Genomic DNA, 56,126 nt, shown 5'->3' on the forward strand with positions numbered 1-56,126 from the left:
GGCGTCCCCCCGCCCCGGGGCGGGGGGGGGGGGGGGCCCCGGGGGGGGGGGGGGGGGGGCCCCCCCCCCGGGCCGGGCGGGGTGTCGTTCCCGCCCAGTTCGGGAGAGCCGGGTCGCGCGAGGGCGCGCCGGGCTCGGGGAGCCGGGGCGCGTGGGGCGCGCCCGGCTCGGGGAGGCCGGTGGGGTCAGCCGCCGAGCTCCTGGTGGCGGGCGGTCAGGCGCGCCGTGCCGGCCTCCGTGAGGGAGCCGAAGAGGCGGAGGCGGGAGATGCCTCCGTCCGGGTAGATGTCGATCCGGACGCGGGATCCGACCGCGGGGGTGTCGAGGACGAAGCGGTGGTTCGTGTCGGGCTGGAGACGGGTCCGGGGCAGGATCTCGGTCCAGTCGTCGGAGCCCTCGGCCGCGACGGAGAGCGCGGCCCAGCCGGCGCTGTTGCCCTTGAGGTACGCGGTGTCGATCTCGACGGCGCGGATCTCGGACTCGGCGGCCAGGCCGTAGCGGATCCAGTCGTTGCCCTTGTCGCGGCGGCGGCGGGTCTCCCAGCCGTCGTCCATCTTGCGGGAGCGGCCCGGCTGGATGGTGTTGGTGGCCGGGGAGTAGAAGCGGTCGGAGGCGTCCTCGACCTGGCCGCCGTTCTCCAGGGCCGCGAGGTCGAAGGTGCCGAGCACGCCGAGCCACGCCGGGTCGGGGGCGACCTCGCCGTGGACGCGGAGGCGGGCGATGCCGCCGTCGGGGTGCTGGTTGACGCGCAGGTGGGTGAAGCGCTGCTCGACGTCGACGGCGAAGCCGTTGGCGGCGTGGCCGCCGACGGCGGTCCGCGGGACGAGCGTCGTCCACTTCACGTCGTCGGCGAGGAGCTCCTCGGGCGAGGGCGAGCCGGCGACGGAGGCGGCCTCGACGGAGACGGCCTGCGGGTAGTTGCCGCGGAAGTGGGCGGTGTCGACGACGATGCCGCGGACGACGCCGGGTGCACCGAGCCGTACGAGGGCCCAGTCGTGGTCGTCCTCGGTGGGGTGCGGCTGCTGGGCCGAGATCCCGCGGCGGCGGCGGGTCTCCCAGCCGTCCATGATCTTGCCCTTGTGGCCGAAGTGCTCGGGGTCGAACTCGGCGGGCTCGGGCTTGAGCAGGTTCTCGCGCTCGGCGAAGAACTCGTCGTTGGCGGCGACGACGCCCGCGCCCAGACGCCGGTCGGCGAGGTCCGCGTACTGAGTGAAGGGGAAGTCGGCCGTGCGGTAGTCGGCGTACGGGTCGCCGCCGCCGAAGGGGCTGGCGTCGCCGGTGAAGGAGGGTATGCCGGTGCTCACGGGTCAGTTGTTCCTTTCGAGGAGGCGGCCGGAGGGCTCGGCCAGGGTGCCGTGGTCGGCGATCCGCTCGCCGCGCAGCCAGGTGGAGGTCACGACGCCGGTGAGGGTCCTGCCCGCGTAGGCGGTGATGCGGTTGCGGTGCTGGAGCTCGGCCGGGTCGACGGTGAAGGTGGCGTCGGGGGCGAGGACGGCGAAGTCGGCGTCGCGGCCGGCCTCGATGGCGCCCTTGCGGGTGAGTCCGGCGAGCCGGGCGGGGGCCTCGGACATCCAGCGGGCGACGTCCGTCAGGTCGAAGCCGCGGCGGCGGGCCTCGGTCCAGATGGCGGGCAGGCCCAGCTGGAGGGAGGAGATGCCGCCCCAGGCGGAGGCGAAGTCGGGGGTCTTGAGGTCCGCGGTGGACGGGGAGTGGTCGGAGACGATGCAGTCGATCGTGCCGTCGGCGAGGCCCTGCCACAGGGCGTCCTGGTTCGAGGCCTCGCGGATGGGCGGACAGCACTTGAACTCGGTGGCGCCGTCCGGGATCTCCTCGGCGGTGAGCGTGAGGAAGTGCGGGCAGGACTCGACGGTGATCTTGACGCCCTCGGCCTTGGCGGCGGCGATGAGCGGCAGCGCGTCGGAGGAGGACAGGTGCAGGACGTGGACGCGGGCGTTCAGCCTGCGGGCCTGGTTGACCAGGTTCTCGATGGCCGTGTTCTCGGCGTCCCGGGGGCGGGAGGCGAGGAAGTCGGCGTACGCGCCGCCGGAGCGCTGGGGCGCGGCGGCGAGGTGGTGCGGGTCCTCGGCGTGCACGATCATCAGGCCGTCGAAGCCGGAGATCTCGGCGAGCGAGGTCGCCAGCTGCTCCTGGTCGAGCGAGGGGAACTCGTCGACGCCGGAGGGCGACAGGAAGCACTTGAAGCCGAAGACGCCGGCGTCGTGGAGGGGCCGCAGGTCCTTGACGTTGTCGGGCAGGGCGCCGCCCCAGAAGCCGACGTCGATGTGCGCCTTGCGGCGGGCGACGTCCTGCTTGACGCGCAGGTTGTCCACGGTGGTGGTGGGGGGCAGCGAGTTCAGCGGCATGTCGAGCAGCGTGGTGATGCCGCCGGCGGCGGCCGCGCGGGTGGCGGTCCAGAAGCCCTCCCACTCGGTGCGGCCGGGGTCGTTCACGTGCACGTGGGTGTCGACGAGGCCGGGCAGGACGACGTCGTCGCCGACGTCCTCGAGCCGGGCCCCGGCGGGTACCTCGGCGTCGTACGGCAGCACGGCCGCGATCGTCCCTCCGGAGACGGCGATCGACGCCGGGCGCGTCCCCTCGGGGGTGATGACGCGTGTCGAGCGCAGGACCAGGTTGACGTCCACCCGTACCCCTTCTTCAAGCACTTCGGTTCAAGCACTTCGGCAAGAAATTCAACGAACTGTTGAAGGAGTCTTCACTTCCGGACGACATGTCGTCAAGGGCACACTTCCAGCATCGGCCCTCGGCGAACCCGTCTTGGATGTTTCCACAAAGTGGAATGGAAATTCCGTACAGTAGAAGGTAGCTCCGCACATGTGGGGCGGACCCGGACCCCGCTGGGCCCTCGCCGACACCGGACAAACACCCCCTGACCGGCTCGTACACCGGGCCCGGAACCATGTGCCCCGGCCGGTGGCCCGGTAGGCTGCTGCCTTGCCCGCCTGCCTCGAAAGGACCGTTGACGTGCCGACGTCCAGCGCCAGCACCACCGACGCCGCCAAGCCCTCCGCCGCGAGCGGTGGCGTCCAGTCCCTTGAGCGTGCCTTCGACCTCCTGGAGCGGATGGCCGACGCCGGGGGCGAGGTCGGGCTCAGCGAGCTCTCCGCCAGCAGCGGACTCCCGCTGCCCACCATCCACCGCCTGATGCGCACCCTCGTCGCCTGCGGCTACGTACGCCAGCAGCCCAACCGGCGGTACGCGCTCGGCCCCCGCCTCATCCGGCTCGGCGAGTCCTCCGCCCGCCTCCTCGGCACCTGGGCCCGCCCCTACCTCGCGCGGCTCGTCGAGGAGACCGGCGAGACGGCGAACATGGCCCTGCTCGACGGCGACGAGATCGTGTACGTGGCCCAGGTGCCGTCCAAGCACTCCATGCGCATGTTCACCGAGGTCGGCCGCCGGGTCCTGCCGCACTCGACCGGCGTCGGCAAGGCGCTCCTCGCGCACACCCCGGCGGACGAGGTGCGCGCGCTGCTCGCCCGTACCGGCATGCCGGCCGCCACCGAGAAGACGATCACCACGCCGGACGGCTTCCTCGACGCGCTCGTCGCGGTCCGCGAGACCGGCTACGCCGTCGACGACAACGAGCAGGAGATAGGAGTCCGCTGCCTCGCGGTGTCCGTACCGGACTCCCCCACCGCCGCGGCCATCTCCATCTCGGGCCCCGCCGGCCGCGTCACCGAGGCGGCCACCGAGAAGATCGTCCCGATCCTCCAGGAAGTGGCCCGCGAACTGTCGGCCGCGCTGGCGAACACCTCGGGCAACGGCCAGGGCTGACGCCGTCGTGGGGGCGGACATCGACGGGGTGATCGAGGTGCGCTCCCCCGGCGGCCGGTGGGAGTTCTCCCTCGGCCTGCCGGACAGCGCGCTGTGCCGCGACCGGCACGCCCGCGAGTGCCTCTTCGGCTACGGCGGGGTCCTCCAGGTGGACCGGCCCCTGTTCGACCAGCGGGGCATCCCCGAGGACGTCTCGGAGCCGGTCCCCGCCACGTACGACGAACTCCACCACAGCCACTCGTACGCCACCTGGGCCGAGATCGCCGCGGTCGACTGGGACGCGCCGCTCTGCGACGGCCCCGACGGCAACCACATCGGCGAATGGCGGCCCGGCCCGGACGGCGCACTCGCCCTGCACGCCACCCCCTGGACGCCCATCGAGGTCCTCGACGCCGCCGAGGACCTCTTCGGCGAGGACCTCATGCCCCACGAGTGGCCGGCGGGCGGCGAGGTCCACTGGGACGGATCCGTCTACCGCCCCGTCACCTTCACGCCCCGCATGTTCGTCCCGCCGGACGGCGACTGGGCCCCCGTCTGGGCGGCGATGCGGGAACGGGCCGCCGTCCACGGGGCCGAGAACGTCCGGCTGGTCGTCTGGTTCGGCTGATGCCGCGGGGCGCCGCCCGACGCGGCGCCCCGGGCCGGTGACCGACGCCGATGCCCCGGCCGCCCCTGTCGGTCCGGCCTGGTCCGGCCTGGTCCGGCCTGGTCCGGTCTCGTCCCGTCTGATCTGGTCCGGTCTGGTCCGGTCTGGTCCGGCGTCTCAGACCGCTACCGAGTCCGTCAGCCGCCCGTCCTGCACCGTCACCGAGTGGTCCGTGCGGGCCAGGTGGGTGCGGTCGTGGGTGACCAGGACCGTCGCCGTCCCCCGCTCGGCCGTGAGGGTGGCGAGCAGGTCCATGACCGCGGCCCCCCGCTCGTGGTCGAGGGCGCTGGTCGGCTCGTCGACGAGGAGGACGGACGGCTCGTTCATCAGGGCCCGCGCGATGTTGACGCGCTGCCGCTGGCCGCCGGACAGCTGGTGCGGCCGCCGGTGGGCCTGGTCCGCGAGGCCCACCGCGTCGAGGAGGTCGAGGGCCCGGCCCCGTACCGCCTTGGGCGGACGCCCGGAGAGGTGGGCCATGACCTGGAGCTGCTCGGCCGCGCTGAGCGAGGGCAGCAGGTTGGGCTGCTGGAAGACGATCCCGATGTGCTCGCGCCGCAGCTCCGCCTTGGCGGCCGGGGTGAGCGACCCCGTGTCCTTCCCGGCGACGACGACCCGCCCCTCGTCCGGGGTCACCAGGGTGGCGGCCACCGCGAGGAGGCTGGACTTGCCGGAACCGGACGGCCCGACGACGGCGGTGAGCGTGCCGGCGGGCACGTCGAGGGAGACGGCGTCGAGGGCGGTGAGCCGACCGTCGCCGTCGGGGTAGGTGAGGGTGACGGCGTCGAGGACGAGACTCATCGGGCGCTCCCGAGGGCGGTGAGGGGATCGACGGCGGTGATCCGCCGGATGGACAGGGCGGCGCCGAGCACACCGAGGACGACGATCACGGCGGCCGGCCCGAGGACCGTGAGCGGCTCCAGGACGAAGGGCACGTTCCCGCCGCTGACCAGCGCGCCGATGCCGACCGCGAGCGCGGTGCCGAGCAGGGTTCCGGCGGTGAGCATGAGGACGGCCTGCCCGAGGGCGTCCTTGAGGAGGTACGGGGTGGAGGCCCCGAGCGCCTTGAGGACGGCGACGTCACCGCTGCGCTGGATGGTCCAGACGGTGAAGAAGGCTCCTATGACGAGCGCGGAGATGGCGAACAGGAAGCCGCGCATGAGCTGGAGCGAGCCGTTCTCGGCCTGGTAGGACCCTATGGCGGTGAGGGCGCCGTCGAGCGTCCTCGCCTCGGTCCCGGCGGCCTCGTCGCCGGCCGCCCAGTCCGCGCCGTCGCCGCCGCTCAGCGCGATGACGGTGGCCTGCTCCTGCGGGGTGGTGCCGCTGTGGCCGAGCTTCTGCCAGTCGTCGAACGAGGTCCACACCACCGGGGTGTGGCTGTACGACGCGTCGCCGGAGACCGCCGTGACGGTGACCTCCAGGGGGCCGAGGCGGACGGCGTCGCCCGCGGCGACGCCCAGTTCCTCCGCGGCCGACTCCGAGAGGACCGCCTTCCCCGCGCCGACGGACACGGGCGCGATCCCCGCGTCCGGCTCCGTGCCGAAGGCGGACACGGCGGCGGTGCGGTCCCCGGCGGCCGCGTTGAGGGTGCGGATGCCGATCGGGTCGGCCCCCGTCACCCCGGGCTGCCCGGCCCACCGCCGCCACTGCTCCTCCGTCACCGTCGAATTGGTGAAGGAGACGGACTGCCCGGACGGCGGCGCCGCGAAGGCCAGCCGGTCGGCGGGCAGACCGGTGATCGCGGAGACGTTCTCCCGCGCGAGTCCGGCGGTCAGCCCGGACAGCAACCCCACGAGCAGGGTGATCAGCACGATCACGGTCCCCATGAGCGCGAACCGCCCCTTGGCGAATCTCAGGTCTCTCCATGCCACGAACATGCTGACCAGAGTGGTCGGCGGAGCGCCCCTCGGGCATCGCGCCACGGATGGCTCCGGAGTCAAACTTTCGGTTGAGTCCGGATTGTCTCCCGCTGTCTACCCTGGAGGGATCATGGATCCCCGTTCCTCCCTCCACCCCGCCCGGCGCCCCCTCACCCCCGCCCTGCGCGCGCTGCGCCTGTGCCTGCACCTCCTGATGGCGGGCCTCCTCGTCCTGGCGGCCGTACGGGCGCACTCGGCCTCCGGGACGGCGATGGCGGTCGTCACGGGCGCCGTCTACGCGGCCGGCTCCTACCTGCCCTCCGTGCGGGACTCCCAGCGGGCCGCCGCCGTGTGGCTGGGAGCCCTGGGCGCGTCCTGGCTGGTGCTGCTCTTCCTCACCCCGGAAGCGCTCTGGCTTGCCTTCCCGCTCTACTTCCTCCAGCTGCACCTGCTGCCCGCGCGCTGGTCGCTGCCGGCCGTGGCGCTGACGGCGGTCGCGGCGATCCTCTCGTACGTGGGACACGGCGCCGCGCTCAACCCGGGCGTCTTCATCGGGCCGCTGCTCGGCGCGGCGGTCGCGGTGGCGACGGTCCTCGGCTACCAGGCCCTGTACCGGGAGAGCGAGCGCCGGCGCAGGCTCATCGAGGAGCTGATCGAGACGCGGGCGGAGCTGGCGGCGGCGGAGCGGCACGCGGGCACGCTCGCCGAGCGGGAGCGCCTGGCGCGGGAGATCCACGACACGCTCGCGCAGGGCCTGTCGTCGATCCAGCTGCTGCTGCGGGCGGCCGAGCGGGCCCTGCCGCCGGACTCCCCCGCCGCCGGGCACATCGGCCGGGCGCGCGAGGCGGCGCAGGACAACCTGGCGGAGGCGCGGCGCTTCGTCCGGGCCCTCTCGCCGCCGGACCTGGAGCACGGCTCCCTCGCGGCGGCCCTGGAGCGCCTGTGCGAGCCGGTCACCGCGGTGGCTCCGGGGGCCGGGCCACGGGTCCGCTTCTCGATGAGCGGGACGCCGGCCGAGCTCCCCACCCCGTACGAGGTGGCGCTGCTGCGGATCGCGCAGTCGGCGCTCGCGAACACGGTGCGGCACTCCGCGGCCTCGCGGGCGGAGATCACCCTGTCGTTCATGGACGCGTCGGTGACTCTGGACGTGGTCGACGACGGCCGCGGCTTCGACCCCTCCTCCGTCCGCCCGTCGTCCGACGGCGGCTTCGGGCTCCCGGCGATGCGCTCGCGTGCGGAGTCGCTGGGCGGCACGTTCACCGTCGAGTCGTCACCCGGCCAGGGCACGGCGGTCGCCGTGTCCCTCCCCCTCCCCGCTGGAGCGTCCGCATGACCATCCGACTTCTGCTCGCCGACGACCACCCGGTGGTACGGGCGGGCCTGCGCGCGGTCCTCGACACCGAGCCGGACTTCGCCGTGGTCGCGGAGGCGGCCACGGCCGAACGCGCCGTGGAACTCGCCGCCGCCGGAGGGGTGGACGTGGTCCTGATGGACCTGCAGTTCGGCTCGGGCATGCACGGCTCGGAGGCGACGGCGGCGATCACGGCGGCGCCGGACGGGCCGAAGGTGCTGGTCCTGACCACGTACGACACGGACGCGGACATCCTCGCGGCCGTGGAGGCGGGCGCCTCCGGCTACCTCCTGAAGGACGCGCCGCCGGAGGAGCTCGCGGCGGCGGTCCGGACGGCGGCGGCCGGTCAGTCGGCCCTCGCGCCCGCCGTGGCGCACCGGTTGATGGACCGCATGCGGACACCGGCGGAGGCGCTGACCAAGCGCGAGCTCGAGGTCCTCCAGCTGGTGGGCGAGGGCCTGTCCAACCAGCAGATCAGCAAGGCCCTGTTCCTCAGCCAGGCGACCGTGAAGTCGCACCTCGTCCACATCTTCGCGAAGCTGGGCGTGGACTCGCGCACCGCCGCCGTGGCGACGGCGACGGCCCGCCGGCTCATCAGGCGGTAGGCGGTCGGGCCGTGAGCGGCGTCCGATCGACGCGGCGGTCAGCGCGCGGTCGACGGGGTGCCGCGGTCGCCCATCAGGTCCTGGAACGACCGCATGCAGGGCAGGCAATGCCGGTCGGTGCGCGTTCCGTCCGCGCCTCGGTCGACGGGCTGGCCGCACAGGCTGCTGACGGCCTCCTTCGCGATCACGTGCCAGACCAGCAGCCCGCTGGAGCAGTCGGGGGCGATGTGCATCTCGTACATGGCAGGTTCCGTTCTCCGGGTGTCCGGGTTCCCACCCAACTCGCGCCCGGCGACTGCGGCACGGCAGCCATGCCAAGCGGGTGAAACAGGAGCACACCGTCCCCCGAGCGGCCCCGGCTCACGTGCGCTTCGCGGCGACGCGCCCGGACTTGGCGGGTGACGCGGACTTCCGTCCCCGGGGAGCGGGTGCGGGTGGCGCGGTCCTGGGCTTGGCCTTGGACTCGGTCTTGGTCGTGACCTTGGGCTTCGGCTTGGGCTCGGCCTTCGTCGTGACCTTGGACTTGGACTCGGGCCCGGCCTTCGCCGTGACCTTCGTCGTGGCCTTGGGCCCGGCCTTCGCCGTGACCTTCGTCGTGGCCTTGGGCCCGGCCTTCGCCGTGACCTTCGTCGTGGCCTTGGGCTTCGCCTTCGGCTCTGCCTTGGGCTTCGCCTTGGCCTCGCTCTTCTTGTCACCGCCCGTCGGCCACTTCAGTTCGATCTCCAGCTCGATCTCGCCGTCGCCGACCTCGAACTCCACCTCGCTGCGGAATTCCTCGGGGACCCGGAGGCCCAGCACACCGGGGCCCAGCGGGAGCTCGGCTTCCCCGCCCTCCCTGAACGCGCCGGCGAGGGCTTCCAGGAGCTCCGCGGCCTCGACCCGGGAGAGGGAGCGCTTCTGTTCGAACTTCAGGTCCTTCACGGTTACCTCCCGGTGGCGGCGCGCTCGTCGTCGCCGCGGTCGACGCACAGGGCCCAGATGATGAACCCGGACATCGCGATCAGGACGACGGACCACACCGGGTAGTACGGCAGGGACAGGAAGTTGGCGATGATGACGAGTGCGGCGATGCCGATGCCGCTGTACCGCGCCCAGGCGGCCGCCCCGAAGAGTCCGTAGCTGACGAGCGCGGCGACCACGCCCAGCGCGAGGTGGATCCAGCCCCAGCTGGTGAGGTCGAACTTGAAGACGTAGTTGGGCGTGGTGACGAAGACCTCGTCCTCGGCGATGGCCATGATCCCGCGGAAGATGCCGAGCAGTCCCGCGAGGGAGAGCATGACGGCGGCGAAGAGCCGAAGGCCCCCGGCCCACGCGTATTTCGCCGACGACGTGTGAGTGGGGTGCGTGGCGGTCATGTCAGTCTCCTCTTTCGTCTGCCCGTCTCACTGACGGGGGGTGCCGGCGCCCGTGTCGGAGGGCGTGGACGGACGGTCGTCGTTCAGGACGAGGTCCTTCGCCCGTCGGAACTCCTCCTCGCTGATGTCGCCCCGGCTGCGGAGTTCGGCGAGCCTGCCGAGTTCCTCGGCCTTGCTGGGGGCGCTGCCGCCGGTGGCGGTGTCGCGGACGTAGGCGTCGAAGGCCGCCTGCTTCTGCTGGGCGCGCGCGATCTCCCGCTGGCCCATGGTCTTGCCGCGGGCGATGAGGTAGACGAACACGCCGAGGAACGGCAGCAGGATGACGAACGCGAGCCAGCCTGCCTTGCCCCAGCCGCCCAGGGTGTCGTCGCGGAAGATGTCGCCGATGATCCGGAAGAGCAGGATCAGCCACAGGATCCACAGGAAGAACCACAGCATGGTCCAGAAGGCGCCCAACAGCGGGTAGTCGTAGGCGAGATAGGTTTGCGTGTCCATGTTTCCGCTCCGTTCCGGGCCGTTCTCCGCGCAGGTCCGCCCTGGTCACTCCGGCAGTCGCCGGAGTTCCGCCAGGTGCAGACCGAGCGACTGGAAGCGGGCCAGCAGGCCGTAGAGGTGGCCCTCGTCGACGAGGGGGCCGTACAGCACCGTCTGGCCGGAGATCACCACGTGCTCCAGCTCAGGAAAAGCTCCGATCAGCGTCTCCGACATGTGCCCGTCGACGCGGATCTCGTACTTCATGAGGTGCCCTCCCGAGGGTGGCTGCCACGGGGCCGGTCGTGCCCGTACCGCCATGGTCCGCCGTCGGGTCCGGATGCGCCTCACCCTGTGCGGGTGACTCTCGGGCCTCCGGGGTCACACCCGGGCTCGCGGTCACAGCAGCCCCAGCTCGCGGGCGCGCCTCACGGCGTCGTTGCGCCGGTGCACCGACAGCTTCCGGTAGGCGCTCTTGAGGTGGGTCTTCACCGTGTTCACGGACACGTACAGGTCGGCGGCGATGTCCTCCGTCGACATCGTCCGCGCGAGCCGCTCCAGGACCTCGCGCTCCCGCGGGCTGAGCTGCTCCACCAGCGGTCCGGGGCCGGTTCCGCCCCGGATCCGCTCGGCGTACGCCGGCGCGGGGCCGGGCCGGGTCCGCTCGGCGTACGCCGACGCACGGCCGGGCCGGACCCGCACGCCGGGCGCCGACACCGGGCGGGGCGAGGTCCGCTCGCCGGGCGCCGACACCGGGTCGGGTACGAGCCATCCGGCGGCCAGGGACCGCAGCGGGGGCTCCGCCAGGAAGGGGACGATCCAGGGGCCGGCGTCCCGAAAGGGTCGCCTGAGCTCCTCGCCGCGGCCCTCCTGGAGCGCCTGGGCGAGCAGTCCGCGGGCGGTGGCGGCGTCTCCCTCCAGCTTCGCCGCCTGGGCCCGTACGAGCAGGGCCGGTACGGCCACGCCCGGACCGGACCTGGGGTGGTCCCCGGGGCCGTCGAGCAGCCGGAGGGCGGCGCCGGGGTCGCCCGCGGCGAGGAGGGCCCGCGCCGCGCCGACGGCGCACAGCGGCTGGTCCCCGGCCACCCGCCGCAGGACCTCGCCCGCCGCGTCCGGGTCGCCCTCGGCCAGGTGGGCGGCGGAGGCGACCAGGGCGGCGCGGCCCTGGGCCCAGGGCGAGTGATCGGCGGCGGGGACGCTCTGGGCCGCGACGGCCAGAGCGGCCCGCGTACGGCCCCGGGCCAGGAGCACACCGGCGGTCACGAAGCGCCGGGCCGCGGCCGACACCGGGTCCGCCGGCGGCTGATCGTGCGCCGTCTCGGCGAGGAGGGCCTCGGCACGGTCCACGTCGTCCCGGTCGAGCGCGACCGCCGCCAGGACCAGCCGTCCGAGGCCGGAACCCGACGGCTGGGGGGCGCCGTACCGCTCGGCCTCGGCCGTCATCGCGTGGACCTTGCGTTCCGCCGCGCTCGGCCACCCGTGGAGGTGGTCGACGAGCGCCAGGTGCTCCAGGGCCTCCATCCGCGGGAGCACCGTGGCCGCGGTACGGGGTCCGCGGGTCACGGCGGTGAGGGCGGCCCGGGCCTCGTCGAACCGTCCGGCCCAGAGTCGGGACGAGCCCACGTGGGTGAGCAGCAGGGCACCCAGTTCCGGATGCCCGTCGAGCAGTCGGGACGGCAGCTGCGGCATCAGGCGCCGGGCCGACCGGGCGGCCCGTTCGGTCCGGTGCGCGGAGCCGGACAGCCGTCCCGCCAGGGCCTCCAGGAGGGCGCGGCTCAGCTGGGCCGCGCGGGATCCGCCGTCGTCGGCCGCCAGCTGCTCCTCGGCGCGGCGCAGGTGGGCCAGGCCCTGGCCGAGGTCGGAGCGGGACAGCTCGTGCGCGGCGCGGACGAGGTTCGCGGCCGGGTCGCGCGTCTCCGTCCCCAGTCCCGCGAACCACTCCGGGGGCACCTCGGTGCCCAGGCCGGTGAAGAGCTGCCCGATCGCCAGGTCCTCGACCAGGGCCCGGGCGACGTACGTCCAGTCCTGCGCGGCGGCGCCGTGGGCGAGCATCTCCGGGAGCGCGCCGGAGCGCCGCAGCCAGTGGGCGGCGCGGCGGTGCAGCCGCGGTTCGAGGCCGGGAGCGCGCCGGCGCAGGTGGGCGCGGAGGATCTCCCGGAACAGCGGGTGGAGCCGGTACCAGCCGTGCCCGAAGTCCTCGACGAAGGCGTTGGCGCGGTGCAGTTCCGCGAGGATCTCCGCGGCGTCGGTGCGCTCCGTCAGCTCGTCCGCCAGCTCGGGGCGGAAGCGGTCGAGGACGCTGATGCGCAGCAGCAGGTCCTGGGTCTCGGGCGTCTGCCGTTCCAGTACCTCGGCCAGCAGGAAGTCGGCGATCGTGCCCCGACCGGCCTCGAACTCCTTCAGGTAGCGCTCCGGGTCCGGGCTGGCCCGCGCGGCCAGGGCGCACAGCCGGAGTCCGGCCGCCCATCCCCGGGTGCGTTCGACGAGCGGCCGGGCCCCGGGGACGTCCAGGGGCAGCCCGTGGAGTCCGAGGAGCGTGACCGCCTCCTCGGGGGTGAAGGCCAGCTCGGCGTCCCTGATCTCGGTCATCTCGCCGGCGACGCGGTAGCGGTGGAGCGGGAGGAGCGGCTCGGTGCGGGTGACGAGGACGAGGTGCAGGCCCGGCCTCGCGTGCTGCAGGACGAAGTCCAGCTGCCGCGCGACCTCCGGGTCGGTCATCTGGTCGTACTCGTCGATCACCACGGTGACGGGGCTGTCGCGACCGGCGAGTTCCGAGGCGAGCCGGCTCAGCAGCGCGTGGTGGACCCGGGTCGCGTCGGCGGGGAAGCCGATCGCGGCGGGTATCGGCACTCCGGCGGCGTTCAGGGACTGGAGCAGGTGGGCCCAGAACATGCCGGGGCCCTCGACCGCCGCGTCGAGGGTGAGCCAGGCGACCGGCCGGTCGAGGCGCTCGGCCCAGTCGGCCACCAGGAGGGTCTTGCCCGCCCCGGCGCAGCCGTTGACCAGGGTCAGCGGGGTCAGCAGGGCCTGCCCGAGGTGCTCGTCGAGCCGTGCGCGCCGCAGGAAGGTGACGGGCCTGCCCGGCAGGGTGAACCGTGTCCTCAGGAACGGGTCCCCCAGGGGGTCGACGCCGGGGAGCGAGGTATCCGGAGGGACCTCGTCTCGCGTCGCAGCCACGCCCACCACCACCTTCTGGTCGGGGCCCGACCGGGTCGGGCCCCCTCCAGGATGGAAGTCTTCTCCCGCACTCGGCCACCGGACAGGGCTCTGCGGGCCCCTCCGGGGTACCCGAAGGTCCCGGTCCGGCGTGGCGGCCGGGCGATCCGGTCAGGCCTGGCCCGCCCCGGGCGGTCCGAAGAGCTCGATGGCGCGGCGGACGCCGGCGAGGCCTTCGGCGAGGGCGCTGACCGAGCCGACGGACCCGGCGACGAGGAGCAGGGAGCGGCGCAGCCGCCGTACTTCGGGGGCGCCGCTGAGTGCCATGGCGTCCAGCGCGGCGAGTTCGTCCTCGGCGATGCCGCGGTCGGCGAACTCGGCCCGGTGGTTCGCCAGTTCCCGCCTGAGCCGGGACACGGCGGACCGCAGTTCGGCCACCCTGGGGTCCACGCCCTCGCCGGTCACTCGCCTCTGCCCCACGCTTCGCAACATGGTTCTCCCCCCGCACGACACTGTGCGCAGAACTCCGTACGACGAACACTCCGAGCACTCCGGACGGACCCGCCGAACGACGGTCGGGCGCCGCGAGCCGCGGGCCAGTTAACTCCTTCGCCACCCCGGCGCGCCACCCTTGGTGGGCGGAATTCAGGCGACCGTGTCATTCCGCCGCATGAGGTATGCAGTCCTCATGACAACCGCAGAAGATCGAACCCCGCTCATCGCCGGCCTCCTCCTCGCCGCCGGGGGCGGCAGGCGGCTCGGGGGGCGCCCCAAGGCACTCCTGACCCATCGCGGGCGCCCTCTGGTCGAGCACGCGGTGGGGGTCCTGCGGGCGGCCGACTGCTCCGTGGTGCACGTGGTGCTCGGGGCGTCGGCCGGCATCGTACGGGAGCGGGCGGAGCTGGACGGGTGCGTGGTGGTGGAGAACCCGGAGTGGCAGGAGGGCATGGGCTCCTCCCTGCGGGCCGGCCTCGCGTCACTGGCGGCGGACCCGCGAGGCGTGGACGCGGCCCTGGTGATGCTGGTCGACCAGCCGGGCATCGGCGCCGAGGCGGTGGCCCGGGTACGGGCGGCGTACGGGTCCCGGGACTCGCTGGTCGCGGCCTCGTACGACGGGCACCGGGGCCATCCGGTGCTCTTCGGCGCGGAGCACTGGGCGGGCATCGCCGAGGGCGCCGTGGGCGACCGGGGCGCACGGGACTATCTGGCGGCGCATCGGGATGCGATCACGCCGGTGGACTGTTCGGATGTGGCCGAGCCCTACGACATCGACACGGAGGCGGACCTCTCGCACCTGGAGTGAACGGGTTGGCACCGAGCGCCATGGTCTGTCGATCCGGAGAATCTCGACATCAACAAACCATTGAACTTCCACCATGAGGAAACTAGTATCCACTGTTCAGAAGCGCCTGCTAGTTCAGAGGGCGCTCGCGGCCGTATCTCGGCGCCCGCGGCACTCCGTGCCCTCCCGTGACGCCCGGCGGCCGCTTGGCACCGCCCGTGAAGTCCGCTGAAGGAAGTGACAGTTCATGTCCGCACCAGCGCCGTCCCCCCTGGTCGTCGTCGATGCCGAGCCCCTGCCGCGTCAGGAGGAGGTGCTCACCGAGGCCGCCCTGGCCTTCGTCGCCGAGCTGCACCGGCGGTTCACCCCGCGCCGGGACGAGCTCCTCGCCCGCCGGGCGGAGCGCCGCGCCGAGATCGCCCGTACGTCCACCCTGGACTTCCTCCCAGAGACCGCCGCGATCCGCGCCGACGACTCCTGGAAGGTCGCGCCGGCCCCGGCGGCCCTGAACGACCGCCGCGTCGAGATCACCGGCCCGACCGACCGCAAGATGACGATCAACGCGCTCAACTCCGGCGCGAAGGTCTGGCTCGCCGACTTCGAGGACGCCTCGGCGCCGACCTGGGAGAACGTGGTCCTCGGCCAGGTCAACCTGATCGACGCGTACGCCCGGAAGATCGACTTCACGGACCCGCGCTCGGGCAAGACGTACGCCCTCAAGCCCGCCGACCAGCTCGCCACGGTCGTCATGCGGCCGCGCGGCTGGCACCTGGAGGAGCGCCACCTCACCTTCGACGGACGCCCGGTGCCCGGCGCGCTCGTCGACTTCGGCCTCTACTTCTTCCACAACGCCCAGCGCCTGATCGACCTCGGCAAGGGCCCCTACTTCTACCTGCCGAAGACCGAGTCGCACCTGGAGGCCCGCCTCTGGAACGACATCTTCGTCTTCGCCCAGGACTACGTCGGCATCCCGCAGGGCACCGTCCGCGCCACGGTCCTCATCGAGACCATCACGGCCGCGTACGAGATGGAGGAGATCCTCTACGAGCTCCGCGACCACGCCGCCGGCCTCAACGCGGGCCGCTGGGACTACCTCTTCTCCATCGTCAAGAACTTCCGTGACGGCGGCGCCAAGTTCGTCCTGCCGGACCGCAACGCGGTGACGATGACCGCCCCGTTCATGCGCGCCTACACCGAACTCCTCGTCCGCACCTGCCACAAGCGCGGCGCGCACGCCATCGGCGGCATGGCGGCCTTCATCCCGTCCCGCAAGGACGCCGAGGTCAACAAGGTCGCCTTCGAGAAGGTCAAGGCCGACAAGGACCGCGAGGCCGGCGACGGCTTCGACGGCTCCTGGGTCGCCCACCCCGACCTCGTCCCGATCGCCATGGCCTCCTTCGACGCCGTCCTCGGCGACAAGCCGAACCAGAAGGACCGCCTCCGCGAGGACGTCTCCGTCGCCCCCGGCGACCTCATCGCGATCGACTCCCTCGACGCCAAGCCCACCTACGACGGCCTCGTCAGCGCCGTCCAGGTCGGCACCCGCTACATCGAGGCCTGGCTCCGCGGCCTCGGCGCCGTCGCCATCTTCAACCTCATGGAGGACGCCGCCACCGCCGAGATCTCCCGCTCCCAGATCTGGCAGTGGATCAACGCCGGCGTCGTCTTCGAGAACGGCGAGACCGCCACCCCCGAACTCGCCCGCAAGGTCGCCGCCGAGGAACTCGCCGCCATCCGCGCCGAGATCGGCGAGGAGGCCTTCGCGGCCGGCAAGTGGCAGCAAGCCCACGACCTCCTCCTCCACGTCTCCCTCGACGCCGACTACGCCGACTTCCTGACCCTCCCCGCGTACGAGCAGCTGGTCGGCTGACCTCGGCACCACCCCGCACAGCCCCGCCCCCGGTGAACGCACAGCTCCGGGGGCGGGGCTCTGCTGTGTGACCTGTGGGGCCTGTGGGGTACCAGGGGACGTGACGGAACCGAGATATGCAGCTACCTAGCGGTAATAAGCCGGGACGTGTCAGATTCCGCCATGTCACCGGCGCCGGCGGCTGTCCCCCACATCACTGCGTACCGCAGGAGCACAGCCATGCCTTCGTCCCCCCACCGTGCGCTGCGCGCACTCCTGGCACTGTGTACCGCCGCCGGGCTCGCTTCCGTCGCCGCCCCGTCCGCTCATGCCGCGCCCGGCACCGGCCCGACCGCCGTCGTCACCATGGGCGACAGCTACATCTCCGGCGAGGCCGGACGGTGGCTGGGCAACAGCCTCACCAACTCCGGCAGCCGCAACGGCACCGACCGGGCCTGGACGGGCAGTGGCTACGACCCGTCCCGGGTGTACGGGTCCACCGTCGGCGGGTGCCACCGCTCGGACACCGCCGAGGTGAAGAGCGCCGGACCGATCGCGAGCTCGATGATCAACCTCGCCTGCTCCGGGGCGACCACGAAGAACGTCATCCGCGCCTCCCAGGGCGGCCAGGCCTACAAGGGCGAGTCCCCGCAGGCCGACCAGCTCGCGGCGGTGGCCGCCGCGAACGACGTGGAGCTCATCGCGCTCTCCATCGGCGGCAACGACCTCGGCTTCGCCGACATCATCGCCACCTGCGCGAAGGACTACATCGTCTGGTACTCGTACTGCCACGACGACCAGCAGGCCGAGGTCGACGCGAAGATCGACGGCGTGATGGCGGACGTCGCCAAGTCCGTCGACGAGATCCGGGCGGTCATGACCGCCGCCGGATACGCCGCATCCGACTACCGGATCGTCCTCCAGTCGTACCCCTCGCCCATCCCCCGCGCCGCCGACAACCGGTACGGCGAGAGCGGCTGGTCCCGTACCAACACCGGCGGCTGCCCCTTCTGGAACGCCGACTCCGACTGGGCGCGGGACTCCCTGGTCCCCCAGCTCGCCAACCGGCTTAAGGGCGTCGCCACCGCGAAGGGCGTGCAGTTCATGGACCTGCGGGACGCGCTCCAGGGGCGTGAGGTGTGCGCGAAGGCGAGCAAGCAGGTGACGTCGACGGTTCCGGCGTCCGCGACGACGAGCGAGTGGGCGCGCTGGATCGACAGCCAGAGCACCCAGGGGCTCGTCCAGGAGTCGATGCACCCCAACGCCTACGGCCAGCAGGCCCTCGGCCGCTGCCTCTCGCTCATCCACGCCGTCCCGACGGGGAACCGGAGCTGCCGGAACACGGCGGGGTCGGGAGCCTCGGGGATGTACCTCACGACGGGCTGAGGCCCACCGGACGGACCGGCGTATCAGATCACCGTGATGCCGAGCGGGCCGAGGACCCGCTCGGCCTCGTGGCGGTCCGCCGCCGCCATCGCCCTGACCAGGGCGGCGGAACCGCCGGGCCAGGCCGCCGCCGCCTCGTCGAAGGCGGTACGGCGGGACTCCAGGGGGCCCTTCTTGCCGGGCAGTGCGTCGAGGACGTACAGGGCGCGGGCGGAGGTCCCTACCTGGATGGCGTCCGCCAGCTCGTCGCGGTCACGCAGGGCCTGGAGGGCGTACGCGCCGATGACCGGGTCTCGGAGGGCTCCGCGCAGGGCGTCGGCCGGGGCGGCGGCGGTGTCCAGGACGACGAAGAGGCCCCGTACGGCGGCCGCGTCGGCCGTGCCGGCATGGACGGTGCCGAGCGCGGCGAGCAGAGCGGACCAGGCCTCGGCGGTGTCCCCGCGCGCGTGGAGCCAGTCGGCGAGCACGCGCGCGGCGACGCCCGCGGGCCAGCCCTCGGCGGCGGCGACCATGACCGGCGCGCTCCACGCGGCGGCCTGGGCGGCGTCGGGCGCGGTGATCCCGCGCACCCCGAGGAGGTAGCGCACGACGCCCGCACCGCGCGGGGTCAGCCCGAAGGCGTCGCCGCCCCGGAACACCAGGCCGGTGGCGGCCAGCCGGTCCACGGCCGCGGCCAGGTCCCGGGCGGGCCCTTCGAGCCGCGCCCGGTCGGCCTCGTCCAGGTCCGCCGTGCCGAGGAGCCGGACGAGTTCCGGCAGCGGCGGGGTCGTGTACGCCTCCGCCGCCTCGTCCGGCACCGCTACGGGCAGGTCCTCCAGGGCCGGGTCGACGGCCCAGTCCTCGTACTCGGCGGCCTTGCGCGCGACGGACTCCGCGGCGCAGCCGCGCTGGTAGACCACGTACAGCAGGTGCGGAGCCTCGCCCCCGTAGGGCTCGAACTCCTCCTCGGCGAGCTCCTCGACGGCGGCGATCAGGGCGTCCGCGTCCGCTTCCACGGCTCCGGGTCCCGGCCCGGTCTCGATGGCGGGCGGCGGGGGTACGGGGGCGGCAGGGTCCCCGTAGTAGTCCAGGTGCTCGTCGAGGAGCGCGTCGGCGAGGACGAGGTGCGGGAAGGCGTCGGGCCCCGGCGCGAACCGCGCGTACGGCCCGGCGAGCTGCTCGGCCAGCCCGGCGGCGGTCCACCGGTCCTGGAGCGCGGCGGCCACCTGCCCGATGCCGGTCGCGACGGCGTGGTCCGTGAGCAGCGGCCCCGCGGCCGGCTGCCCCTCGGCGTCCCGCACGTACGCCCGGGTCAGCGCCTCCGCGAGGAGGACGTCCGCCAGCGCCGTACGCCCCATGAGGTCGGCCCGGTGCACGCCGTCGGGCAGCGGCGCGCCGTCCAGGGCGGCGAGCCTGCGCCGTACGTCCTCGGGGTCGGCGAGGTCGGTGCCGCAGTTGCGCAGCAGCGCGGCGTACCAGCGGTGCCAGGTCAGGTTCCCGGGGTCGTTCATGGCCCGTTCGAAGTCGGGCCCCGCCTCCGCGACCACCGCGGCGACCCGCTCCCCGCGCCCTCCGTCGAACCGTGCCGCGAGCGCCCCGAGGACGGCCGGATAGGCCGCCAGTTCGCCGGGCGGCGCGTACACGAACGTCGGCAGGTCCTCCACGAGCAGCTGCCGCACGAGCCCGGGCGTCGGCTCCGGCACCCCCGTGCCGCGGTCGGCCCCTCGGAGGGCGAGCAGTCCCAGCACCGCCTCGGCGGCACGCGTGAACACGGGGTCCCGGCGCTCGGGTGTTCCGTCGAGGAGTTCGAGGAACCTGTCGAGCCCGGTGTTGGTGAGTACGGTCTCGGCCACGCTTCCCAGGGTAGTTCCGGGCCGGTCGTTCCGGGCGGCAAGGCGCACGGGGCAGGTGTGTCGTCCTGCGGGGCGTCTGTCGGCGGGCGGGTCGGGGGGCGGTGTGGGGCGGGGAGGCGGTGCGGGTCGGGGCGTGCGGATCGAGGGGCGGTGCGGGTCGGGGGCCGGGGGGGGCTCAGCCGCTTCGGCGGAGCTCGCGGGCCACGTGGGTGAGGTGCTGGAGGTGGCCGGCGCAGATCCAGGCGTCCGGGTGGGCGGTGCCGGGCGGGCCGCTGCCGTCCGCGCAGGCCTGGAGCCAGCGGTCGCCGCGGCTGTAGGCGGCGCCTCTGAAGTCGGCGGTGTCGACGATGTCCCGGGCGTGCGCGCGGACGGTGAGGTGGTGGTCGGGACCGTCGGCGCGCACCTCGCCCACGAGGAAGGTGCGGGTGGTGGTGTAGCGCACGGCGCCGCGGAAGGGGTCGTCTCCGGTGTCCGAGACGCGGTCGGCGCTCGCCGGGTCGTGGGCTCCGTAGTCGCCGTACACGGGCTGCGGGCCGAGCCCGCCGTTGGTGTGACGCAGCAGGTCGCGGAGGTCGCGGTCGGCGCGTCCGGTCTCGGTGAGGGCGGCGCCGTACCCCTCGGGGCGGGTACGGGGGAAGGAGCCGGCGAGCAGGACGACGGAGCGCCAGGGGTGGAGGGGCCCGAGGAGATCAAGGGCGTGGAGCGCCCGGCGATGTGCGCCGTGGTCGGTGTCGTCGACCGGTCCCAGGTCGAGGAGGAGGTCCACGGGGCAGCGCGCGAAAGCGATCCGGTGCAGGAGGCGGACGACGTTCTCCGCCCACCGCTCGTCGGAGACGGCGCGGGACGGGCGCACCCGCACGCCGAGACCGCCGCCGCCCGCAGCGGCGGCTTCGGCGCAGGCCACCTGCTGCCACGCGGCGCGCTCGGTGCCGGTCACCGGCCGCAGTGGGGGCGGGCCCGTGGCGAACGCGCGGGGCCCGCTCTCCACGTGGCGGGTGTCGACCCAGGCGGGGCGGTCGCGTTGCGCCCGCGCGATCCCGGCCAGGACGCGGTGCACATGGCTGCCGAGGGCGAGCGCGTCGGGGTCGGGCGGGTGCGGCCGCCCATGGCCCGGGGTCCGTTGGGGGCCGACGCGGGGCGGGACGGTCCAGAGGGGGGTGACCGCCGCGCGGACGTCCGGCGCCAGCGCGCCGTACGCGGCGAGGGCGTTCCGCCGGGCGGGCAGTGCGGGTACGTAGATCGGCTCGGTCGTCGGATCGGTCATCGGCGCGCCCCCCCAGCAGCCTGTCGTGTCCCCTGTTCGCAGGGTGCGGGGCGACGGCAGGCGGCGAAAGGGTGCGATTTCGGCCAAGGTTGGGGGAGTTGGGCGACTCGGGGTGTGGATTCGGCTCCGGGAACGTGGAGTCGGACGTCCCGGAGCGTGGGGGTCGGGCGTCCCGGAGCGTGAGGGGTCGGGCGTCTCGGTCCGTCGCGGTCAGCGGACGACGACCGTCCTCGGTGCCGAGAAGTCGCCCCAGGTGCCGTCCGGGAGTTGGGCGCGGAGGGTGACGGTGTAGCGGGTGCCCGGGGGGTCGGGGACCGGGAAGGTGTAGGTGGCGCGGCCGGGGGGTGGGGTGGTGCCCCAGATGATGGTGGTGGCGAAGCGGCCGTTGAGGTGGAGTTCGTGGTGGGTGACGGGGGCGCCGGTGTCGGGCGGGGTCCAGGTGAGGGTGATCTCGCCCTTGGCGGCGGTGGCGGTGAGGTCCTTGGGGGCGGTGTTGGGGGGCGCGCCCGGGGCTGGGGCGGTGGTGAGGTCGGCGGGGGCGCTGTCGGCGGAGGAGTTCTCGGCGGCGTCGCGGGCGCGGACGGTGAACGCGTAGGCGGTGCCGGGGCGCAGGCCCGTGAGGTGGGCCGTGGTGGCAGTGCCCGGGACGGTGTGGATGCGGGTGTCAGCCTGGTAGACGTCGTACGCGGTGACCCGGGTGTCGTCCCGGGCGGGGGTCCAGCGGAGGGTGGCGGCGCGGCTGCCGTCGGGGGTGGCGCGGAGGGCCGCGGGCGCGCTGGGGGGCGTGCGGTCCTCGGCGGCGGCCGGGAGGGTGGTCGCGGTGACGGGGGCGCTGGCGGGTGAGACGTTGCCGGCGGCGTCGCGGGCGCGGACGGTGAAGGTGTGGGGGCTGGCGGGGGTGAGGCCGACGACGTCCGTCATGAGGGTGGTCGCGGGGAGGTCCTTGACCTTGCGGCCTTCGCGGTAGACCGCGTAGCCGGTGACGGCGCGGTCGTCGGTGGCCGCGCTCCACATGACGTGGACGGTACTGGCGCTGCCGGCGGTCGCGGTGACTCCGGCGGGGGTGCTGGGGGCGTGGGTGTCCTTCGCCGCGGGTGCGGCGGCGACGGAGCAGGCGGTGAGGGCGAGCGCCAGGGCGAGCCCGAGTGAAGTCAACAGGCTTGTGGCGAGCGGGCGTTGCACGGGCCGGCCTCCGTCCGTCGAAAAGGTCCAGACCTATATCGCACAGTCGGGCCCGCCTCGGCAAGGGGTCGTTGTCAGTGGGGTGCGCTTCACTGGAATCGTCACGCTCCGTAATCACTTCTGGGGGAATCATGACGGACCGTACGACCTATGTGACGTTCGCCGGGGTACGCCGGCGCGGCTGGACCGACGCGATGGTGCGGGACCTGCTCGGCACGCCCGACGTGCAGGGGCGCGACCCGCGCCGCTGGTCCCTCACGCCCGTCCGGCTCTACCTCCTGGCCCGGATCGAGACCGTGGAGCGGACCCCCGAGTTCGCCGAGACCTCGGTCCTGTCGCCGGCCCGCTCCGCCGCCGCCGCGGTGTACGCCGAGCGGCGGCGGTCCGCCGTCCTCGCCGCGATCCGCGCGGAACCGATCGAGGTGCCCCGGCTGCCCTGGCCCGAACTGGAGCGGCGGGCCGTCCGCCACCGGCAGCTCCTGACGGGCCGGACGACGGGCCGGACGACCGGCCCGACGGCGGGTCGGACGACGGGGCGAAGTCCCGCGACACCGCCGCCGTCCGCGCCCCCGTCCGCGCCCCCGGGCGAGGCTCCGGGCGGGCCTCCCGCCGGCTCGCTGGTGCGGTGGCAGGTGAGTTACCTGCGGCACGCCCTGTCACGGTACGAGGCACTGCTCGACGGACTGTACGGGGCGACCGGCCGCGGCGAGGCCGAGCGGTTGCTCCGCCGGCGGCTGTACGAGTCGATCGCCGCCGCCTACCCGGCGCTGGCCCCCGAGTGCCGCCGCCGGATCGCGGTGGAGCGGTGAGCGGGCGGCCCCGCGGGGGCGTCCGGAGGACGCGGCTCCTGGCTGTTCAGGCGGCTGGCGGACAGGTAATCGCGGCTGTTCAGGCGGCCGGCAGGCAGGTGATCGCGGCGGTTCACGCGGCCGGCGGACGGGTGATCGCGCGGATCGCCGCCGGGATCGGGGCGACGACCGGGACCGCGCAGCGGGCGCGGAGTTCCTCGGCGGCCTCGCCGAGCGGGCCGCCGCCGATGACGACGGCCCGCGCGCCGTCGCGTTCGACACAGGCGCGGACCGCCCTTTCCAGCCGGTCGAGGAGCAGCGCGGGGTCGGCGGAGAGCCGTTCGGGGGCGCCTGCGGTGAGCCGGAGGCCCGTGTACCGGTCCGCGAGGCCGAGCGCCGCGACGCGCTCGGTGATGGCGTCGGCGAGCAGCGGCGTGGTGGTCGCGATGCCGAACGGGGTGCCGCCCGCGGCCGCTTCGGCGAGCGCCGCCTCCCCCAGCCCCACCACGGGCACACCGGTCGCCGCCCGGAGCTCCTCCACCCCCGGGTCGCCGAACGCGGCGACGAGAAGCGCGGCGCACTCGCCGTCGGCCACGGCGCGCAGTCCCGCCGCGAGCACCTCGGGGGCCGCGGCGCGCAGGGCGTCGGGGTCGGTGAGCATGCCGGGTCCGCGGGAGACGGTCACGCCGCGCACGGAGAGGGTGCGGGCGGGGTGGGCGAGGAGGGCACGGGGGCCGGGGGCGAGAGCGTGGGGGTCCTGGGTGTCGTTGCCCAGGGCATGGGCGCCCGCTGCGTCGGCGCCGGGCGCGTGGGTGCCGGCGTCGAGGAGGTTCGCGAGGGTGCGGCGGGCGATGGTGGTCATCATCGCGGTGGTGGCGGTGGAGGTGTTGGGGTTGATCAGCACCACGGCCCCGGGCCCCGCGGCGTGCGCGGGGACCGGGGCGGGCGGTGGGGCGAGGTGCGGGTTCAGTGGGCGTGCGCCGCCTTCGCCGTGTGGCTGCCGGAGATCTCGTCGCCCGGCTCCATCGGGGCGGTGACGTCGTCGTCGTCCTGTCGCCGGCCCAGGTGGTTGAAGACCACGTTGAGCAGGACGGCCGCGACGCAGCCGGTGGAGATGCCGGAGTCCAGGATGATCTGGGCCGTCTCCGGGAAGGCGTGGTAGAAGTCCGGCTTGGTGATCGGGATGATGCCGACGGCCAGCGAGACGGCCACGATCAGCACGTTGTTGTCCTTCTCCAGGCCGGCCTTGACCAGGGTCTGGATGCCGCTGGCGGCGACCGAGCCGAAGAGGACGACGCCCGCGCCTCCGAGGACGGGCCGGGGCACGACCGAGATCAGGGAGGCGGCGACCGGGGAGAGGCCCATCAGGACCAGGAAGCCGCCGCCGCAGGCGACGACGAAGCGGCTGCGGATCCGGGTCATGGCGACCAGGCCGATGTTCTGGGCGAAGGCGCTGCACATGAAGCCGTTGAACAGCGGGCTGATCGCCGAGCCGAGGGTGTCGGCGCGCAGTCCGGCCGCGATGGTCTTCTCGTCGGCGGGCCGGTCGACGATCTCGCCGAGCGCCAGCATGTCGGCGGTCGACTCCGTCATGGAGACCAGCATGACCACGCACATGGAGATGATCGCGGCCAGCGCGAACTGCGGGGCGCCGAAGTGGAAGGGGGACGGGAAGCCGACGATGTCCGCCTCGGTGACCGGGGAGAAGTCGGTGACGCCGAAGGGTATGGCGATCAGGGTGCCGATGACGAGGCCGACGAGGACGGCGATCTGCTTGAGGAAGCCGCGGGTGAAGCGGCGCAGCAGCAGGACCACGACGAGCGTGATGCCGGCGAGCGAGAGGAAGGTCGTCGAACCGTAGTCCTCGGCCTTGGGGTTGGGCCCCTGGGCCCAACCGAACGCGACCGGGAGGAGGGAGACGCCGATGAGGGTGATCACGGTGCCGGTGACGACCGGCGGGAAGAACCGCACGAGCCGGGAGAACCACGGCGCGGCGAGGAAGCCGAGGAGTCCGGCGACGATGATCGCGCCGAAGATGACGGGGAGGGCGTCGGCCTTGTTGTCGGTCGTGTCGACGATCGCGAGCATCGGTGCGACGCCGGCGAAGGTGACGCCGTTGACGAACGGCAGCTTGGCGCCGATCTTCCAGACGCCGAGCGTCTGGAGGAAGGTGGCGAGGCCCGCGGTGAAGAGGCTCGCTCCGGTGAGGAAGGTGAGTTCGGTGCCGGAGAGGCCGACGGCCGCTCCGACGATCAGGGGCGGGGCGACGACGCCCGCGTACATGGCGGCGACGTGCTGGAGGCCGCTGGTGGCCATCTTGAGTGGGGGCAGCGTCTCGTCGACCGGATGCTTCTCACGGTCTTCGGGGGCGGAGCCTTCGTCTGGTGCATTGCGAACCTGGGGCGTGGCGGCCACGGCGGTTCCTCCGGTCGGTTACACGTCGGCGGCGACGAGGGGGTCAAGGAGGTGGTGCGATGCGATGCGGGTGCCGGACGGGGCGAGGTGCGGGGCAATGCGAGGCGCCGGACGGGGCGAGGTGCGGGGTGGGGCGGGTGCCGGACGGGGCGGCTGCCCGGTGGGGGTGCGGGCACGCTTCACCGTCCCGGGGGTGCCGTACGTCTTCTGCGTACGGCACCGCCCGGTCCGGCTGCCGCGGACCCCGCTCGGGTCCGCGGCGACCGACCGAGGGCCGTCCCCCTCGGTCGGACTCCGTGGGGAGGATCAGCTCTGGGCCGTGATGCGGGCCAGGCGCTGTGCCTCCGCGCGCGCGTCGCGCGCGATCTGCTCCTCGTCGGCGAACAGCAGTCGGTTGTTCTCGACGATCTGCTTGCCGTTGACGAAGGAGGCGGTGACCGGGGCCGCGGCGCCGAAGACGACGGCGGTGACCGGGTCGGCGATCGAGGAGTGGCCGAGGCCGTCGATCTTCCAGAGGACGAAGTCGGCGAGCTTGCCGGCTTCGAGGGAGCCGATGTTGTCGGCGCGGCCGAGGACCTGCGCGCCGCCGTAGGTGCCGAGGCGCAGGGCCTGGCGGGCGTTGAGCGCGGCCTCGCGGTGGGCGCCGAGGCGGTTGATGAGGAGCGCGTTGCGCAGCTCGGTGTGGAGCTCGCCGGACTCGTTGGAGGCGGTGCCGTCGACGCCGAGGCCGACGGGGACGCCCGCCTTGAGCATGTCCGGTACGCGGGCGATGCCGGCGGCGAGGCGCGCGTTCGAGGAGGGGCAGTGCGCCACGCCGGTGCCGGTGCGGGCGAAGGCGGCGATGTCGGAGTCGTTCATGTGGACGCAGTGCGCCATCCACACGTCCTCGCCGAGGAAGCCGGTGGACTCGAAGTAGTCCGTCGGGCCCATGCCGAAGAGCTCGTGGCAGAACTTCTCCTCCTCCACGGTCTCCGAGCCGTGGGTGTGCATCCGCACCCCGAGCCGGCGGGCCAGCTCGGCGCCCTGCTTGAGCAGCTGGGTGGAGATGGAGAAGGGGGAACAGGGGGCGACGGCGACCTGGGTCATCGCGTCGAAGGAGGCGTCGTGGAACTTCTTCACCGTCTCCTCGGTCGCGGCGAGCGCGCCCTCGGTGGTCTCGACCGCGAAGTCCGGCGGCAGGAAGCCGTCCTTCTCGCTCATGTCCATCGAGCCGCGGGCGAGGGTGAAGCGGACGCCCATGTCGGAGGCGGCGCCGATGATGGCGCCGGAGAGGTCGCCGGAGTTCTTCGGGTAGACGTAGTGGTGGTCCATGGCCGTGGTGACACCACCGCGGGCCATCATCGCCAGGGAGCCCTGCGCGGCGACGCGGACCATCGACTCATCGATGCGCGACCAGGTCGGGTAGAGCGCGACCAGCCAGTTGAAGAGGTTGTGGTCGGTGGCCAGACCCCGGGTGATCCACTGGTAGAAGTGGTGGTGGGTGTTGACCAGACCGGGCGTCACCAGGTGGCCGGTGGCGTCGATCCGTCGGACCACGTTCTCCAGGCCCTCGGGCGCCTTGCCGGCGCCGATGGACTCGATCTTGTTGTCGGCGACGACGAGGTACCCGGAGGCGTACTCGGTGTCGTTCGCGTCGACGGTCGCGATCGCCGCGTTCTCGATGACGATGCGCTGGGCTGCCGAAGGTGCTGCCATGGCGGTGGTTCCTTCATTCCTCTGTGGTGGTGTGGGCACGGCAGGACCCTAGGAGGATTTGAGTGCCGGAGCGGTGTGACGGCTCCGGGTGCCGAGGTGGTGGAAGAACAGGTTGAGCAGGACGGCGACGAGCGCGCCCGCGCTGATGCCGGAGCCGAGCACGGTCTGCGCCCAGGCCGGGAAGTCGGCGTAGAAGGTGGGAGCGGCGAGCGGGATGATGCCCGCTCCGAGCGCGACGGCCACCAGGATGATGTTGGAGCTGTCGTCGAGTCCGGCTTCCGACAGGGTGCGGATGCCGCTGACCGCGATCGAGCCGAAGAGGACGATGCCGGCGCCGCCGAGGACGGGCATCGGGACCGTGGAGACGACCGCGCCGAGGACCGGGAAGGCGCCGAGGACGATCAGGGCGCCGCCGGCGACGGCGACGACGTATCGGGAGCGGACCCGGGTCAGCGAGACGACGCCGACGTTCTGGGCGAAGGCCGAGGTCGGGAAGCCGCCGAAGACGGGGCCGAGCAGGGTGGCGATGCCGTCGGTGCGCAGGCCGCGGGTGATGGTCCGCCCGTCGCTGCGGCGTTCGCAGATCTCGCCGAGGGCGAGCATGCCGGCGCTGGACTCGGTCATGAGGACCAGCATCACGATGCAGAGCGAGAGGATCGCGGCGGGCTGGAACTCGGGTGCGCCGAAGGCGAAGGGCGCGGGCAGGGCCGCGACGGGTGCCTCGCGGAGGGCGCCGAAGTCCGCCATGCCGAAGGGGATCGCGGCGAGGGTGCCGATGAGCAGGCCGAGGAGGAGGGCGATCTGCTTGACGAAGCCCTTGCCGAAGCGCTGGAAGAGCAGGATGACGACGAGGGTGAAGCCGGCGAGTGCGAGGTACTTCATGGCGCCGAAGTCGGCGGCGGTCTTGTCGCCGCCCTGGGCCCAGCCGACGGGCACGGGCATCAGGGTGACCCCGATGAGGGTGATGACGACGCCGGTGACGAGCGGCGGGAAGAAGCGGAGGAGCTTGCCGAAGAAGGGTCCGACGGCGAGGCAGAAGACTCCGGCGACCATCACCGCGCCGTAGATGGCGGGGAGTTGGTGTCCGGGGGCGCTGGTCTCGGCGATGGCGAGCATCGGGGCGATTCCGGCGGAGGAGGCGGCGTTGACGAACGGGAGCCGGTTGCCGGCGAAGCGTCCGATGCCGAGGGTCTGCAGGATGGTGGCACAGCCGGCGATGAGCAGGCTTGCCGCGATGAGCCGGGTCATTCCGGCGGCGTCCAGGCCGACCGCCTGGCCGATGATCAGCGGAGGGGTGACGACGCCCGCGTACATGGCGGCGATGTGCTGGAGTGCCGCGGGGACGAGCCGCGAGGCGGGGAGCTTCTCGTCCACCGGGTGGCACTCGGCCGTGGCCGGGGTGGTGGTGGACGGCGGGGTGGAACACGGGCCTTCGGCGGTTGCCGGCCCCTTTGCAGGCTGTGCCATGGGTTGTTCCCTCCGGTCCGGTGCACCGGCCCCGCCCGACTGCGGGCGGGCGGGGCCGGTCACGCGGATGCCGCTTAGAGGTTGGTCATGTCGACCGGGATCAGCGCCGTGGCTCCGTCGCGGAGGACGGTGGCCTCGATGAGGCCGTACATGCGGTCGGCGGCGTAGTAGACCTCGTTGTCGTTCTTGAGGCCGAAGGGCTCGAGGTCGACGAGGAAGTGGTGCTTGTTCGGGAGCGAGAAGCGGACTTCGTCGATCTCCGAGCGGTGGTTGATGATGCGCGTGGCCATCTGGTACAGCGTCTGCTGGAGGGAGTACGAGTACGTCTCCGAGAAGGCTTCGAGCATGTGCTTCTTGGTCTGCTCGTACGACCGCTCCCAGTTGGGCATGCGCTGGTCGTCGTCGGTCCAGTTGAAGCGCCAGCGGCCGGACACCTGGGTGGCCAGGATGCGGTCGTACGCCTCCGTCAGCGTCGTGTACTGGTCCTTGATGTAGCCCCAGAACTCCGAGTTGGTGGAGTTCATGACGACGAGGTCCTTGAGGCCGGAGATGACCTCCCACTTCTCGCCGTCGTAGGTGATCTGGGTGACGCGGGTCTCCTGGCCCTTGCGGGCGAAGGAGTGGTTGACCTCGTCGGCGCCGATGAACTTGGAGTTGGCGTCGGAGGAGGCGATGCGCTCCCAGGCGTACTCCTCGATCCGGATGCGCGCCTGCTTGATCGGCTCCTGGCTCGTCACGAAGTGGCGGGCGAGGTGGATGCCGAACTGCTCGGCGGACTCGATGCCGTACTCCTTGGCGAACGCGAAGACGGTGTTCTTCGTCGTGTCGGTGGGGAGGCAGTGGGCGTTGGAGCCGGTGAGGTGGACGTCGTCGAGGTCGCCGGAGAGGGCGACGGAGACGTTCAGGTCCTTGATGTGGTGGGTGGCGCCATCCCGCGTGATCTTGACGACGCGGTTCTCTGCTTTGCCGTACTGGTTCTGGCCGAGAATCGTGGGCATGTCTGCTAGCTCCCTCGGTAAACGGAGTAGCCGAACGGGTTGAGCAGCAGCGGTACGTGATAGTGCTCGCCCGGCTTGACGGCGAACGTGATCGCCACCTCCGGGAAGAACGCACCGCTGTCCCTTACGCGGGGGGCGTCCTGCTGCGCCTCGGCTTGCTTCTTGGCGAAGTACGTCTCGGTCTCGAAGTCGAGACGCACGTGGGTGGTTTCTTCCGGCAGCGCCGGCAGGTCCTTGCAGCGCCCGTCCGCGTCGGTGGCGGAGCCGCCGAGCGTGACCCATTCCGCGTCGGAGCCGCTGCGGGCCGCGAGCGTGATGGCCACGCCCTCGGCCGGGCGGCCGATGCTGGTGTCCAGGATGTGCGTGGACACCGAGGCGGTGGTGTCGGTGCTCATGCGGAGCTCTCTTCCTCGGAGGTCTCGGGGGTACCGGGGGTTCCGGAGGTCTCGGGGCCCTCGGGGGTCTCCACGAGACGGGTCAGCCGGATGCGGTTGATCTTGCCCAGTTCGGTGCGGACGATCTCCCGCTCCTCCTCGGGCGAGTTCCCGATCCGCTCGCGGACCGCGTCGCGCATCTGCTCGCCGGTCCTGCCGGTGGCGCAGATGAGGAAGACATGACCGAACTTGTCCTGGTAGGCCAGGTTGAGTTCGAGCATCTCGGCCTTGAGTTCCGCGGAGGCGCCGGCCATTCCGCTCTGTTCGCGGGAGGAGGTCGGGTCCCCTGCCTTCGGACGACCGATCGGCGGGTGGCCCGCCATCGCGTCGGCCAGGTCCTCGGCGGTCAGCTCGGCCATGGCGGCGTCGCTGGCGAGGAAGAGGGCTTCGGCGGTGGTGTACGGGCGCTGGGCGACGAGCTTGCTCCCCCACGCCGAACTGGAGCACACCTCGTGGAGCGCGGCGACGGCCTCGCTGTCCGCCGAGGTGTTGAACCGGGTGAGGCCCGGTGTCGTTCCTGAAGTCACGGGAAGCCTCCGTGGCTGTTTTTCGCTGTGCGTCGGACGGGCTGCGGATAGCTAACGCCCTCCGCAACACGACGTCAACACTTTGTTGAAAACTCGGCCACACACAAGCCGTCGTCCCGACATCCGGACGACGGCTTGTGGCCACACATGATCAACTACTCGCCTTTGGCGGCCTTTTCCCTGTTCAGGGCGGTCTCCCTGTTCAGGTAGTTGTACACGGTGAACCGGCTGACACCCAGTGCCCCGGCCACCGTCTCCACTCCATGACGTACGGAGAAGGCGCCGCGCGCCTCCAGGAGGCGGACGACCTCCTGCTTGGCCTTGCGGTCGAGTTCGGCCAGCGGCATCCCGTGCCGCCGCTCCATCGCCACCAGGATGTGGTCGAGGGAGTCGGACAGCTGCGGCAGCCGTACGGCGAGGACGTCCTCGCCCTCCCAGGACAGGACGACGTCGTCCGCCTCCGCCTGCGCGGGCACGAGCAGCTCGGCGCCCATGGCGTCCACCAGGGGCTTCACCGCCGCCACCAAGGGGTGCTCGGTCACTTCTCCCCCTCACCGATCACATTGACCTGGAGCGAGACGCGGGTGGCGCCGGCCGCGAGCGACTTGCGCAGCAGCGAGTCGACCGCGGTGAGCACCGCGTCGGCGCCGCCTTCCGCCGTGTTGCCGAAGGGGCCGACGTCGACCGCGTCCAGTTCGGCCGACTGGATGACCTCACGGGCCACGACCGCGTGCGCCGGCGCCTCGTCGAGGTCGAACGGCTCGGTCGTGAACTCCACTCTCAAACGCACCATGACCCCAAACTACGGCCCCGATCCGGCCGACGGGAGCCCCGGACCTGCGGGGACCTCTTGACAAGTGAGGCAGCCCCCTTGCAACATTCCGTCAGACAGAAACTTACTTCCGCGATACGGAAGGAGCGCCTACCCCTCATGGGATACACGGACCAGCGCTTCGATGTGAACCTGTCGATCCTCTTCACGGAACTCCCGCTCCTGGAGCGCCCCGCGGCCGCCGCCGCGGCGGGCTTCACCGCGGTCGAGCTGTGGTGGCCCTGGATCGACACCGCCACCCCCGAGCAGAGCGAGCTCGACGCCCTCAAGAAGGCTCTTGAGGACGCCGGCACCCAGCTGGTGGGCCTGAACTTCTACGCCGGGCAGCTCCCCGGCCCGGACCGCGGAGCCCTCTCCGTACCCGGGGAAGAGTCGGACCGCTTCCGCGCCAACATCGAGGTGGCCGCCGACTTCGCCGCCTCGGTCGGCTGCAAGGCGCTCAACGCGCTCTACGGCAACCGCGTCGAGGGCGTCGACCCGCAGATCCAGGACGCCCTCGCCCTGGAGAACCTGGTCCTGGCCGCCCGCGCGGCCGACCGGATCGGCGCGATCCTCCTCGTCGAGACCCTCAACAAGCCGGAGTCGCCGCTCTACCCGCTGGTGAGCGCCCCCTCCGCCATCGAGGTGATCGACAAGGTCAACGCGGCCACCGGCCTCGGCAACGCCAAGTTCCTCCTCGACATCTACCACCTGTCGATGAACGGCGAGGACGTCGGCCAGGTCATCGCGGAGTACGCCGCCAAGACCGGCCACGTCCAGATCGCGGACAACCCGGGCCGCGGCGCGCCGGGCACCGGCGAGCTCCCCCTGGAGCAGCTGCTCGACGAGCTGAGGAAGGCCGGTTACGACGGCTGGGTCGGCCTGGAGTACAAGGCCGCCGACGCCGCCGCGTCCTTCGAGTGGCTGCCCGCCGAGGCCCGCCCGGCCCGCTGACGCAGGCCACCTCCCCGTACCACCTTGTTTTGAGAGGCACCCTCACCATGAGCACTCTTCCCAAGATCGCTTGGATCGGTCTCGGCATCATGGGCTCCCCCATGTCCGAGAACCTCCTCAAGGCCGGCTACTCGGTCACCGGCTTCACCCTGGAGCAGGACAAGCTGGACCGCCTGGCCAAGGCCGGCGGCTCCGCGGCCGGCTCGATCGCCGAGGCCGTCGAGGACGCCGACGTCATCATCACGATGGTGCCCGCCTCCCCGCAGGTCGAGGCCATCTCCTACGGCCCCGAGGGCATCCTGGAGAACGCCAAGCAGGGCGCGCTGATCGTCGACATGTCGTCGATCACCCCGCAGACCTCGGTCGACCTCGCCAAGAACGCCGCCGAGAAGGGCATCCGCGTCATCGACGCCCCGGTGTCCGGCGGCGAGGCCGGCGCCATCGAGGCCGTGCTCTCGATCATGGTCGGCGGCGAGCAGGCCGACTTCGACGAGGCCCTCCCGATCCTGGAGGCCCTCGGCAAGACCATCGTGCTCTGCGGCCCGCACGGCTCCGGCCAGACGGTGAAGGCCGCCAACCAGCTGATCGTCGCGGTCAACATCCAGGCCTGCGCCGAGGCCGTCGTCTTCCTCGAGAAGTCCGGCGTGAACCTCCAGGCCGCCCTGGACGTCCTCAACGGCGGTCTGGCCGGCTCGACCGTGCTGACCCGCAAGAAGGACAACTTCCTGAACCGGGACTTCAAGCCCGGCTTCCGGATCGACCTGCACCACAAGGACATGGGCATCGTCACCGACGCCGCCCGCAACGTCGGCGCGGCCCTCCCGGTCGGTGCCGTCGTCGCCCAGCTCGTCGCCTCCCTGCGTGCGCAGGGCGACGGCGGCCTGGACCACTCGGCCCTGCTGCGCGCCGTCGAGCGCCTCTCCGGCCAGCAGGTCTGACCCACCCGCCCCCACCCGGGGCCCCTGAATTCCGGTCGGCGGCGGCGCTGACACCTGTCCTGTCGCGCCCAAGGCGTCGCCGTCGGCCGGAACACCACACTTCCTTTTCAACAAACTGTTGACGTTACGTTCGAGCCGAATTTACGCTCCTCGGACCGTCAGCAGAGCTCCCGTACGGAAGGTCACGATGTCGAAGCGCGTGCTTACGACCGAGTCCGGCGCCCCCATCGCCGACAACCAGAACTCCGCCACCGCCGGCGTCGGTGGCCCGATCCTCCTCCAGGACCAGCACCTCCTGGAGAAGCTCGCGCGCTTCAACCGTGAGCGGATCCCGGAGCGCGTGGTGCACGCCCGCGGCTCCGGCGCGTACGGCTTCTTCGAGGTGACCGACGACGTCACCGGCTTCACGAAGGCCGCGTTCCTCTCCGAGGTCGGCAAGAAGACCGAGACGTTCATCCGCTTCTCCACCGTGGCCGACTCGCTCGGCGGCGCCGACGCGGTCCGCGACCCCCGCGGCTTCGCGCTGAAGTTCTACACCGAAGAGGGCAACTACGACCTCGTCGGCAACAACACCCCGGTGTTCTTCATCAAGGACCCGATCAAGTTCCCCGACTTCATCCACTCCCAGAAGCGCGACCCCTTCACGGGCAAGCAGGAGGCGGACAACGTCTGGGACTTCTGGGCCCACGCCCCCGAGGCGACCCACCAGATCACCTGGCTCATGGGCGACCGCGGCATCCCGGCCTCGTACCGCCACATGAACGGCTACGGCTCGCACACCTACCAGTGGACCAACGAGGCGGGCGAGGCCTTCTTCGTCAAGTACCACTTCAAGACGAACCAGGGCATCCGCAGCCTCTCCGCGGACCAGGCCGCCGAGCTCGTCGGCAAGGACGCGAACTCGCACCAGACCGACCTGCTCCAGGCGATCGAGCGCGGCGTGAACCCCTCGTGGACCCTGTACGTCCAGGTCATGCCGGCCGCCGAGGCCGCGGAGTACCGCTTCAACCCGTTCGACCTCACCAAGGTGTGGCCGCACAGCGACTACCCGCTCCAGCGCGTGGGCCGCCTGGTCCTCGACCGCAACCCGGAGAACGTCTTCGCCGAGGTCGAGCAGGCCGCGTTCTCCCCGAACAACTTCGTCCCGGGCATCGGCCCGTCGCCGGACAAGATGCTCCAGGGCCGCCTCTTCGCCTACGCGGACGCCCACCGCTACCGCCTCGGCGTGAACCACACCCTGCTGCCGGTGAACGCCCCCAAGGCGACCACGGCCCAGAACTACGGCCGGGACGGCTTCATGGCCACCCGCAACGGTTCGCGCCACGACAAGAACTACGAGCCCAACTCGTACCAGGGCCCGGCCCAGACCGACGCCGCGCTCTCCGCGCCGCTCGCGATCCACGGCTGGACCGGCACCCACGAGGCGCCCGCGCACACCAAGGACGACGACTTCTTCCAGGCCGGTGAGCTCTACCGCCTGATGTCCGAGGACGAGAAGGGCCGTCTGGTCGCCAACATCGCCGGCGGCCTGTCCCAGGTGTCCCGCGAGGACGTCATCGAGAAGAACCTCGCGCACTTCGCCGCCGCCGACGCGGACTACGGCAAGCGCGTGGCCGAGGCCGTCCGCGCCCTGCGCGAGGACTGATCCTCGGAGAACACCCAGACTGCGTACGGCACCTGACGGGAGGTCAGTGCCGTACGCGGTCCGGATCGCCGGCCCGGATGAGGGGTGGTCGGCGGACCGGACAAGCGTGAGGACCGCGGCGGCTCCGAGCCAGTGCGGTGGTAAGGGCGCAAGGCCCCCTTCTTGACCTGAAAGAAGGGACCGACCCGCGCGCCCGTCGGCACCGCCGCGGTCCCAACGCCCCACCCGCCCCTTCGGGGGCCCACAGACTCCGCCCGGCGGCGCGAACGTCCTGTCGCGCCAGCCTCGTGCCGTCGGGCGGTCATCAGACGAGAGCGCGGAACCAGGTTTACGGTCCCTGGTTCCGCGCTCTTCTCCGTCCGTACGGCTCCTTCTCCGCCCGTACGCCGCCGCAGCGCATCGTTTCTGCGGTGAAGATCCGCACCCGCTCGGACGAGCGCACCGCGATTCGGGCCCGCGTCGCCCCGGCACCGGCGCTATCCACTCGTACATGATCAAGAACCTGATGCGCGGCCTCACACCGCTCGCGCTGATCCTGTCGCCGCTGGCCGCGCCCTCCCCCGCCCTCTCCGCGAACGTCGTCCTGCTGCCCGACGCGCTCGCCGGGCTCGCCGAGGCCGCCGAGGACCCGGACGGGTACAAGGAGACCGCGTTCCGCCACTGGAACAAGGGGCTCGACCCCGCGGACGGCTGCGACACCCACTCCGAGGTACTGCTCGCCGAGGCCGTCGACGCCCCGCGGACCGGGGCGGACTGCGCCCTCACCGGTGGCCGCTGGACCTCGTACTACGACGGCCAGAGCGTCACCGACCCGACCGCCCTCCGCGTCGACCACCTCGTCGCGCTCCAGGAGGCCTGGGAGTCGGGGGCGTCCGGCTGGACCGCGGCGCGGCGCGAACGGTACGCCAACGACCAGGGCGCGGCCGCGACCCTCGTCGCCGTCACGGCCCGCAGTCACAAGGACAAGGCGGGCCGGGATCCCGCCGAGTGGGTGCCCTCGGACGCCGGACAGTACTGCCGCTACGTCGGCGAGTGGGTGGCCACCAAGCTCCGCTGGGGCCTCTCCGCCGACAAGGACGAGGTCGAGGCGCTCAAGCTGTTCGCCGACGGGCCCTGCGAGGAGACGGTCGTGCTGCGCTCGACGGCGCCCCGGTAGACACCTCCCCGCGCTCGCCGCGACGCTCCGCCCCGGCCCCGCCCGCCCCTCGCTCGCCGCGCTCGGCCAGGGCGAGGCAGAGCGTCACTCCGAGCGAGGCGGCGGCGAGGACCACCATCCCCGCACGCGGTGACGTGTACTGGGCGAGCGTGCCGGCCAGCGCGGCGCTCACCCCCTGGAGGGCGAGCATCCCCGAGGCGTGCAGCCCGAGGGCATGACCGCTCAGCTCCTCCGGCACCAGTTCCATCAGCCGTTCCTGGTGCAGCAGGCTCGCCCCGTACCCGACCGCCGACACGGTCACGGCGGCGACCGCGAGCGGCAGCCCCGGGTCGACGGCGAACAGCAGGAACGGCGCCGCGAGCAGCGCCTGGAGCGGGAAGCGGATCCGGCCGCGCACCCGCGCCGGTACGAAGCGGCCGACGGCGACGTCCCCGGCCAGCATCCCGAGCGCGCCGCACGCGAAGAGCAGCCCGGCGCGCTCGGGTGCGTACGGCACGAAGAGCGACTCGCAGCCGACGACCAGCCCGTTCGGCACCCAGAGGGCGAGGTAGGCGCGGCGGCGGGCGGGCGAGGACCACAGCCGCGCGTTGCTCCGCCGGGTCTCGGCGACCGAGGGCCGGCCGGCCGCCCGGGGCGGGCGCTCCCCGAGGCCCAGCCGGGCGACGGCGGAGGCCGCGAGGTACAGCCCCGCGCCGGCGAGGACCGCGCCGCGCGGCGACAGCAGCGCGACGAGGAGCCCGCCGGTGGCGAAGCCGCCGATCTGGCAGGCCCCGGAGGCCATGTTCGTCACCGAACGGCCCAGCAGGTACCGCTCGCGCGGGAGGATCTCGTTCAGGAGCCCGTACCGCACCCCGCCGCCCAGCGAGGCCGCGAGCCCCTTCGCGAGGAGGACCGCGCAGAACGCCCAGGCCGGCAGGTCCGGGACCGCCAGGACCGCGGTGGCCGCCGCGAAGAAGAGGGCGATCCCGGAGAGCGCGGCGCGCGGCGGCAGCCGGTCGGCGGCGGAGAGCAGCGTGGTCGCGCCGAGCAGCTGGGCGAGCGACGGCCCGAAGAGCGCGAGCGCCGACAGGAACGGCGAGCCCGTCGCGCGGAAGACGAGCGTGGCGAGACCGAGCCCCGCGACGGTCTGGGCGGCGGTCTGGGCCGAGCCGGCGAGGAAGAGCGGGGTGAACTCGGGCGTGCGGAAGAGGGTGCGGTAGCGGGGCATGCGGGGAGTCTCCGGGCGGGTCGGCCGCATCGGTACTGTTTCGCGGGGAGGCGAAACGGCGGCCGTAGGACGCGGGGGTGCACCCAGCACGCGGGCGGGCGGGATGACGGACCGCACGGGGAGCGGAGTACGCGGGGCTGGGCAGGGTACGCAGGGCTGGGCAGGGTACGCAGGGCAAGGCGCGCACATGAAGGGGCGGCGCGCGCGGGGCGGGGCAGAGCACGCGGGGCAGGGCTGAGCTGGGCGAGGCAGGGCTGAGCTGGGCGAGGCAGGGCTGAGCTGGGCAGGGCGAGGCAGGGCTGAGCTGGGCACGCAGGGCTCGGCGGGCGAGGGACGGAAGGTGGGGCGGGCGGCATGGGGTGGTGGCGGATCGGTACGGACTCGCTGGCCGGGAGCAGGTTCCTCGTGTCGCCGCTCGCGGAGACGGTCGCGGCGCTCAAGACCCTGCACGCGGGAGTGGGCTCCCATCCGGGCGAGCGGGCCTGGCTGGCCGCCCACCTGCCCGCGTACCGCGGGCGCCTCGCCGCGGAGCCCCTCGACGCGCTGCTCGTACGGGCCGCCCTCGGGCCCACCTGGAACGCCGACTTCCTGACGCCGACGCCGACCGGCGGGCACGAGCGGTCCTTCGAGGAAGAGGTCGCGGCGGTGCGTGACGCCGAACCGGGCGACGCCGTGGCCCAGTTGGAGGTGGCGGTCGGTGGCCCCGTACCGGAGCCGCTGAGGTCGGCGGGGGATCTTCCGCGCCGGATGGCGGAGGTCCTGACCTGGGTGTGGCGGGAGACGGTGCTGCCCGACTGGCCGCGCCGCCGCAGGATCCTGGAGGCCGATGTGGTGGCGCGGACCGCCCGGTTGGGTCGGGACGGCTGGGCGGCGGCCCTCGACGAACTGCACCCGGGGAGGCTGCGGTGGCTCGGCGACGGCCGTCTGCAGGTCAACACCCGCGCCTATCCCCCGCGTTCGGTCGACGGCGGTCGGCTGTTCTTCGTGCCGGTGACCCCGGACACCGGATGGGTGTCCTGGGAGGGCACGGAACGGTTCGCGGTCGTGTACGCGTGCGCGGGCGTACTCGCGGACCGCGCGGGCCCCGTCGTGCCGGAGGCGCTCGGCGCGCTGCTCGGGACGGCGCGGGCCGGGGTACTCGTACGGCTCGAAACCCCGCTGTCCACGAGCCAGTTGGTGGCGCTGACCGGGCAGGGCCTCGGGTCGGTGGGCCGGCACCTGAAGGTGCTGCGGGACGCCGGGCTCGTGCGGCGGGGGCGGGCGGGCCGGTCGGTGCTGTACGCGTGGACGGAGGCGGGCGCGGTGCTCGTCCGGGCGGGGGACCCGGCGGGCCGGCGGTGAACGCGGACCCGTGGTGAACGCGGACCCGTGGTGGGCGCGGGCGGTGGGTGAACGCGGGCGGCCCCCGCCCCGGTGCTCAGCGGGGCGGGGGCCGGGTCACGGCTGCCGGGGTCAGACCTTGAGGGCCTTGATCGCGGTCGGCGCGTGGCCGGGCTCGGTCGCGAGCTCCTCGAACTCGGTGACGTCGCTCATGTCGACCGTCTTGCTCATCGCGATGTTGGTGATGCGCTCCAGGATGGCCTCGACGACGACCGGGACCTGGTGCTCGACGGCCAGCTTCTTGGCCTCCTCCAGCGCCTCGCCCAGCTTGTCCGGGTCGGTGACGCGGATGGCCTTGACGCCCAGGCCCTCGGCGACCTTGACGTGGTCGACGCCGTAGACGCCGATCTCCGGGGTGTTGATGTTCTCGAACTCGAGGTTGACCTCGAAGTTGATGCCGAGGCCGCCCTGCGCCTGGCGGATCAGGCCGAGGTAGGCGTTGTTCACGAGGACGTGGACGTAGGGGACCTTGTGCTGGGCGGCGACCGCCAGCTCCTCGATCATGAACTGGAAGTCGTAGTCGCCGGAGAGCGCGACGACCGGGGTCTCCGGGTCGGCGGTGGCGGCACCGATCGCGGCCGGGATGGTCCAGCCGAGCGGGCCGGCCTGGCCGCAGTTGATCCAGTGGCGCGGCTTGTAGACGTGCAGGAACTGCGCGGCCGCGATCTGGGAGAGGCCGATCGTGGTGACGTAGCGGGTCTCCGGGCCGAAGGCCTTGTTCATCTCCTCGTAGACGCGCTGCGGCTTCAGGGGGATGTTGTCGAAGTGCGTGCGGCGCTGGAGGGTGGCCTTGCGCTCCTGCGCGGAGGCGGCCCAGGCGGAGAAGTCGGGCAGCTCGCCCGCGGCCTTCAGCTCCTTGGCGATCTCGATGAAGAGTTCGAGCGCGGCCTTGGCGTCGGAGGCGATGCCGTAGTCGGGGGCGAAGATCTTGCCGAGCTGGGTGGGCTCGATGTCGACGTGGACGAACTTCCGGCCCTTGGTGTACGCCTCCAGGTTGTAGCCCGTGTGGCGGTTGGCCCAGCGGTTGCCGATGCCGAGGACGAAGTCCGACTCCAGGAAGGTCGCGTTGCCGTAGCGGTGCGCGGTCTGGACGCCGACCATGCCGGCGGCGAGCTCGTGGTCGTCCGGGATGGTGCCCCAGCCCATCAGGGTGGAGATGACCGGGATGCCGGTCAGCTCGGCGAACTCGACGAGCAGGTCGGTGGCGTCGGCGTTGATGATGCCGCCGCCGGCGACGATCAGCGGGCGCTCGGACTCCAGGAGGAAGCTCAGCGCCTTCGCAGCCTGCGCGCGGGTGGCCCGCGGCTTGTAGACCGGCAGCGGCTCGTAGGTCTCCGGGTCGAACTCGATCTCGGTCAGCTGGACGTCGATCGGGAGGTCGATGAGGACCGGGCCGGGACGGCCGGAGCGCATCAGGTGGAAGGCCTGCTGGAAGACGCCGGGGACCTGCGCGGCCTCCAGGACGGTCGTGGCGGCCTTGGTCACCGGCTTGGCGATGGTGGCGATGTCGACGGCCTGGAAGTCCTCCTTGTGGAGCTTCGAGACCGGAGCCTGGCCGGTGATGCAGAGGATCGGGATCGAGTCCGCGATGGCCGAGTACAGGCCGGTGATCATGTCGGTGCCGGCGGGGCCGGACGTGCCGATGCAGACGCCGATGTTGCCGGCCTTGGCCCGGGTGTAGCCCTCGGCCATGTGGGACGCGCCCTCGACGTGGCGGGCGAGCGTGTGGCCGACGCCGCCCACGTTCTTGAGCTCGCGGTAGAAGGGGTTGATCGCCGCGCCGGGGACGCCGAACGCCTGGGTGACGCCTTCGCGCTTGAGGATCTCAACGGCCGCTGCGGCGGCGGTCATACGAGGCATGGGAGTGCTCCTGCTTCGGCCGGTCGGATGCGGGCACGCGCTGCGACTCGGGGCGCTTCGCGGCCTGTTTCCGTAATGCGGAAATACTGTTCTGCTATACGGAAGCAATGTAGGTGGGGTCACGGAGGGCCGTCAAGAGAAGTCCGCCCCGCGGGATCACCGAAGTGGCCGAACACCCTCCACCGAGGTGGCGGATGGGTGGACGATGGGACGGAACGACAGGGGGTTGGGTTGTGGGCGATTCCGTACCGGTGCGCTGCCCGGAGTGCCAGCGCACGCAGGCGTACGCGGCGCCGGTCTTCCCCTGCGCGTGCGGCAGCCCCGTGGCGCCGCCGGTGACGGCCGGCGCGGCGGCGGAGCCGATCACGCACCGGAACTGGACGGACGAATGGGTCACCGTCCGCTGCGGCGCCTGCGGCCGCGAGGACGACTGGCCCCACCCCGAGCTCGGGTGTTCCTGCGGCACGGTCCTCCGCGTCCCCGTACGCCCGGTGACCGAACCCGCCCCGCCGCCGCCCTCCGGCGCCGGCTACCCCGCCCCCGAGACCACCCCGGCCCACCCCCGCCCCGCACCGGGACCGGACCGCACCGGGCCTTCCCTCACGGCCCCCGGCGCCTCCCCGCAGCACGGCGGCGCGGCACCGGGCGGCGTCGGCGGCCAGGGCAGCGCCACCCCCGGGCCCTCCGACGGGCCCGTCGTGCCCTGGCCGGAAACGGCGCACGATCCCGGAGACGGCGGAAGGCCGGGGTCCGAGGGGGCCGGGCCGGGCGGGATCGCCTTCGGCCACGGCGCCCGCGGGGCCGACGGCGGCCCCGGGGACTACCCCGCCCCCGCCCGGCCACGGGACGCCGACCCCGGCTCCGACTGGTTCGGCAGGGGGCCCGCGGCGCGGGGCGACGGCTCCCGTGCGGACGACCGGCAGGGCGATGGCCACCGGGGCGAAGACCAGCGGGGCGAAGACCCTCGCGCCGACGGCAAGCGTCCCGACGGCCCTCACCCCGACGGTTCTCGTGGTGACGCTGCTCGTCCCGACGGTCCGCGCCCCGAAGGCCCGCGCCCCGAAGGTCCCCGCTCCGAAGGTCCCCGCTCCGGCGAGCGCGACGCGGGGCGGGCGGCCGCCGGACCGGGTGCGGCCGCGCAGAGTGCCGCCGGGGTGCCGCCCCGGGTGGGTGCGCACCGCTCGTTCGCCGAGCGGTATCCGGCGCACCTTCCGCTGCCGCCGACGGCCCCGCGGCCGGCTCCGGCGCGAGGGGCCTTCCGGCCGGTGACGATCAGGACGGCGCGGGACGCGGTGGCGGCGGCGGCCGGGTATCTGCGGTGGCTCGGGTTCAGGGACGTCGTCCAGCCCGAGGAGCGGCCGGTCTCCGGGGTGGACCTGCGGGCGCCCGGGCTGGTGGCCCAGGTCGACCCGAGCACCCGGCAGACCGGGCTGCGGGCGGTCGAGTGCCTCTGGCTGAACGGGCTGAGCGCCTCCGCGGTGAGCGTGTTCTTCTCGCTCGCCGGCTACACCCCGGAGGCCCGCTCGCGCGCCGCCGAGATCGGCCTCCCGCTGTTCGTCCTCGACCTGACCGGCACCCCGCAGCCGGTGAACCTCGCGGCCGACGAACTGGCGGCCGGCGGAGCCTGAGGGACGGGACCCCGCCGTCGGCGCCGTCGGTGCGGTCGGCGGCACCCCGGCACGTGCCGTCCACGACACCTCGGCATCCGAAACCGGCCATTCACGCGTGACGATCATGTTCCGCCGGGCACAACACCCTCTGGGGGTGGGCGTCATGACGACGGGGATGTGGTGGTTCATCGGTGCCGCGTGGGGAGAACTCCTCCTCGCCGCAGCGTTGTTGCGAACCCGCAGCCGGGAAAGCGGTGCGCCGTGCGCGGACGAGGTGCCGCCGCCGCAGGTGCTCGCGCTGCTGCGGGGCGGGCGGCGGGCGGCGGTGACCGTCGCGCTCGTGGCCCTGCACCAGCGCGGGGCGGTCGCGGCGGGCCGCAAACATACGATTCGGGCCAATGGCGGTCCGGGGCGCACCAGCGACCCCGTCCAGCTCGGCGTGCACGGGGCGCTCCACCGGGCGTTCGGGCTGCGGGCCCTCGCCTCGCGTCCCGAGGCGCGGCGGGCCGTGGACGCGCTGCGCGCCGAACTCCGCGGGTCGGGGCTGCTGCGGCCGCTCGCACGGCTGTGGGCGGCCCGGGTTCTCCTGGGCTGCGTGCCGCTGACGGTGGTGGCGGGCGCGGCGGCGGGGCTGTTCACCGCGGCGGCCCCCGGCACCCACGTCGCCGCAGCGGTCGCCACCGGTGTGCCGCCGGTCCTGGCGGCGGTCGTGCTGCTGCGGCTGCCGCCCGCCACCCGGGCGGCGGGGCGGCTGCTCGACGGCCTGCGGGAGCGGTATCCGCTGCCGGCCCACCGGAGCGAGGTCACCGACGGGCGGCTCGTCCAGCTGTACGTCGCCCTGTACGGCGATCCGGCGCTCGCGCTGTTCCTGCCGCGCTTCTCCCGGGAGGGCGGTCTCCTCGACCGCCCCGACGACGACGGTCCGACCGTCGGCGGGTACGGGGGCGGGCCGCCGGGTCCGACCGTCGGCGGGTACGGAAACAGGCCGCCTCCGGAGCCGGGTCCGAGCACGGGCGGCCCTTCCCGGTGACGTCGCGCCATACTGTCCTATGCGCATCAGAGCGGCCGCTCCGGCCGAACTCCCGCTGCTCCAGGACATCGAACGGGCGGCGGGCGAGCCGTTCCGTTCCCTCGGCATGGCGGCGATCGCCGACGACGACCCCTTGCCCCTGGACGTCCTGGAGACGTACCGCCGCGCGGGCCGGGCCTGGGTGGCGGTGGACGCCGCCGACCGCCCGGTCGCGTATCTGCTCGCCGACACGGTCGACGGCTCCGCCCACATCGAGCAGGTGTCGGTGCACCCGGACGCCGCCCGCCGGGGCGTCGGCCGGGCGCTGATCGAGCATCTGGAGTCGGCCGCCAGGGAGCAGGGCCTGGCGGCGCTGACCCTGACGACGTTCACCGAGGTCCCGTGGAACGCCCCGTACTACGCGCGGATCGGCTTCCGGCCGCTCGCCGAGTCCGACCCGGCCCTCACCGAGGGCCTGCTCGCCATCAGCCGTGCCGAGGCGGCACACGGCCTGTCCGCCTGGCCCCGGATCTGCATGCGCAGGGAGGTCTGCTGACGTACGGGGTCCGCTGACGTACGGGGTCGGGACCGACGCGGGGTCGGCCGGCGCACGGGGTCGCGTACGGGGTCGGCCGGCGTGCGCCCACCGGCCGGTCTCAGGCGGGGCCGTACCGCTGCCGCAGCTCCACCTTCCGCACCTTGCCGCTGACGGTCATGGGGAACTCGGTGAGGATCTCCACCCGGCGCGGGATCTTGTAGTGGGCGAGCCGGTCGCGGCAGAAGGCCGTGACGTCCTCCGGGGTCGGCGGGTCGGCGGGGTCGCGGGGGATGACGCAGGCGAGGATCTCCTCGCCGTACCGCTCGTCGGGGACGCCGACGACCTGGACGTCGGCGATCTTGGGGTGCCCGTAGAGGAACTCCTCGATCTCGCGCGGGTACACGTTCTCGCCGCCTCGGATGATCATGTCCTTGATGCGGCCGACGATCTGGACGTAGCCGTCGGCGCGCATCACGGCCAGGTCGCCGGTGTGCATCCAGCGGCCGGCGTCGACGGCCTCGGCGGTCTTCGCCGGTTCTTCCCAGTAGCCGAGCATCACGCTGTAGCCGCGGGTGCACAGCTCCCCGGCCGTGCCGCGCTCGACGGTGAGGCCGGTGGCCGGGTCGACGACCTTCACCTCGACGTGGGGCATGACCCGGCCGACGGTGCCGGTGCGGCGCTCCAGGTCGTCGTCGCGGCGGGTCTGGGTGGAGACGGGCGAGGTCTCGGTCATGCCGTAGCAGATCGACACCTCGGCCATGTTCATCTCGGCGACGACCCGCTTCATCACCTCCACCGGGCACGGCGAGCCCGCCATGATGCCGGTGCGGAGGCTGGAGAGGTCGTACGTCGCGAAGTCGGGCAGGTTGAGCTCGGCGATGAACATGGTCGGCACCCCGTAGAGGGAGGTGCAGCGCTCCTCCTGCACCGCCCGGAGGGTGGCGGCGGGGTCGAAGGAGGGGGCCGGGACGACGATGCACGCACCGTGCGAGGTGGCCGCCAGGTTTCCCATCACCATGCCGAAGCAGTGGTAGAAGGGCACCGGGACGCAGATCCGGTCCTGCTCGGTGTAGGCGATCATCTCGCCGACGAAGTAGCCGTTGTTGAGGATGTTGTGGTGGGAGAGCGTGGCGCCCTTGGGGAAGCCCGTGGTCCCCGAGGTGTACTGGATGTTGACGGGTTCGTCGCAGGAGAGCGGCTCCGGGCGCAGTTCGCCGGCCGTGCGGCCGAGGAGGGCGTCCCAGCTCGCGTCCCCGAAGTAGACGACCTCGCGCAACCGCGGGCACTCCGGCCGCACTTGCTCGACCATGGCCCGGTAGTCGCTGGTCTTGTGGGTGAGTGAGGCGAACAGCAGGGTGATCCCCGCCTGGTCGAGGACGTACGCCAGCTCGTGGGCGCGGTAGGCCGGGTTGATGTTGACCATCACGGCGCCGATGCGGGCGGTGGCGTACTGGACGAGGACCCATTCGGCGCAGTTGACCGCCCAGATGCCGACCCGGTCGCCCTTCCGCACCCCGCTGCCGAGCAGCGAACCGGCCAACCGGTCGACGTCCGCACCGAATCGGGCGTAGGTCCAGCGCCGTCCGGTGGGCACGTCGACGAGTGCCTCCCGGTCCGGCCAGGCGGCGACGGCGCGGTCGAGGTTGGCGCCGATGGTGTCGCCGAGGAGCGCGGTGGTGGACGCCCCGTGCGCGTACGAGAGTTCCGTGGTGCCGTCCGTGGTGCCGGTCATCCGAGGTCTCCTTCCACGTACTCCTTGCCGCCGCCCTCGGCGGTGAGGCGGCGCAGTTCCACCCGGCGGATCTTGCCGGAGACGGTCTTGGGGAGCTCGGCGAACTCGATGCGGCGGACGCGCTTGTAGGGGGCGAGGACCGCGCGCGAGTGGGCGAACAGCGCCTTCGCGGTCTCCTCGTCCGGCTGCCAGCCGGCGGCGAGGACGACGTACGCCTTCGGGACGGCGAGCCGCACCGGGTCGGGGGCGGGGACGACGGCGGCCTCGGCGACGGCCTCGTGCTCCAGGAGCGCGCTCTCCAGCTCGAAGGGGCTGATCTTGTAGTCGGAGGCCTTGAAGACGTCGTCCGAGCGGCCGACGTAGAAGATGTAGCCGTCCGCGTCGCGGGAGCCGATGTCGCCGGTGCGGTAGTAGCCGTCCGCCATGGCCTCGGCCGTACGCTCCGGGTCTCCGTGGTAGCCGGTCATCAGGCCCACCGGGTTGGCCGACAGGTCCAGGCAGATCTCGCCCTCCTCGACGTCGGGCCTGCCGGTCACCGGGTCGACGAGGGTGACGCGGAATCCGGGGCTCGGGCGGCCCATGGAGCCCTCCTTGAGCCGCTGTCCGGGGCTGTTGGAGACCTGCACGGCCGTCTCGGTCTGGCCGAAGCCGTCCCGGATGGTGACGCCCCAGGAGCGCCGGACGGATTCGATGACCTCGGGGTTGAGCGGTTCGCCGGCGGCGACGACCTCGCGGGGCGGGGTCTTCAGCTGGCCGAGGTCGGCCTGGATGAGCATCCGCCAGACGGTCGGCGGGGCGCAGAAGCTGGTGACGCCGTTCCGCTCCATCTCGCTCATCAGCCGCGCCGGGTCGAAGCGCGTGTAGTTGTGGATGAAGACGGTCGCCTCCGCGTTCCACGGGGCGAACAGGTTGGACCAGGCGTGCTTGGCCCAGCCGGGCGAGGAGATGTTGAGGTGCACGTCGCCGGGCTTGAGGCCGATCCAGTACATGGTCGAGAGGTGCCCGACCGGGTACGAGGTGTGGGTGTGCTCGACGAGCTTGGGGCGGGCGGTGGTGCCGGAGGTGAAGTACAGCATGAGCGTGTCGCCGGCGAGGGTGGCGCCGTCGGGCTCGAAGTCGGCGGACTCGTGGGCCGCGTGCTCGTAGCCGAGCCAGCTCACCCCGTCGCCGCCGACCGCGATCCGGGTGTAGTCGCCGGGGACGTCGTCGAACTTGGCCGTGTCCTCGGCGCGCACGATCACGTGGCGGGCGCGGCCCCGGTCGACGCGGTCGCGCAGGTCGGCGGGGCCGAGGAGCGGGGTCGCGGGGATGACGACGGCGCGCAGCTTCATCGCGGCGAGCACGGTCTCCCACAGCTCGGCCTGGTTGCCGAGCATCACGATGATCCGGTCGCCGGCGCGGACGCCCTGGGCGCGGAGCCAGTTCGCGACCCGGTTCGAGCGGGCGGACATCTCGGCGAAGGACACCTTCGTCTCGGAGCCGTCCTCCTCGACGATGTGCAGGGCGGTCCGGTCGTTGCCCTCGGCGATGACGTCGAACCATTCGAGCGCCCAGTTGAAACGGTCGGGCCGGGGCCAGGCGAAGCCCTCGTAGGCCGTCTCGTAGTCGTCGCGATGTCGGAGCAGGAAGTCCCGGGCCGTCCGGAACGCCTCCGTCGCGCTGGTCGCGCTCGCTGCCGTCATGTGTCCTCCTCGTTGCGGGACCGGTCCCGGACATCGTGTAATCAGTGACCCAGGTCTCACTACCCCCGTTCGGGGGTGAACCAGACCGGCGACGAAGGGGTGGGCACGGTGCGCGAGCACGTCGATTCGGTGGAGCTGCGCGGCGCGCTGCTGCGCCTGCGCCGCACCACCGGCCTCCAGGTGGTCTTCGGCGGGCTGCTCCACGAGGCCCGGGGCCTGCGGATCGGCGAGCTGAACGGGGCGGTGACCCCGGCGCTGCACGGGCTCGCCATCTCGGCCGGGTCCGGTCTCGGCGGGAAGTGCCTGGCCCTCGCCCGCCCCTGCGCCGTCACGGACTACCCCTCGGCGCAGCACATCACGCACGAGTACGACGGCCCCGTCTCGGCGGAGGGCCTCCGCTCGGTGATCGCGGTGCCCGTCGTCGTGCGCCGCAAGGTGCGCGGCGTGCTGTACGGGGCGCTGCGCGACGCCCTCCCGATCGGCGAGCGCGTCTTCGACGCGGCGGTCGCCGCGGCCCGCGACGTGGAGCAGGCCCTCGCCGTGCGGGACGAGGTGCACCGGCTCCTCGCACCGCCGTCTCCCGGTCCGTCCTGGGAGGAGGTGCGGCAGGCCTACGGCGAGCTGCGCGAACTGGCGCCCCGCGTGACCGACCCCGAGTTGCGGGAGCGCCTGCTCGCCGTCTGCGGTCGTCTCCGGTCCGCCTCCGGCACCCCGGCGCCCGTCCCCGGCGTCACCCTCACTCCCCGCGAGACCGACGTCCTCGCCGCCGTCGCCTCCGGCGCCACGAACGCGACGGCCGCCCGCCGGCTCGGCCTGCGCCCGGAGACGGTGAAGGGGTACCTGCGCTCGGCCATGCGCAAGTTGGGCGCCCACACCCGGACGGAGGCGGTGGTGGCGGCCCGCAGGGCGGGGGCGCTGCCCTGACGGGCGGGGGGCCGGTCCCCGGGCGGCGGGTTCAGACGAAGAGGTCCCGCGCGTCCCGCTGGGGGCCGCGCAGCAGGCATCCGATGGCCTCGTACGCGGTCGCGCCGAGGAACGCGGGGCCGGTGTGGTGCAGGAGGAAGAAGCGTCCGGTCTCGTCGATGAGGACCATCGCCCCGTCGAACGTCTCGTAGCCGACGGGGAAGAGCCGCTCCCCCACGTTCCGGGCGAGTTCGGCGACGTCCTCGGCGCTCTCCTCGTAGATCCAGTGCGGCGTGAAGCCGACGGTGTCCGGCGGCGTCCCCGGAACCACCAGGCGCAGTCCGCCGAACTCCCGGACGAAGTCCCGGGCGGCCCGGAACGGTTCGACCGGGTGGCCCTCCTCGGCGAAGCGGTCGGTCACGAAGCCCAGGAGCCGGGGCAGGCGCGCGCCGACGTCACGCCCCCGCGACCAGCCCGCCGCGGTCAGGACCGCCTCGACCTCCTCCGGCGTCATGCCCGGCGTCACGGGCCGACGTGGACGATGTCGTACGGGGTGCCGGGCGGCGACAGGAGCAGGAGGGTCCGCTCGGCCTCGGCGGTGAGGGCGGTGCGCGTCGCGCGCGTCAGGGGCGCGAAGGGTTCGATCGTGAGGGTCGTGCGGTCCTTCGCCTCGTCGAGGCGCCAGATGCCGGCGAGGAGGCCGTCGACGAGGAAGGTGCGGTGCGCCTGGTTCCCGGTCCAGGTACGGCCGTGGTACTCGGCGGGGACGACGCGGGTGCGGTCGGCGTGCGAGAGGAGCAGGTTGTCGAACTCGGGGAGGAGCCGGGGCGGCGCGGGGGTGTCCTCGTCGGGGCGGGGCGCGTCGGGGAGGTCGAAGAGCTCGGTGCCGCGCTCGTCCCGGAAGACGAGGAGCTCGGGCCGCAGCCGCTCGAACGCCGGGCGGAGGCGGGTGAGGCCGCACCAGGTCTGCATGTCCTGGACGGAGGCGGGGCCGAAGGCGCCGAGGTAGCGCCGTACGGTCTCGTCGATCTCGGCGGCCTCCCCGTCGGGGTCGCCGAACCACACGCGGGTGGTGGTGAGCGCGACCTGCCCGCTCCGCCGCCACAGGCCGCGCGGGGTGACCTGGACCATCAGGAGCAGGCAGCGGGCGGCGATGGTCAGCGCCAGCGGGTCGGCGTCCGGCCACTCCACGAGCAGCCGCTCCCGCAGGTCCTTGGGGGTGCGGGGCCGCTCCTCGACGTACTCGGCCGCCAGCGCGGCGAGCCGGTCGAGGTCGACGCCGTCGAGTCCCTTGCGGAACATCTTCAGCTCCCGGTCGATGGCCCCGGCCTGCACGAGCCGGCGCAGGCCGACCGCGTCGCGGGCGGTGTGGGTGTGGACGGTCGACCGGAGCGAGACGATGCGGGCGACCCGGCGCGACTCCATCAGGGCCGACAGGTCCTCGGGCCGGAACCCGTCCAGGCGTGCGGCGAGCGCGTGGTACGGGGGCTTGGTGTTCTGGGCCTGGAGGCCGACGAGGTGCGCCACGGCCTCCTCCGTGCCGAGCGCGGCGGGGCGCAGGAGCAGCTGCCGGTCGAGGGTGGCGCGGTTCAGGGCGCGGGTGCCGAGCACGGGGTGCGACGTCTTGAGGGCCATGATCGGCACACTACCGAGACTTGCGGACAGCTACTGTCCTGATTCGAACTCCGCCGAGATCCGGGCAGGAGCGATTCACCCCATATATCCTGCTCTCGGCCCATGGGCCCGCTCCAGTCCCGCAGAGCTCCGGGCCCCCGGACTCCCGTCCCGCAGACCGAGGAGGAGGTGCGCGACGATGTCCGAACGCCGCCCCCGCGCGGCCTGGCGCCGCCACCCCGAACCGCCGGCCGCGGACCCGTCGGCGCAGCCGCCCCCGGTGGAGCCGAGCGTCGTGCAGTCGACGCTCTACCGCGACGGCCGCCGGGTCTCCTCCCCCGCCACCCTGGCGGACACCTTCCGCCAGCTGCGCGAGCACCCCGACGGCATGGCCTGGATCGGCCTCCAGCGCCCGACCGAGGAGGAACTCCACTCCCTGGCAAGCGAGTTCGACCTGCACGAACTGGCCGTCGAGGACGCCCTGGAGGCCCACCAGCGCCCCAAGCTGGAGCGGTACGGCGACACGCTCTTCGTCGTCCTGCGGGCCGCCCGCTACCTCGACGCCCCCGAGGAGGTCGACTTCGGCGAACTCCACGTGTTCGTGGGCCCCGACTTCCTCATCACCGTCCGCCACGGCGACGCCCCGGACCTCTCGGCCGTCCGCCTCCGCATGGAGCAGAACCCGGACCTCCTGGCCCTGGGTCCCGAGGCCGTCCTCTACGCCATCCTCGACACGGTCGTCGACGGTTACGTCCCCGTCGTGGCCGGCGTCCAGAACGACATCGACGAGATCGAGACCGAGGTCTTCGGCGGCGACCCCGCCGTCTCCCGCCGCATCTACGAACTCTCGCGCGAAATGGTCGAGTTCCAGCGCGCCACCCGCCCCCTCGTCGGCATGCTCCACGCGCTCATGGCCGGCTTCGCCAAATACGGCACCGACGAGGAGCTCCAGCGCTACCTCCGCGACGTCGCCGACCACGTCACCCACACCAGTGAGCGCGTCGACGGCTTCCGCCAGGCCCTCGCCGACATTCTCACCGTCAACGCCACCCTCGTCACGCAGCAGCAGAACGCGGAAATGCGCGCCCTCGCCGAGGCGGGTTTCCAGCAGAACGAGGAAATCAAGAAGATCTCCGCCTGGGCGGCCATTCTTTTCGCGCCGACATTGGTGGGAACCATCTACGGAATGAATTTCGACCACTTGCCGGAACTGCACTGGACGGGCGGATATCCGTTCGCGATCGGATTGATGGGGATCGTCTGCACCGGTTTGTACGTGGTCTTCAAACGGCGGGACTGGCTCTGAGGGAAGTCGCCTCCACTTGACCCGACCGGGCGCCTCCGGCGACGGGTCCGCGGTGGCCGGTCCGTGCCAACCCCCGCCCCTGGGATGGGGGTTGGCACGGACATCCGGGACATCGCGTACCCGAACTCATCCATCTCAGGCGCCGTTTGTCGACTCACGAAAGATCAGCCATATCCGATGTGTTCAGGTATCACCGCCGAGGCGGTGGGCTTCCCCGTAAGCGGAATATCAGGGTCGACGACACACGCCGTTCACGATTTCGAATGACATTGACAGCCACGTGCAGACTCGAAATGATCCCGAACATCGAGCAGTTCCCCGTGCCGGGCACGGGGGCCTGGACCGGCACAGGGGGGAGACAGCGTGGACACCGTCGTCCGTCACCCCCCGGCCGGCGGAGTTCTCCGGTTCGAGGAGAACGCGGCGGCCCAGCCGCGGCCTTGGGACACGCACCGCATCGCACCGTCGCGAAGACCGGGACGACCGTCTCCGTCCCGTTCGACTGTCATCGGTTCCGGCACCCCAGAGGCATGCAATGCACGCAGCACCAGAGAGCCCCGCGCCCCGCACATCCGATCTGGTGGAGCGTGACGAGGCCCTCGCGACCCTCGACCTGCTGTTCGACAAGTCCGCCTCCGGCCGGGGGCGCATCGCCCTCGTCCACGCCCCGCTGGGCGGCGGCAAGAGCAAGCTCCTGCACGACTTCCTCGAAACCGTCGACCCCGACCAGGCCCTCGTGCTCAGCGCGACCGCGTCCCGTCCCGAGCGCGCACTCCCCTTCGGAGTCCTGTCGCAGCTCTTCCAGACCTCCCAGGTTCCGCAGCGCGTACGCGACGACATGGACGCCCTGTTCACCGCGATGCCGGCCCGCGAGGAGACCACCGGTCCCGTCGCTTCCGGCCCCTTCACCGCCGGTCCCTTCACCGCCGGCCTGCCCGCCGCGACCATGGCCGACCTCCGCAAGATCGTCCTGGCGCTGGTCGACCTCGCCGAGAACCGCCGGCTCGTGATCGGGATCGACAACCTCCACGAGGTCGACGCCCCCTCGCTGCGCTACCTGGCCTCGATCCTCCCCCGGCTCCGGAACGTGAGTTCGCTGGTCGTCATGACCGACGACACCGGCCGGCGCGCCACCGACGACCGGCTGCGGGTCGACCTGCTCCGGCAGCCCAACCTCCACCGGATCGACCTCGGCCTCCTCACCCGGGCAGGCGTCGGCCGACTGCTCACCCGGCACCTCGGCGCGACGGAGGCGGCCCGGCTCGCCCCCGGATTCGCCGACGCCAGCGGCGGCAACCCGCTCGTCCTCCAGAACCTCCTGAGCGACCACCGCGCCGGACTCGGGGACGATCCGCGCGCCTACGGCCGCGCCCTGCTGAACTGCCTCTTCCACGGCGAACCCGACCTGCTCGTCGTGCTGCGCGCCCTCGCGGTCCTCGGGGACGGCGCTCCGCCGCGGCGACTCGCCCTGCTCACCGGTCTCGACGTGCCCGCGACCGAAGGCGCCCTGCACGCCCTGAACAGTGCCGGGTTGCTGAACGCGACCGCGTTCCGACATCCCTCGGCGGCCGCCGAGGTGCTGGACGACATGCCGGCCGCCGACCACGCCGCACTGCGGCGCCGCGCCGCCGAACTCCTGCACGCCGAGAGCGCACCGGCCGTCGCGGTCGCCGAACAGCTCGTGGCCGTCGCGCACACCGGCCCGTCCTGGGCCGGGGACGTCCTCCTGGAGGCGGCCCGCGACTCCCTCGCCGCCCACCAACCCCGGCGGGCGGCCGACTACCTGGAGCTCGCCGAGCGCACCCGCGGCGACGACTCGTCCCGCGCGGCCGTACGGGCCCGGCTCGGCCGCCTCAAGTGGCAGCTCCGCCCGCCGACCGCCGTGCACTCCCTGGCACCGCTGGTCGAGGACGTCTCGGCCGGGCACACCGACACGCACGACCTGCTCGACCTGCTGTGGACCCTGTCCTGGCACGGCGAACTCGACACGGTCCAGGGTCTGCTGCAGCAGGCCGAGGCCGGACGGCACCGGCTCGACCCCGTGGACTCGGCCGCCCTGCACAGCGTGCGCACCTGGCTGACCTGCGTGTACCCCGCGCACCCGGGCGGCGGAGCCCGGCCTCCGGCACCGGCCGCCCCGCACCAGGCGCCGGGCCGGCAGATCGACCCCTGGTCGACGGCGGCGGCCCTCGCCGAGGACCTCATCCGCGGCGACGCCACCCGGCTCGCCGCCCGGGCCGACGCCGTACTGCACACGGCGCGGCCCGATCACCACTCGCTGTGGAGCGGCGAGGCCGCCCTGCTCGCCCTGCTGTGCCTGGTGTACACCGACAGCTTCGAGACCGCGACCGGATGGTGCGACCATCTGCTGGCCGAGGCCAGCACCCGCAACACCCCCACGTGGTCGGCGGTGTTCACCTCCGTACGGGCCGAAACGGCCCTGCGGGCGGGCGACCTGAACGCCGCTTCGGCCTCCGCGCGGGAGGCCCTGGACCTGCTGCCGGCCGACGCGTGGGGAGTCGCGCTCGGCCTGCCGCTGGGCACGCTCGTGCTGGCCGACGTCCGCAGGGGCAAGCTCGACCGGGCGGCGGCCCTGCTCGCGGAGCCGTTCCCGGAGGCGATGCTCCAGAGCCGCTACGGACTGCACTACCTGTACGCCCGCGGCCACTACCGCCTCGCCACCGGGCAGGCCCGGGCCGCGCTCGCCGACTTCCTGCAGTGCGGCAAGCTCACCCGGAGATGGGCCGTGCGCGGCACCGGGCCCGTGCCCTGGCGCACCAGCGCCGCCGAGGCCTGGCTCATGCTCGGCAAGCAGGACCAGGCCGGGCTGCTCGCGCGGGACGAACTGAGCAGGCTCTCGCCCGACAGCCACCGGGCCCGCGGCCTCGCGCTGCGCGTCCTCGCGGCGGCCGCGGGCACCGCCGAGCGGCCGCGGCTGCTCGAACAGGCCGTCGACGTCATCAAGGAGTGCGACGACAAGTTCGAACTGGCCCGCACCCTCAGCGACCTGTCCCGGGCGCACAAGGCGGCCGGCGACCACGGCAGTGCCCGGCGCGCGGCACGCAGGGCCTGGCCGATCGCCCGGGCATCCGGCGCCGAGACCCTCTGCCGCGAGGTCGCCCCCGGCGCGTCGGCTCCCGCCGAGCCCGCGGAGCGGCCGGCCAGGAAGGCCCCGAAGGGCGGCGCCCTCGGCACCGCCGCCCTGACCACCCGGGAGCGGCACGTCGCCACGCTCGCCGGCCGCGGCTACACCAACCAGGAGATCGCTGCCCAGCTGCTGATCACCCACAGCACCGTGGAGCAGCACCTCACCCGGGTGTTCCGCAAGCTGAATGTGAAGCGCCGTCAGGACCTGCCGTGACAGGCCCCGTTCACCCCGCCGGAAGGACACCCGCGTGACCCACGGAAAGCTGTTCGCGCTCAGCGACCAGCACGTCACCCATCAGGAGAACCGGCGGATCACGGAGTCCCTGCGCCCGGAGTCCGACGACGACTGGCTGCTCGTCGCCGGGGACGTCGGCGAGAAGTTCGAGGACATCGCCTGGGCCCTCCGGCTCCTCGCCGGCCGCTTCGCACGGGTCGTCTGGTCGCCCGGGAACCACGAGCTGTGGACCCACCCCGCCGACCCGGTCACGCTGCGCGGCGTCGCCCGCTACGAGGCCCTGGTCGAGCTGTGCCGCACCCTGGGCGTACTGACCCCCGAGGACCCGTACCCGGTCTGGCACGGCGAGGACGCGCCGGTGACGATCGCCCCGCTGTTCGTCCTGTACGACTACTCGTTCCTGGCGCCCGGGGCCCGCACCAAGGAGGAATCCCTGCGCGTGGCCCACGAGTCGGGCGTGGTGTGCACGGACGAGTACCTGCTGCACCCCGACCCGTATCCGTCGCGGGACGCCTGGTGCCGGGCCCGGGTCGCGCTCACCGAGGAGCGGCTCGCGGCCGTCGACCCCGGGCACGGCACGGTCCTGGTCAACCACTATCCGCTGGTACGGGAGCCCACCCGCGTCCTGCGCCATCCCGAGTTCGCGCAGTGGTGCGGCACGGAACTGACCGCCGACTGGCACCGGCGCTACCGGGCCGTCGCCGCCGTCTACGGGCACCTCCACATCCCCCGGGTCACCTGGCACGACGGGGTGCGCTTCGAGGAGGTGTCGATCGGCTACCCGCGGGAGTGGCGGCAGCGGCCGCCCCGCTCGCCGCTGCGCCGGATCCTTCCCCGTCCCGCGGCGGAGCGCACGGCGTGATCGCGGCGATCCTGCCCGAGGGGGTCGTCGGCGTCACCTCGTACGAGGAACTGCCGGCCGGGCGGAGCGGACCCGACCGGCTCTTTCCCGCCGAGTCGGCGGCGATCGTCCACGCGTCGGCGGGCCGGCGGGCGGAGTTCACCACCGTGCGCCTGTGCGCACGGCGCGCCCTGGCCGCGCTCGGCCTGCCGCCGGCTCCCCTGGTGCCCGGCAGGCGGGGCCTGATCACCTGGCCGGACGGGGTCAGCGGCAGCATGACGCACTGCGCCGGCTTCCGCGCGGCGGCCGTCGCGCGGACCGGGGTCGCGGCGTCCCTGGGGATCGACGCCGAACCGAACCTGCCGTTGCCCGCGGGCGTCCTGGCATCCGTGTCCCTGCCCCGCGAGGCGGCCGCGCTCGCCGGACTGGCCCGGCGCCGTCCCGACGTGCACGGGGACCGGCTGCTGTTCAGCGCCAAGGAGTCGGTGTTCAAGGCCTGGTACCCGCTGACCGGGCGCGAGCTCGAATTCGAGGAGGCGGAGGTCGAGTTCGACGCGGCGGGAAGCTTCTCGGCACGGCTGCTGGTGCCCGGGCCCGAGGTGGCCGGCCGGCGTCACGACACGTTCTCCGGGCGCTGGACGGTGGGGCGCGGCTTCGTGCTGACCTCGGTCACCCTGCCGGGAGTAAGGTGATGATCGGTCCGCCTCGGAGCGGCCCTCTCGTCCTGTCTGGAGGTACCGGTGCGGCGTGGTGAGGTCTGGTGGGCCGATTTCGGCGAGCGGCGGGCCGTGGTGCTGCTGTCGGAGAGGGCCGACGCCCAGTTCGTCGGGATGCAGATCGTCGAGCCGGTCACCGTCGACATCACGGGACTCGGCCTCGAAGTGCCCGTGGGCGCCGCCGACGGGCTGTCGCTCGACGGAGTGGTGCGGGTCGCCTTCCCCCAGCCGGGCATGACCCCCTGCACCTGGCTCGCGACGCTGACGGAGCGGGACGTGATCGAGCGGGCCGGGGTGCTGTCCGAGGCCAAGCTCGACGAGATCGAGGCGGCGCTCCGGCTCGGCGGCATCACCACGCAGGCCTGACGGAACCTTCGGGGCCGTCTCGGGGATCAGCCGAGGGCCCGGCGCTGCGCCGGGCGGACGCGGAGGCTCGGCCCCGACCGACCGGACGCGGAGGGCTCGACCCTGATCGACCGGACGCGAAGGCC

General features: G+C 73.1%; 51 protein-coding genes. 22 read left to right on the forward strand and 29 right to left on the reverse strand.

Annotated elements, in window-relative coordinates; genetic code table 11:
* Positions 1 to 185: 185 nt before the first annotated feature.
* A complete protein-coding gene (gene alc, locus ACFCY7_RS11570) occupies positions 186 to 1,304 on the reverse strand; it encodes an allantoicase (RefSeq protein WP_376483530.1) in 1,119 nt (372 codons plus the stop codon).
* Positions 1,305 to 1,307: 3 nt separating this feature from the next.
* Entirely contained in the window at positions 1,308 to 2,642 is a 1,335-nt protein-coding gene (gene allB / locus ACFCY7_RS11575; RefSeq protein ID WP_376483532.1) for an allantoinase AllB, read from the reverse strand.
* Between the two features lie 340 nt (positions 2,643 to 2,982).
* Here allB and ACFCY7_RS11580 point away from each other — a divergent pair, with 340 nt between their 5' ends.
* Positions 2,983 to 3,792, forward strand: a complete 810-nt coding sequence (locus tag ACFCY7_RS11580) for an IclR family transcriptional regulator (RefSeq protein WP_026057778.1) — start codon at positions 2,983 to 2,985, stop codon at positions 3,790 to 3,792.
* A 7-nt stretch (positions 3,793 to 3,799) separates the two neighbouring features.
* Complete coding sequence (locus ACFCY7_RS11585) at positions 3,800 to 4,399, forward strand: hypothetical protein (protein WP_376483535.1); 600 nt, start codon at positions 3,800 to 3,802, stop codon at positions 4,397 to 4,399.
* Positions 4,400 to 4,555: 156 nt separating this feature from the next.
* Here ACFCY7_RS11585 and ACFCY7_RS11590 read toward each other — a convergent pair whose 3' ends face one another.
* Entirely contained in the window at positions 4,556 to 5,236 is a 681-nt protein-coding gene (locus ACFCY7_RS11590) for an ABC transporter ATP-binding protein (protein WP_376483537.1), read from the reverse strand.
* On the reverse strand, positions 5,233 to 6,312 hold the full coding sequence (locus ACFCY7_RS11595) for an ABC transporter permease (protein WP_376483539.1): 1,080 nt from the start codon (positions 6,310 to 6,312) through the stop codon (positions 5,233 to 5,235). The genes ACFCY7_RS11590 and ACFCY7_RS11595 overlap by 4 nt, the downstream gene beginning before the upstream one ends.
* Positions 6,313 to 6,424: 112 nt before the next feature.
* Between ACFCY7_RS11595 and ACFCY7_RS11600 the strand changes: the two genes are divergently transcribed.
* The gene (locus ACFCY7_RS11600; protein WP_376483541.1) at positions 6,425 to 7,627 is read left to right on the forward strand and encodes a histidine kinase; all 1,203 of its coding nucleotides are present in this window, start codon (positions 6,425 to 6,427) and stop codon (positions 7,625 to 7,627) included.
* Entirely contained in the window at positions 7,624 to 8,250 is a 627-nt protein-coding gene (locus tag ACFCY7_RS11605) for a response regulator (RefSeq protein WP_376483543.1), read from the forward strand. Before ACFCY7_RS11600 ends, ACFCY7_RS11605 begins: the two co-directional genes overlap by 4 nt.
* 38 nt (positions 8,251 to 8,288) lie before the next feature.
* Here the strand turns inward: ACFCY7_RS11605 and ACFCY7_RS11610 are convergent, their stop codons facing one another.
* The 7 genes from ACFCY7_RS11610 to ACFCY7_RS11640 form a co-directional block, all read right to left on the reverse strand.
* Positions 8,289 to 8,492 (reverse strand): hypothetical protein, encoded by a 204-nt coding sequence (locus ACFCY7_RS11610; RefSeq protein ID WP_376483545.1) that lies wholly within the window; start codon positions 8,490 to 8,492, stop codon positions 8,289 to 8,291.
* A 118-nt stretch (positions 8,493 to 8,610) separates the two neighbouring features.
* Positions 8,611 to 9,171: an amphi-Trp domain-containing protein gene (locus ACFCY7_RS11615; RefSeq protein ID WP_376483546.1), complete on the reverse strand. Its 561-nt coding sequence runs from the start codon at positions 9,169 to 9,171 to the stop codon at positions 8,611 to 8,613.
* 2 nt (positions 9,172 to 9,173) lie between these two features.
* A complete protein-coding gene (locus tag ACFCY7_RS11620; protein WP_376483548.1) occupies positions 9,174 to 9,605 on the reverse strand; it encodes a hypothetical protein in 432 nt (143 codons plus the stop codon).
* Between the two features lie 27 nt (positions 9,606 to 9,632).
* Positions 9,633 to 10,100 carry an SHOCT domain-containing protein gene (locus ACFCY7_RS11625; RefSeq protein WP_376483550.1) on the reverse strand — a complete coding sequence of 156 codons (468 nt, stop codon included), beginning with the start codon at positions 10,098 to 10,100 and terminating at the stop codon, positions 9,633 to 9,635.
* A 45-nt stretch (positions 10,101 to 10,145) separates the two neighbouring features.
* Positions 10,146 to 10,343, reverse strand: a complete 198-nt coding sequence (locus ACFCY7_RS11630; protein ID WP_367819547.1) for a hypothetical protein — start codon at positions 10,341 to 10,343, stop codon at positions 10,146 to 10,148.
* A gap of 132 nt (positions 10,344 to 10,475) precedes the next feature.
* Positions 10,476 to 13,253: a LuxR C-terminal-related transcriptional regulator gene (locus ACFCY7_RS11635; protein ID WP_376483551.1), complete on the reverse strand. Its 2,778-nt coding sequence runs from the start codon at positions 13,251 to 13,253 to the stop codon at positions 10,476 to 10,478.
* A gap of 150 nt (positions 13,254 to 13,403) precedes the next feature.
* Positions 13,404 to 13,724: a DUF5955 family protein gene (locus ACFCY7_RS11640; protein ID WP_376483553.1), complete on the reverse strand. Its 321-nt coding sequence runs from the start codon at positions 13,722 to 13,724 to the stop codon at positions 13,404 to 13,406.
* A 196-nt stretch (positions 13,725 to 13,920) separates the two neighbouring features.
* Between ACFCY7_RS11640 and ACFCY7_RS11645 the strand changes: the two genes are divergently transcribed.
* From ACFCY7_RS11645 to ACFCY7_RS11655, 3 genes are all read left to right on the forward strand, one after another.
* On the forward strand, positions 13,921 to 14,535 hold the full coding sequence (locus ACFCY7_RS11645; RefSeq protein ID WP_376483555.1) for an NTP transferase domain-containing protein: 615 nt from the start codon (positions 13,921 to 13,923) through the stop codon (positions 14,533 to 14,535).
* Positions 14,536 to 14,761: 226 nt separating this feature from the next.
* Positions 14,762 to 16,384: a malate synthase A gene (gene aceB / locus ACFCY7_RS11650; RefSeq protein ID WP_376483557.1), complete on the forward strand. Its 1,623-nt coding sequence runs from the start codon at positions 14,762 to 14,764 to the stop codon at positions 16,382 to 16,384.
* 219 nt (positions 16,385 to 16,603) lie between these two features.
* Entirely contained in the window at positions 16,604 to 17,749 is a 1,146-nt protein-coding gene (locus ACFCY7_RS11655; protein WP_376483559.1) for a GDSL-type esterase/lipase family protein, read from the forward strand.
* A gap of 23 nt (positions 17,750 to 17,772) precedes the next feature.
* On the opposite strand, the gene ACFCY7_RS11660 is transcribed toward ACFCY7_RS11655, so the two are convergent.
* From ACFCY7_RS11660 to ACFCY7_RS11670, 3 genes are all read right to left on the reverse strand, one after another.
* The gene (locus ACFCY7_RS11660; RefSeq protein WP_376483561.1) at positions 17,773 to 19,581 is read right to left on the reverse strand and encodes a hypothetical protein; all 1,809 of its coding nucleotides are present in this window, start codon (positions 19,579 to 19,581) and stop codon (positions 17,773 to 17,775) included.
* A gap of 175 nt (positions 19,582 to 19,756) precedes the next feature.
* Positions 19,757 to 20,845, reverse strand: a complete 1,089-nt coding sequence (locus tag ACFCY7_RS11665; protein ID WP_376483562.1) for a hypothetical protein — start codon at positions 20,843 to 20,845, stop codon at positions 19,757 to 19,759.
* A gap of 210 nt (positions 20,846 to 21,055) precedes the next feature.
* Positions 21,056 to 22,027: a fibronectin type III domain-containing protein gene (locus ACFCY7_RS11670; protein ID WP_376483564.1), complete on the reverse strand. Its 972-nt coding sequence runs from the start codon at positions 22,025 to 22,027 to the stop codon at positions 21,056 to 21,058.
* Positions 22,028 to 22,158: 131 nt separating this feature from the next.
* Between ACFCY7_RS11670 and ACFCY7_RS11675 the strand changes: the two genes are divergently transcribed.
* Positions 22,159 to 22,836, forward strand: coding sequence for a hypothetical protein (locus ACFCY7_RS11675; protein ID WP_376483565.1), 678 nt, complete (start codon positions 22,159 to 22,161; stop codon positions 22,834 to 22,836).
* Positions 22,837 to 22,948: 112 nt separating this feature from the next.
* On the opposite strand, the gene ACFCY7_RS11680 is transcribed toward ACFCY7_RS11675, so the two are convergent.
* The 9 genes from ACFCY7_RS11680 to ACFCY7_RS11720 form a co-directional block, all read right to left on the reverse strand.
* Complete coding sequence (locus ACFCY7_RS11680; RefSeq protein WP_376483567.1) at positions 22,949 to 23,722, reverse strand: aspartate/glutamate racemase family protein; 774 nt, start codon at positions 23,720 to 23,722, stop codon at positions 22,949 to 22,951.
* A gap of 59 nt (positions 23,723 to 23,781) precedes the next feature.
* On the reverse strand, positions 23,782 to 25,131 hold the full coding sequence (locus ACFCY7_RS11685) for a nucleobase:cation symporter-2 family protein (protein WP_376483626.1): 1,350 nt from the start codon (positions 25,129 to 25,131) through the stop codon (positions 23,782 to 23,784).
* Positions 25,132 to 25,536: 405 nt separating this feature from the next.
* Positions 25,537 to 26,925, reverse strand: coding sequence for an 8-oxoguanine deaminase (locus tag ACFCY7_RS11690; protein WP_376483568.1), 1,389 nt, complete (start codon positions 26,923 to 26,925; stop codon positions 25,537 to 25,539).
* 48 nt (positions 26,926 to 26,973) lie between these two features.
* Positions 26,974 to 28,392, reverse strand: a complete 1,419-nt coding sequence (locus ACFCY7_RS11695) for a nucleobase:cation symporter-2 family protein (RefSeq protein ID WP_376483570.1) — start codon at positions 28,390 to 28,392, stop codon at positions 26,974 to 26,976.
* A gap of 74 nt (positions 28,393 to 28,466) precedes the next feature.
* Complete coding sequence (pucL, locus tag ACFCY7_RS11700; protein ID WP_376483572.1) at positions 28,467 to 29,390, reverse strand: factor-independent urate hydroxylase; 924 nt, start codon at positions 29,388 to 29,390, stop codon at positions 28,467 to 28,469.
* 5 nt (positions 29,391 to 29,395) lie between these two features.
* Positions 29,396 to 29,785 carry a hydroxyisourate hydrolase gene (gene uraH, locus ACFCY7_RS11705; RefSeq protein ID WP_116158141.1) on the reverse strand — a complete coding sequence of 130 codons (390 nt, stop codon included), beginning with the start codon at positions 29,783 to 29,785 and terminating at the stop codon, positions 29,396 to 29,398.
* Positions 29,782 to 30,351, reverse strand: a complete 570-nt coding sequence (gene uraD, locus ACFCY7_RS11710; protein ID WP_376483575.1) for a 2-oxo-4-hydroxy-4-carboxy-5-ureidoimidazoline decarboxylase — start codon at positions 30,349 to 30,351, stop codon at positions 29,782 to 29,784. The genes uraH and uraD overlap by 4 nt, the downstream gene beginning before the upstream one ends.
* A 155-nt stretch (positions 30,352 to 30,506) precedes the next feature.
* Positions 30,507 to 30,845: a helix-turn-helix domain-containing protein gene (locus tag ACFCY7_RS11715; RefSeq protein WP_376483628.1), complete on the reverse strand. Its 339-nt coding sequence runs from the start codon at positions 30,843 to 30,845 to the stop codon at positions 30,507 to 30,509.
* A gap of 44 nt (positions 30,846 to 30,889) precedes the next feature.
* Positions 30,890 to 31,141 (reverse strand): hypothetical protein, encoded by a 252-nt coding sequence (locus ACFCY7_RS11720; protein WP_033204009.1) that lies wholly within the window; start codon positions 31,139 to 31,141, stop codon positions 30,890 to 30,892.
* A gap of 141 nt (positions 31,142 to 31,282) precedes the next feature.
* Between ACFCY7_RS11720 and ACFCY7_RS11725 the strand changes: the two genes are divergently transcribed.
* From ACFCY7_RS11725 to ACFCY7_RS11740, 4 genes are all read left to right on the forward strand, one after another.
* The gene (locus ACFCY7_RS11725) at positions 31,283 to 32,116 is read left to right on the forward strand and encodes a TIM barrel protein (RefSeq protein WP_376483577.1); all 834 of its coding nucleotides are present in this window, start codon (positions 31,283 to 31,285) and stop codon (positions 32,114 to 32,116) included.
* A gap of 47 nt (positions 32,117 to 32,163) precedes the next feature.
* The gene (locus tag ACFCY7_RS11730; protein ID WP_376483579.1) at positions 32,164 to 33,054 is read left to right on the forward strand and encodes a 2-hydroxy-3-oxopropionate reductase; all 891 of its coding nucleotides are present in this window, start codon (positions 32,164 to 32,166) and stop codon (positions 33,052 to 33,054) included.
* 187 nt (positions 33,055 to 33,241) lie between these two features.
* Positions 33,242 to 34,699: a catalase gene (locus tag ACFCY7_RS11735; protein WP_376483581.1), complete on the forward strand. Its 1,458-nt coding sequence runs from the start codon at positions 33,242 to 33,244 to the stop codon at positions 34,697 to 34,699.
* 490 nt (positions 34,700 to 35,189) lie between these two features.
* A complete protein-coding gene (locus ACFCY7_RS11740) occupies positions 35,190 to 35,855 on the forward strand; it encodes an HNH endonuclease (RefSeq protein ID WP_376483583.1) in 666 nt (221 codons plus the stop codon).
* On the opposite strand, the gene ACFCY7_RS11745 is transcribed toward ACFCY7_RS11740, so the two are convergent.
* On the reverse strand, positions 35,791 to 37,062 hold the full coding sequence (locus ACFCY7_RS11745; RefSeq protein WP_376483585.1) for an MFS transporter: 1,272 nt from the start codon (positions 37,060 to 37,062) through the stop codon (positions 35,791 to 35,793). The genes ACFCY7_RS11740 and ACFCY7_RS11745 overlap by 65 nt on opposite strands.
* A gap of 354 nt (positions 37,063 to 37,416) precedes the next feature.
* Here ACFCY7_RS11745 and ACFCY7_RS11750 point away from each other — a divergent pair, with 354 nt between their 5' ends.
* Positions 37,417 to 38,403, forward strand: a complete 987-nt coding sequence (locus tag ACFCY7_RS11750; protein WP_376483587.1) for an ArsR family transcriptional regulator — start codon at positions 37,417 to 37,419, stop codon at positions 38,401 to 38,403.
* A gap of 111 nt (positions 38,404 to 38,514) precedes the next feature.
* Here ACFCY7_RS11750 and gcl read toward each other — a convergent pair whose 3' ends face one another.
* Entirely contained in the window at positions 38,515 to 40,293 is a 1,779-nt protein-coding gene (gene gcl / locus ACFCY7_RS11755; protein WP_376483630.1) for a glyoxylate carboligase, read from the reverse strand.
* A gap of 242 nt (positions 40,294 to 40,535) precedes the next feature.
* Here gcl and ACFCY7_RS11760 point away from each other — a divergent pair, with 242 nt between their 5' ends.
* The 3 genes from ACFCY7_RS11760 to ACFCY7_RS11770 all read left to right on the forward strand — a co-directional run bounded on the left by ACFCY7_RS11760 (position 40,536) and on the right by ACFCY7_RS11770 (position 43,477).
* Positions 40,536 to 41,930, forward strand: a complete 1,395-nt coding sequence (locus ACFCY7_RS11760; protein WP_376483589.1) for a hypothetical protein — start codon at positions 40,536 to 40,538, stop codon at positions 41,928 to 41,930.
* Positions 41,931 to 42,075: 145 nt separating this feature from the next.
* Entirely contained in the window at positions 42,076 to 42,942 is an 867-nt protein-coding gene (locus ACFCY7_RS11765) for a TIGR04222 domain-containing membrane protein (protein ID WP_376483591.1), read from the forward strand.
* 19 nt (positions 42,943 to 42,961) lie between these two features.
* Positions 42,962 to 43,477, forward strand: a complete 516-nt coding sequence (locus tag ACFCY7_RS11770; protein ID WP_376483593.1) for a GNAT family N-acetyltransferase — start codon at positions 42,962 to 42,964, stop codon at positions 43,475 to 43,477.
* Between the two features lie 100 nt (positions 43,478 to 43,577).
* Here the strand turns inward: ACFCY7_RS11770 and ACFCY7_RS11775 are convergent, their stop codons facing one another.
* Together ACFCY7_RS11775 and ACFCY7_RS11780 are read right to left on the reverse strand one after the other, a co-directional pair.
* Positions 43,578 to 45,191: an AMP-binding protein gene (locus tag ACFCY7_RS11775; RefSeq protein WP_376483594.1), complete on the reverse strand. Its 1,614-nt coding sequence runs from the start codon at positions 45,189 to 45,191 to the stop codon at positions 43,578 to 43,580.
* Positions 45,188 to 46,873 carry an AMP-binding protein gene (locus ACFCY7_RS11780; protein ID WP_376483596.1) on the reverse strand — a complete coding sequence of 562 codons (1,686 nt, stop codon included), beginning with the start codon at positions 46,871 to 46,873 and terminating at the stop codon, positions 45,188 to 45,190. The genes ACFCY7_RS11775 and ACFCY7_RS11780 overlap by 4 nt, the downstream gene beginning before the upstream one ends.
* Positions 46,874 to 46,981: 108 nt before the next feature.
* On the opposite strand from ACFCY7_RS11780, the gene ACFCY7_RS11785 reads away from it, so the two are divergent.
* Positions 46,982 to 47,797: a response regulator transcription factor gene (locus ACFCY7_RS11785; protein WP_376483632.1), complete on the forward strand. Its 816-nt coding sequence runs from the start codon at positions 46,982 to 46,984 to the stop codon at positions 47,795 to 47,797.
* Positions 47,798 to 47,828: 31 nt separating this feature from the next.
* On the opposite strand, the gene ACFCY7_RS11790 is transcribed toward ACFCY7_RS11785, so the two are convergent.
* Positions 47,829 to 48,290: an SUKH-3 domain-containing protein gene (locus ACFCY7_RS11790; protein ID WP_376483598.1), complete on the reverse strand. Its 462-nt coding sequence runs from the start codon at positions 48,288 to 48,290 to the stop codon at positions 47,829 to 47,831.
* 8 nt (positions 48,291 to 48,298) lie between these two features.
* Positions 48,299 to 49,411: a winged helix DNA-binding domain-containing protein gene (locus ACFCY7_RS11795; RefSeq protein WP_376483600.1), complete on the reverse strand. Its 1,113-nt coding sequence runs from the start codon at positions 49,409 to 49,411 to the stop codon at positions 48,299 to 48,301.
* A 178-nt stretch (positions 49,412 to 49,589) separates the two neighbouring features.
* Here ACFCY7_RS11795 and ACFCY7_RS11800 point away from each other — a divergent pair, with 178 nt between their 5' ends.
* The 5 genes from ACFCY7_RS11800 (at position 49,590) to ACFCY7_RS11820 (ending at position 56,001) form a co-directional block, all read left to right on the forward strand.
* On the forward strand, positions 49,590 to 50,696 hold the full coding sequence (locus ACFCY7_RS11800) for a magnesium and cobalt transport protein CorA (protein ID WP_376483601.1): 1,107 nt from the start codon (positions 49,590 to 49,592) through the stop codon (positions 50,694 to 50,696).
* A gap of 580 nt (positions 50,697 to 51,276) precedes the next feature.
* A complete protein-coding gene (locus ACFCY7_RS11805; RefSeq protein WP_376483603.1) occupies positions 51,277 to 54,057 on the forward strand; it encodes an AAA family ATPase in 2,781 nt (926 codons plus the stop codon).
* Between the two features lie 34 nt (positions 54,058 to 54,091).
* The gene (locus ACFCY7_RS11810; RefSeq protein ID WP_376483605.1) at positions 54,092 to 54,940 is read left to right on the forward strand and encodes a metallophosphoesterase family protein; all 849 of its coding nucleotides are present in this window, start codon (positions 54,092 to 54,094) and stop codon (positions 54,938 to 54,940) included.
* Positions 54,937 to 55,611: a 4'-phosphopantetheinyl transferase gene (locus ACFCY7_RS11815; RefSeq protein WP_376483607.1), complete on the forward strand. Its 675-nt coding sequence runs from the start codon at positions 54,937 to 54,939 to the stop codon at positions 55,609 to 55,611. Before ACFCY7_RS11810 ends, ACFCY7_RS11815 begins: the two co-directional genes overlap by 4 nt.
* A gap of 48 nt (positions 55,612 to 55,659) precedes the next feature.
* Positions 55,660 to 56,001, forward strand: coding sequence for a type II toxin-antitoxin system PemK/MazF family toxin (locus ACFCY7_RS11820; RefSeq protein ID WP_376483609.1), 342 nt, complete (start codon positions 55,660 to 55,662; stop codon positions 55,999 to 56,001).
* Positions 56,002 to 56,126 lie beyond the last annotated feature (125 nt).

Origin of the sequence: Streptomyces sp. NPDC056361 (assembly GCF_042262805.1) — a bacterium.
Lineage (GTDB): Bacteria > Actinomycetota > Actinomycetes > Streptomycetales > Streptomycetaceae > Streptomyces.

What these genes read in the sequence shown, in the direction of transcription:
- ACFCY7_RS11590 (WP_376483537.1), bottom strand. Translation starts at nt 5,236, where the DNA reads ATGAGTCTCGTCCTCGACGCCGTCACCCTCACCTACCCCGACGGCGAC.
- ACFCY7_RS11595 (WP_376483539.1), bottom strand. Translation starts at nt 6,312, where the DNA reads ATGTTCGTGGCATGGAGAGACCTGAGATTCGCCAAGGGGCGGTTCGCG.
- ACFCY7_RS11600 (WP_376483541.1), top strand. Translation starts at nt 6,425, where the DNA reads ATGGATCCCCGTTCCTCCCTCCACCCCGCCCGGCGCCCCCTCACCCCC.
- ACFCY7_RS11605 (WP_376483543.1), top strand. Translation starts at nt 7,624, where the DNA reads ATGACCATCCGACTTCTGCTCGCCGACGACCACCCGGTGGTACGGGCG.
- ACFCY7_RS11610 (WP_376483545.1), bottom strand. Translation starts at nt 8,492, where the DNA reads ATGTACGAGATGCACATCGCCCCCGACTGCTCCAGCGGGCTGCTGGTC.
- ACFCY7_RS11620 (WP_376483548.1), bottom strand. Translation starts at nt 9,605, where the DNA reads ATGACCGCCACGCACCCCACTCACACGTCGTCGGCGAAATACGCGTGG.
- ACFCY7_RS11625 (WP_376483550.1), bottom strand. Translation starts at nt 10,100, where the DNA reads ATGGACACGCAAACCTATCTCGCCTACGACTACCCGCTGTTGGGCGCC.
- ACFCY7_RS11630 (WP_367819547.1), bottom strand. Translation starts at nt 10,343, where the DNA reads ATGAAGTACGAGATCCGCGTCGACGGGCACATGTCGGAGACGCTGATC.
- ACFCY7_RS11640 (WP_376483553.1), bottom strand. Translation starts at nt 13,724, where the DNA reads ATGTTGCGAAGCGTGGGGCAGAGGCGAGTGACCGGCGAGGGCGTGGAC.
- ACFCY7_RS11645 (WP_376483555.1), top strand. Translation starts at nt 13,921, where the DNA reads ATGACAACCGCAGAAGATCGAACCCCGCTCATCGCCGGCCTCCTCCTC.
- aceB (WP_376483557.1), top strand. Translation starts at nt 14,762, where the DNA reads ATGTCCGCACCAGCGCCGTCCCCCCTGGTCGTCGTCGATGCCGAGCCC.
- ACFCY7_RS11655 (WP_376483559.1), top strand. Translation starts at nt 16,604, where the DNA reads ATGCCTTCGTCCCCCCACCGTGCGCTGCGCGCACTCCTGGCACTGTGT.
- ACFCY7_RS11665 (WP_376483562.1), bottom strand. Translation starts at nt 20,845, where the DNA reads ATGACCGATCCGACGACCGAGCCGATCTACGTACCCGCACTGCCCGCC.
- ACFCY7_RS11675 (WP_376483565.1), top strand. Translation starts at nt 22,159, where the DNA reads ATGACGGACCGTACGACCTATGTGACGTTCGCCGGGGTACGCCGGCGC.
- ACFCY7_RS11685 (WP_376483626.1), bottom strand. Translation starts at nt 25,131, where the DNA reads ATGGCCACCAGCGGCCTCCAGCACGTCGCCGCCATGTACGCGGGCGTC.
- ACFCY7_RS11690 (WP_376483568.1), bottom strand. Translation starts at nt 26,925, where the DNA reads ATGGCAGCACCTTCGGCAGCCCAGCGCATCGTCATCGAGAACGCGGCG.
- ACFCY7_RS11695 (WP_376483570.1), bottom strand. Translation starts at nt 28,392, where the DNA reads ATGGCACAGCCTGCAAAGGGGCCGGCAACCGCCGAAGGCCCGTGTTCC.
- pucL (WP_376483572.1), bottom strand. Translation starts at nt 29,390, where the DNA reads ATGCCCACGATTCTCGGCCAGAACCAGTACGGCAAAGCAGAGAACCGC.
- uraH (WP_116158141.1), bottom strand. Translation starts at nt 29,785, where the DNA reads ATGAGCACCGACACCACCGCCTCGGTGTCCACGCACATCCTGGACACC.
- ACFCY7_RS11715 (WP_376483628.1), bottom strand. Translation starts at nt 30,845, where the DNA reads ATGGGCGCCGAGCTGCTCGTGCCCGCGCAGGCGGAGGCGGACGACGTC.
- ACFCY7_RS11725 (WP_376483577.1), top strand. Translation starts at nt 31,283, where the DNA reads ATGGGATACACGGACCAGCGCTTCGATGTGAACCTGTCGATCCTCTTC.
- ACFCY7_RS11730 (WP_376483579.1), top strand. Translation starts at nt 32,164, where the DNA reads ATGAGCACTCTTCCCAAGATCGCTTGGATCGGTCTCGGCATCATGGGC.
- ACFCY7_RS11735 (WP_376483581.1), top strand. Translation starts at nt 33,242, where the DNA reads ATGTCGAAGCGCGTGCTTACGACCGAGTCCGGCGCCCCCATCGCCGAC.
- ACFCY7_RS11740 (WP_376483583.1), top strand. Translation starts at nt 35,190, where the DNA reads ATGATCAAGAACCTGATGCGCGGCCTCACACCGCTCGCGCTGATCCTG.
- ACFCY7_RS11745 (WP_376483585.1), bottom strand. Translation starts at nt 37,062, where the DNA reads ATGCCCCGCTACCGCACCCTCTTCCGCACGCCCGAGTTCACCCCGCTC.
- ACFCY7_RS11750 (WP_376483587.1), top strand. Translation starts at nt 37,417, where the DNA reads ATGGGGTGGTGGCGGATCGGTACGGACTCGCTGGCCGGGAGCAGGTTC.
- gcl (WP_376483630.1), bottom strand. Translation starts at nt 40,293, where the DNA reads ATGACCGCCGCCGCAGCGGCCGTTGAGATCCTCAAGCGCGAAGGCGTC.
- ACFCY7_RS11765 (WP_376483591.1), top strand. Translation starts at nt 42,076, where the DNA reads ATGACGACGGGGATGTGGTGGTTCATCGGTGCCGCGTGGGGAGAACTC.
- ACFCY7_RS11770 (WP_376483593.1), top strand. Translation starts at nt 42,962, where the DNA reads ATGCGCATCAGAGCGGCCGCTCCGGCCGAACTCCCGCTGCTCCAGGAC.
- ACFCY7_RS11775 (WP_376483594.1), bottom strand. Translation starts at nt 45,191, where the DNA reads ATGACCGGCACCACGGACGGCACCACGGAACTCTCGTACGCGCACGGG.
- ACFCY7_RS11780 (WP_376483596.1), bottom strand. Translation starts at nt 46,873, where the DNA reads ATGACGGCAGCGAGCGCGACCAGCGCGACGGAGGCGTTCCGGACGGCC.
- ACFCY7_RS11790 (WP_376483598.1), bottom strand. Translation starts at nt 48,290, where the DNA reads ATGACGCCGGAGGAGGTCGAGGCGGTCCTGACCGCGGCGGGCTGGTCG.
- ACFCY7_RS11795 (WP_376483600.1), bottom strand. Translation starts at nt 49,411, where the DNA reads ATGGCCCTCAAGACGTCGCACCCCGTGCTCGGCACCCGCGCCCTGAAC.
- ACFCY7_RS11800 (WP_376483601.1), top strand. Translation starts at nt 49,590, where the DNA reads ATGTCCGAACGCCGCCCCCGCGCGGCCTGGCGCCGCCACCCCGAACCG.